At 70.0% G+C, this 56,263-nt stretch carries 53 protein-coding genes (2 of these 53 cut by a window edge); 32 read left to right on the top strand and 21 right to left on the bottom strand.

Going from position 1 to position 56,263, the window contains the following annotated elements:
- From SOM08_RS07490 to SOM08_RS07460, 7 genes are all read right to left on the bottom strand, one after another.
- A protein-coding gene (locus SOM08_RS07490) for an ABC transporter ATP-binding protein (protein ID WP_070400603.1) crosses the window boundary here: on the bottom strand, nt 1-89 show its beginning. 682 nt of this gene lie to the left of the window's left edge; 89 of the gene's 771 nt are visible here — the first part of the coding sequence; the start codon lies at nt 87-89; its stop codon lies beyond the left edge, outside the window.
- A 10-nt stretch (nt 90-99) separates the two neighbouring features.
- Nucleotides 100-1,197 (bottom strand): branched-chain amino acid ABC transporter permease, encoded by a 1,098-nt coding sequence (locus SOM08_RS07485; protein WP_116960594.1) that lies wholly within the window; start codon nt 1,195-1,197, stop codon nt 100-102.
- Between the two features lie 18 nt (nt 1,198-1,215).
- Nucleotides 1,216-2,145, bottom strand: coding sequence for a branched-chain amino acid ABC transporter permease (locus SOM08_RS07480; protein ID WP_070400605.1), 930 nt, complete (start codon nt 2,143-2,145; stop codon nt 1,216-1,218).
- Nucleotides 2,146-2,365: 220 nt separating this feature from the next.
- Nucleotides 2,366-3,661: a replication-associated recombination protein A gene (locus SOM08_RS07475; protein ID WP_322470421.1), complete on the bottom strand. Its 1,296-nt coding sequence runs from the start codon at nt 3,659-3,661 to the stop codon at nt 2,366-2,368.
- An 8-nt stretch (nt 3,662-3,669) separates the two neighbouring features.
- Nucleotides 3,670-4,317: an outer membrane lipoprotein chaperone LolA gene (gene lolA / locus SOM08_RS07470; RefSeq protein ID WP_322470420.1), complete on the bottom strand. Its 648-nt coding sequence runs from the start codon at nt 4,315-4,317 to the stop codon at nt 3,670-3,672.
- 34 nt (nt 4,318-4,351) lie between these two features.
- Entirely contained in the window at nt 4,352-6,691 is a 2,340-nt protein-coding gene (locus tag SOM08_RS07465; protein ID WP_116960665.1) for a DNA translocase FtsK, read from the bottom strand.
- 63 nt (nt 6,692-6,754) lie between these two features.
- A complete protein-coding gene (locus SOM08_RS07460) occupies nt 6,755-7,429 on the bottom strand; it encodes a Crp/Fnr family transcriptional regulator (protein WP_009516830.1) in 675 nt (224 codons plus the stop codon).
- Between the two features lie 175 nt (nt 7,430-7,604).
- Here SOM08_RS07460 and trxB point away from each other — a divergent pair, with 175 nt between their 5' ends.
- From trxB to rpmG, 3 genes are all read left to right on the top strand, one after another.
- Entirely contained in the window at nt 7,605-8,552 is a 948-nt protein-coding gene (gene trxB / locus SOM08_RS07455; protein ID WP_070400608.1) for a thioredoxin-disulfide reductase, read from the top strand.
- Between the two features lie 202 nt (nt 8,553-8,754).
- Complete coding sequence (gene rpmB / locus SOM08_RS07450; protein ID WP_070400609.1) at nt 8,755-8,988, top strand: 50S ribosomal protein L28; 234 nt, start codon at nt 8,755-8,757, stop codon at nt 8,986-8,988.
- A gap of 11 nt (nt 8,989-8,999) precedes the next feature.
- Entirely contained in the window at nt 9,000-9,170 is a 171-nt protein-coding gene (gene rpmG, locus SOM08_RS07445) for a 50S ribosomal protein L33 (protein WP_070400610.1), read from the top strand.
- A gap of 143 nt (nt 9,171-9,313) precedes the next feature.
- On the opposite strand, the gene SOM08_RS07440 is transcribed toward rpmG, so the two are convergent.
- Both SOM08_RS07440 and SOM08_RS07435 read right to left on the bottom strand, forming a co-directional pair.
- A complete protein-coding gene (locus SOM08_RS07440; RefSeq protein WP_116960596.1) occupies nt 9,314-10,540 on the bottom strand; it encodes a fatty acid desaturase in 1,227 nt (408 codons plus the stop codon).
- Nucleotides 10,541-10,706: 166 nt separating this feature from the next.
- Nucleotides 10,707-11,978, bottom strand: coding sequence for an RsmB/NOP family class I SAM-dependent RNA methyltransferase (locus SOM08_RS07435; RefSeq protein WP_322470419.1), 1,272 nt, complete (start codon nt 11,976-11,978; stop codon nt 10,707-10,709).
- 36 nt (nt 11,979-12,014) lie between these two features.
- Here SOM08_RS07435 and SOM08_RS07430 point away from each other — a divergent pair, with 36 nt between their 5' ends.
- The 3 genes from SOM08_RS07430 (at nt 12,015) to SOM08_RS07420 (ending at nt 15,143) form a co-directional block, all read left to right on the top strand.
- Entirely contained in the window at nt 12,015-13,634 is a 1,620-nt protein-coding gene (locus SOM08_RS07430) for a peptide chain release factor 3 (RefSeq protein ID WP_322470418.1), read from the top strand.
- Nucleotides 13,635-13,672: 38 nt separating this feature from the next.
- The gene (locus SOM08_RS07425) at nt 13,673-14,443 is read left to right on the top strand and encodes an AraC family transcriptional regulator (protein ID WP_322470417.1); all 771 of its coding nucleotides are present in this window, start codon (nt 13,673-13,675) and stop codon (nt 14,441-14,443) included.
- Nucleotides 14,444-14,528: 85 nt separating this feature from the next.
- Nucleotides 14,529-15,143, top strand: a complete 615-nt coding sequence (locus SOM08_RS07420; RefSeq protein WP_116960600.1) for a LysE family translocator — start codon at nt 14,529-14,531, stop codon at nt 15,141-15,143.
- 17 nt (nt 15,144-15,160) lie between these two features.
- On the opposite strand, the gene purN is transcribed toward SOM08_RS07420, so the two are convergent.
- A complete protein-coding gene (purN, locus tag SOM08_RS07415; RefSeq protein WP_116960601.1) occupies nt 15,161-15,757 on the bottom strand; it encodes a phosphoribosylglycinamide formyltransferase in 597 nt (198 codons plus the stop codon).
- A 126-nt stretch (nt 15,758-15,883) separates the two neighbouring features.
- Here purN and SOM08_RS07410 point away from each other — a divergent pair, with 126 nt between their 5' ends.
- Nucleotides 15,884-17,065 (top strand): acyl-CoA dehydrogenase family protein, encoded by a 1,182-nt coding sequence (locus tag SOM08_RS07410; protein WP_116960602.1) that lies wholly within the window; start codon nt 15,884-15,886, stop codon nt 17,063-17,065.
- Nucleotides 17,066-17,075: 10 nt separating this feature from the next.
- Nucleotides 17,076-18,191, top strand: a complete 1,116-nt coding sequence (locus SOM08_RS07405; RefSeq protein ID WP_116960603.1) for an acyl-CoA dehydrogenase family protein — start codon at nt 17,076-17,078, stop codon at nt 18,189-18,191.
- An 18-nt stretch (nt 18,192-18,209) separates the two neighbouring features.
- On the opposite strand, the gene SOM08_RS07400 is transcribed toward SOM08_RS07405, so the two are convergent.
- The gene (locus SOM08_RS07400; protein WP_070400619.1) at nt 18,210-18,767 is read right to left on the bottom strand and encodes an HNH endonuclease; all 558 of its coding nucleotides are present in this window, start codon (nt 18,765-18,767) and stop codon (nt 18,210-18,212) included.
- 163 nt (nt 18,768-18,930) lie between these two features.
- Between SOM08_RS07400 and SOM08_RS07395 the strand changes: the two genes are divergently transcribed.
- The 4 genes from SOM08_RS07395 to SOM08_RS07380 all read left to right on the top strand — a co-directional run bounded on the left by SOM08_RS07395 (nt 18,931) and on the right by SOM08_RS07380 (nt 24,713).
- Complete coding sequence (locus SOM08_RS07395; RefSeq protein WP_116960604.1) at nt 18,931-19,995, top strand: bifunctional riboflavin kinase/FAD synthetase; 1,065 nt, start codon at nt 18,931-18,933, stop codon at nt 19,993-19,995.
- A 117-nt stretch (nt 19,996-20,112) separates the two neighbouring features.
- A complete protein-coding gene (gene ileS / locus SOM08_RS07390; protein ID WP_116960605.1) occupies nt 20,113-22,968 on the top strand; it encodes an isoleucine--tRNA ligase in 2,856 nt (951 codons plus the stop codon).
- Complete coding sequence (gene lspA, locus SOM08_RS07385) at nt 22,968-23,492, top strand: signal peptidase II (RefSeq protein WP_116960606.1); 525 nt, start codon at nt 22,968-22,970, stop codon at nt 23,490-23,492. The genes ileS and lspA overlap by 1 nt, the downstream gene beginning before the upstream one ends.
- A gap of 69 nt (nt 23,493-23,561) precedes the next feature.
- Nucleotides 23,562-24,713 (top strand): aminotransferase class V-fold PLP-dependent enzyme, encoded by a 1,152-nt coding sequence (locus SOM08_RS07380; RefSeq protein WP_116960607.1) that lies wholly within the window; start codon nt 23,562-23,564, stop codon nt 24,711-24,713.
- Between the two features lie 4 nt (nt 24,714-24,717).
- Here the strand turns inward: SOM08_RS07380 and SOM08_RS07375 are convergent, their stop codons facing one another.
- A complete protein-coding gene (locus SOM08_RS07375; protein WP_116960608.1) occupies nt 24,718-25,710 on the bottom strand; it encodes a quinone oxidoreductase family protein in 993 nt (330 codons plus the stop codon).
- Nucleotides 25,711-25,834: 124 nt separating this feature from the next.
- Here SOM08_RS07375 and SOM08_RS07370 point away from each other — a divergent pair, with 124 nt between their 5' ends.
- Nucleotides 25,835-26,773, top strand: a complete 939-nt coding sequence (locus SOM08_RS07370) for a DMT family transporter (RefSeq protein ID WP_116960609.1) — start codon at nt 25,835-25,837, stop codon at nt 26,771-26,773.
- 12 nt (nt 26,774-26,785) lie between these two features.
- Here the strand turns inward: SOM08_RS07370 and SOM08_RS07365 are convergent, their stop codons facing one another.
- From SOM08_RS07365 to SOM08_RS07350, 4 genes are read right to left on the bottom strand one after another with little or no spacing between them, the layout of a single operon-like run.
- The gene (locus tag SOM08_RS07365; RefSeq protein WP_322470416.1) at nt 26,786-27,583 is read right to left on the bottom strand and encodes an SDR family oxidoreductase; all 798 of its coding nucleotides are present in this window, start codon (nt 27,581-27,583) and stop codon (nt 26,786-26,788) included.
- Nucleotides 27,584-27,588: 5 nt separating this feature from the next.
- Nucleotides 27,589-28,542 carry a DMT family transporter gene (locus tag SOM08_RS07360; protein WP_116960610.1) on the bottom strand — a complete coding sequence of 318 codons (954 nt, stop codon included), beginning with the start codon at nt 28,540-28,542 and terminating at the stop codon, nt 27,589-27,591.
- Between the two features lie 48 nt (nt 28,543-28,590).
- A complete protein-coding gene (locus tag SOM08_RS07355) occupies nt 28,591-30,405 on the bottom strand; it encodes a GspE/PulE family protein (RefSeq protein ID WP_116960611.1) in 1,815 nt (604 codons plus the stop codon).
- 2 nt (nt 30,406-30,407) lie between these two features.
- Nucleotides 30,408-31,160: a spermidine synthase gene (locus SOM08_RS07350; RefSeq protein WP_116960612.1), complete on the bottom strand. Its 753-nt coding sequence runs from the start codon at nt 31,158-31,160 to the stop codon at nt 30,408-30,410.
- A 76-nt stretch (nt 31,161-31,236) separates the two neighbouring features.
- Here SOM08_RS07350 and SOM08_RS07345 point away from each other — a divergent pair, with 76 nt between their 5' ends.
- A complete protein-coding gene (locus tag SOM08_RS07345; RefSeq protein WP_116960613.1) occupies nt 31,237-32,052 on the top strand; it encodes a mechanosensitive ion channel family protein in 816 nt (271 codons plus the stop codon).
- A gap of 13 nt (nt 32,053-32,065) precedes the next feature.
- Here the strand turns inward: SOM08_RS07345 and SOM08_RS07340 are convergent, their stop codons facing one another.
- Nucleotides 32,066-32,725: a DedA family protein gene (locus SOM08_RS07340; protein ID WP_116960614.1), complete on the bottom strand. Its 660-nt coding sequence runs from the start codon at nt 32,723-32,725 to the stop codon at nt 32,066-32,068.
- A 38-nt stretch (nt 32,726-32,763) separates the two neighbouring features.
- Here SOM08_RS07340 and mutL point away from each other — a divergent pair, with 38 nt between their 5' ends.
- The 12 genes from mutL (at nt 32,764) to SOM08_RS07280 (ending at nt 46,805) form a co-directional block, all read left to right on the top strand.
- Nucleotides 32,764-34,665 (top strand): DNA mismatch repair endonuclease MutL, encoded by a 1,902-nt coding sequence (gene mutL / locus SOM08_RS07335; RefSeq protein ID WP_116960615.1) that lies wholly within the window; start codon nt 32,764-32,766, stop codon nt 34,663-34,665.
- 96 nt (nt 34,666-34,761) lie between these two features.
- Nucleotides 34,762-35,628: an alpha/beta hydrolase gene (locus SOM08_RS07330; RefSeq protein WP_116960616.1), complete on the top strand. Its 867-nt coding sequence runs from the start codon at nt 34,762-34,764 to the stop codon at nt 35,626-35,628.
- Between the two features lie 158 nt (nt 35,629-35,786).
- Entirely contained in the window at nt 35,787-37,037 is a 1,251-nt protein-coding gene (locus tag SOM08_RS07325; RefSeq protein ID WP_322470415.1) for a multidrug effflux MFS transporter, read from the top strand.
- Entirely contained in the window at nt 37,034-38,002 is a 969-nt protein-coding gene (miaA, locus tag SOM08_RS07320) for a tRNA (adenosine(37)-N6)-dimethylallyltransferase MiaA (protein WP_322470414.1), read from the top strand. The genes SOM08_RS07325 and miaA overlap by 4 nt, the downstream gene beginning before the upstream one ends.
- The gene (locus tag SOM08_RS07315) at nt 37,999-38,661 is read left to right on the top strand and encodes an ABC transporter ATP-binding protein (RefSeq protein WP_322470413.1); all 663 of its coding nucleotides are present in this window, start codon (nt 37,999-38,001) and stop codon (nt 38,659-38,661) included. Before miaA ends, SOM08_RS07315 begins: the two co-directional genes overlap by 4 nt.
- A gap of 120 nt (nt 38,662-38,781) precedes the next feature.
- Nucleotides 38,782-40,248, top strand: a complete 1,467-nt coding sequence (zwf, locus tag SOM08_RS07310; RefSeq protein ID WP_116960620.1) for a glucose-6-phosphate dehydrogenase — start codon at nt 38,782-38,784, stop codon at nt 40,246-40,248.
- Nucleotides 40,249-40,252: 4 nt separating this feature from the next.
- The gene (gene pgl, locus SOM08_RS07305) at nt 40,253-40,951 is read left to right on the top strand and encodes a 6-phosphogluconolactonase (RefSeq protein WP_116960621.1); all 699 of its coding nucleotides are present in this window, start codon (nt 40,253-40,255) and stop codon (nt 40,949-40,951) included.
- A gap of 13 nt (nt 40,952-40,964) precedes the next feature.
- Entirely contained in the window at nt 40,965-42,794 is a 1,830-nt protein-coding gene (gene edd, locus SOM08_RS07300; RefSeq protein WP_116960622.1) for a phosphogluconate dehydratase, read from the top strand.
- Nucleotides 42,795-42,826: 32 nt separating this feature from the next.
- Nucleotides 42,827-43,465 carry a bifunctional 4-hydroxy-2-oxoglutarate aldolase/2-dehydro-3-deoxy-phosphogluconate aldolase gene (eda, locus tag SOM08_RS07295; RefSeq protein WP_322470412.1) on the top strand — a complete coding sequence of 213 codons (639 nt, stop codon included), beginning with the start codon at nt 42,827-42,829 and terminating at the stop codon, nt 43,463-43,465.
- A gap of 58 nt (nt 43,466-43,523) precedes the next feature.
- Nucleotides 43,524-45,092, top strand: coding sequence for a glucose-6-phosphate isomerase (gene pgi / locus SOM08_RS07290; protein ID WP_181936569.1), 1,569 nt, complete (start codon nt 43,524-43,526; stop codon nt 45,090-45,092).
- 129 nt (nt 45,093-45,221) lie between these two features.
- Nucleotides 45,222-45,695: a hypothetical protein gene (locus SOM08_RS07285; RefSeq protein ID WP_322470411.1), complete on the top strand. Its 474-nt coding sequence runs from the start codon at nt 45,222-45,224 to the stop codon at nt 45,693-45,695.
- A 132-nt stretch (nt 45,696-45,827) separates the two neighbouring features.
- Nucleotides 45,828-46,805, top strand: coding sequence for a hypothetical protein (locus SOM08_RS07280; RefSeq protein ID WP_322470410.1), 978 nt, complete (start codon nt 45,828-45,830; stop codon nt 46,803-46,805).
- A 31-nt stretch (nt 46,806-46,836) separates the two neighbouring features.
- On the opposite strand, the gene garD is transcribed toward SOM08_RS07280, so the two are convergent.
- The gene (gene garD / locus SOM08_RS07275; RefSeq protein ID WP_322470409.1) at nt 46,837-48,468 is read right to left on the bottom strand and encodes a galactarate dehydratase; all 1,632 of its coding nucleotides are present in this window, start codon (nt 48,466-48,468) and stop codon (nt 46,837-46,839) included.
- 97 nt (nt 48,469-48,565) lie between these two features.
- On the opposite strand from garD, the gene SOM08_RS07270 reads away from it, so the two are divergent.
- The 5 genes from SOM08_RS07270 (at nt 48,566) to SOM08_RS07250 (ending at nt 53,902) form a co-directional block, all read left to right on the top strand.
- The gene (locus tag SOM08_RS07270) at nt 48,566-49,594 is read left to right on the top strand and encodes a LacI family DNA-binding transcriptional regulator (protein WP_322470408.1); all 1,029 of its coding nucleotides are present in this window, start codon (nt 48,566-48,568) and stop codon (nt 49,592-49,594) included.
- Between the two features lie 125 nt (nt 49,595-49,719).
- The gene (locus SOM08_RS07265) at nt 49,720-50,670 is read left to right on the top strand and encodes a tripartite tricarboxylate transporter substrate binding protein (RefSeq protein ID WP_322470407.1); all 951 of its coding nucleotides are present in this window, start codon (nt 49,720-49,722) and stop codon (nt 50,668-50,670) included.
- Between the two features lie 106 nt (nt 50,671-50,776).
- Nucleotides 50,777-52,132 (top strand): glucarate dehydratase, encoded by a 1,356-nt coding sequence (gene gudD, locus SOM08_RS07260; RefSeq protein WP_322470406.1) that lies wholly within the window; start codon nt 50,777-50,779, stop codon nt 52,130-52,132.
- 55 nt (nt 52,133-52,187) lie between these two features.
- The gene (locus SOM08_RS07255) at nt 52,188-52,979 is read left to right on the top strand and encodes an HpcH/HpaI aldolase family protein (protein ID WP_116960631.1); all 792 of its coding nucleotides are present in this window, start codon (nt 52,188-52,190) and stop codon (nt 52,977-52,979) included.
- Nucleotides 52,976-53,902 carry a 2-hydroxy-3-oxopropionate reductase gene (locus SOM08_RS07250; RefSeq protein WP_416187012.1) on the top strand — a complete coding sequence of 309 codons (927 nt, stop codon included), beginning with the start codon at nt 52,976-52,978 and terminating at the stop codon, nt 53,900-53,902. Before SOM08_RS07255 ends, SOM08_RS07250 begins: the two co-directional genes overlap by 4 nt.
- Here SOM08_RS07250 and SOM08_RS07245 read toward each other — a convergent pair.
- Nucleotides 53,871-54,356, bottom strand: coding sequence for a hypothetical protein (locus tag SOM08_RS07245; protein ID WP_322470404.1), 486 nt, complete (start codon nt 54,354-54,356; stop codon nt 53,871-53,873). The genes SOM08_RS07250 and SOM08_RS07245 overlap by 32 nt on opposite strands.
- Before the next feature lie 170 nt (nt 54,357-54,526).
- Between SOM08_RS07245 and SOM08_RS07240 the strand changes: the two genes are divergently transcribed.
- Complete coding sequence (locus tag SOM08_RS07240) at nt 54,527-54,730, top strand: helix-turn-helix transcriptional regulator (protein ID WP_322470403.1); 204 nt, start codon at nt 54,527-54,529, stop codon at nt 54,728-54,730.
- A 133-nt stretch (nt 54,731-54,863) separates the two neighbouring features.
- Here the strand turns inward: SOM08_RS07240 and SOM08_RS07235 are convergent, their stop codons facing one another.
- Together SOM08_RS07235 and SOM08_RS07230 are read right to left on the bottom strand one after the other, a co-directional pair.
- Complete coding sequence (locus SOM08_RS07235; RefSeq protein WP_322470402.1) at nt 54,864-55,730, bottom strand: DUF2971 domain-containing protein; 867 nt, start codon at nt 55,728-55,730, stop codon at nt 54,864-54,866.
- A 353-nt stretch (nt 55,731-56,083) separates the two neighbouring features.
- Nucleotides 56,084-56,263, bottom strand: partial view of a hypothetical protein gene (locus SOM08_RS07230; RefSeq protein ID WP_322470401.1) — the final stretch only. Its footprint extends 390 nt past the window's final position; only the last 180 of its 570 coding nucleotides appear in the window; the start codon falls outside the window, past its right edge; it ends in the stop codon at nt 56,084-56,086.

Below are 56,263 nucleotides of genomic sequence, written 5' to 3'. Positions count from 1 at the left end.
CGACGGATTTCAATGCCCACGTCGCTGAGGGCTTGCAGGCCGCCAAAGCGCTTGGAGACGCTGGCGACTTTCAGGATGGTGTCTGTCATGCCGCGCTCCTCACTTGCTCAGGGACTTGCCGTGTTCCGGTGACGGCCACAGACCCTTGGGACGCAGCAGCATGATGACGATCATGGCGAGCGCGATGAGCAGCTGGCGCAGGATCTCGGGCCCCAGGCGGCCATCGGTCATGGCCGTGAGCGGGTGCGCCACGTGACGCAGCAGCTCGGGCAGTCCCGCCAGCACCAGGGCGCCGAGGATGACGCCCGGGATGTGGCCCAGGCCGCCCAGCACCACCATGGCGACGATCATCACCGACTCCATGAGGATGAAGGACTCGGGGTAGACGCCACGCATGAACGAGGCGAACAGCACGCCGGCGATGCCACCGAAGGTGGCGCTCATGCCGAAGGCCGCCAGCTTGAGGTTGCGCGTGTTCAGGCCCATGGCCTTGGCGGCGATCTCGTCCTCGCGGATGGCCATCCACGCACGGCCGATGCGCGAATCCTGCAAGCGGTAGGCGATGACGATGGCCAGCACCACGAAGAACAGGATGAGGTAGTAGTACAGCGTGACCGACTGGAAGGTATAGGAGAACCCCCCGATGTCGATCGACAGGCTCTGGCTCATGCGGTGCCCGAAGACGCTCACCGCATCCACGTTGGTCAAGCCCTTGGGACCGTTGGTGATGTTGATCGGCCGATCGAGGTTGAGCATGAAGATGCGCACGATCTCGCCGAAGCCCAGGGTCACGATGGCCAGGTAGTCGCCGCGCAGCTTGAGCACCGGAAAGCCCAGGATCAGGCCGGTGACGCCGGCCACGATGCCGGCGACCACCATCACGATCCAGAAGTTCATGTGCAGGCCGTTGGGGAAGGTGGCGGCCAGCCAGGCGAAGGTGTCGGTGAGGTGCGGCGAGGCCAGCAGGCCGTAGAGGTAGGCACCGACCGCGAAGAAGGCGATGAAGCCGAGGTCGAGCAGGCCGGCGTAGCCCACCACGATGTTCAGGCCCAGGGCCAGCAGCACGTAGAGCAGCGCGACGTCGACGATGCGCACCCAGGAGTTGCTGCCGGTGGCCTGCAGCGCGATGGGCAGGATCAGCATCAGCGCCGCGACGACCAGGAAGGCGATCAGCTTGACGGGTTTGGCGTTCAGCATGAGGTCTCTCCCGTCACGTCAGGCACGGTCCGCCACGCGCTCGCCCAGCAGGCCCGAGGGTCGCAGGATCAGCACGAAGGCCAGCACGATGAAAGCGAAGATGTCGGTGTACTGGCTGCCGAGGAAGCCGCCGGTGAGCTTGCCGAGGTAGCCGGCGCCCAGCGACTCGATCAGGCCCAGGGCCACGCCGCCGAGCACGGCGCCCGCGAGGTTGCCGATGCCGCCCATGACCGCGGCCACGAAGGCCTTGAGGCCGGGCATGAAGCCCATGGCGTGCTGCACCGTGCCGTAGTTGGACGCCCACATGATGCCGGCGATGGCCGCCAGCATGGCACCGATGATGAAGGTGGCGGAGATGACCACATCGGGCTTGATGCCCATGAGCGCCGCCACGCGCGGGTTCTCGGCGGTGGCGCGCATGGCGCGGCCGAGGTTGGTGCGGTTGACCAGCCACATCAGCAGCGCCAGCACGATGACCGTGGTGGCGAGGATGGTGATCTGGGTGATGGAGAGCACGGCGCCGAAGAAGTCGATCGGCTCGCGCGAGAGCGTGGCGGGATAGGACTTGGGGTTGGGTTTCCAGATGATCATCGCCAGCGTCTGCAACAGGATGGAAACCCCGATGGCGGTGATCAGCGGCGCCAGGCGCGGCGAGTTGCGCAGCGGCCGGTAGGCCAGCTTCTCGATGGTGAAGTTGAGGGCCGCGCAGACCACCATGGCGATGGCGGTGGCGATGATGAGGATCATCCAGCCGGCCATGTCGGGCGAGGCCTCGCGCATGGCGGTGATGATGGTCCAGCTGGTGAGCGCACCCACCATGAGCACGTCCCCGTGGGCGAAGTTGATGAGGCCGATGATGCCGTACACCATCGTGTAGCCCAGGGCCACAAGCGCGTACATGCTGCCCAGCACCAGTCCGTTGAGGATCTGCTGTAGCAAGACTTCCATGAAAGGTTCTCCGTGGTTTGTGACCGCGGGGGTGCTGTTGCCGCGCCCCCCGTTTCAACCTAGCAAAAAACCCGCCAGAGGCGGCCTGGATAAGGCCGTGGGCGGGTCGGTGGTGCGCGATTGTAGCGAGGGGTATCCACCCACAGACTGGGTAGACGCCCCTGAATTTCCAGGGAAAACCCGGGTCAGCCGTGACGGTATCAGTACGTCTGAGGCCCCATCAATCCGCCTGATGGTTGAGGCGGCGCAGCTCGCGCAGCTTCTCGCCGATGCGAATTTCCAGGCCACGATCGACCGGCTCGTAAAAGACCGGCGGCGCCATGCCCTCAGGGAAGTAGTTCTCGCCAGCGGCAAAGCCACCGGCCTCGTCGTGCGCGTAGCGGTAGTCCTTGCCGTAGTCCAGCGATTTCATCAGCCGGGTGGGCGCGTTGCGCAGGTGCAGGGGCACCGGTCGGGTGCCGTCGCGCTTGACGAAGGCGCGCACCTCGTTGAAGGCCTTGTAGACGGCGTTGGACTTGGGCGCCACCGCCAGGTAGACCACGCACTCGCCCAGCGCCAGTTCGCCCTCGGGCGAGCCCAGGCGTTCGTACACTTCCGCGGCGTCCAGGGCCAGGCGCAGCGCGCGCGGGTCGGCCAGACCGATGTCCTCGGCCGCCATGCGGATCAGCCGGCGCGCCACATAGCGAGGGTCGACACCGCCATCCAGCATGCGCACGAACCAGTAGAGCGCGGCGTCGGGGTCGGAGCCGCGCACGCTCTTGTGCAGGGCACTGATGGTGTCGTAGAACTGCTCGCCGCCCTTGTCGTAGCGGCGCATGCGCTCGCCCAGCACCCGCAGCAGCCAGGCGTCGGTCACGCTGTCCAGCTGCTCGCGCCGGGCCGCGACGGCCAGCGTCTCCAGGGTGTTGAGCAGGCGGCGCGCGTCGCCGTCGGCGTAGGCGATCAGGCGGTCGAGCGCGGCGTCCTCGATGGCGGGCACGGCGTCAATGGCGCGGGCCTTGGCCAAGATGGCGCGCAGGTCGTCCTCGGTGAGGGGCTGCAGCACATACACGGCCGCGCGCGACAGCAGCGCGGAATTCACCTCGAACGAAGGGTTCTCGGTGGTGGCGCCGATGAACGTGAACAGGCCGCTCTCGACGTGCGGCAGGAAGGCGTCCTGCTGGCTCTTGTTGAAGCGGTGCACCTCGTCGACGAAGACGATGGTGCGCTGCGGATGCAGGCCGTCGCGCGCGGCCTGGGCCTGCTCCACCGCCTCGCGGATGTCCTTCACACCGCCCAGCACCGCACTGATGGTGATGAACTGCGCGTCGAACGAGTCCGCCATGAGGCGCGCGATGGTGGTCTTGCCCACCCCGGGCGGGCCCCAGAGGATGCAGCTGTGCGGCTGCCCCGATTCGAAGGCCAGGCGCAGGGCCATGCCCTCGCCCAGCAGGTGCTGCTGGCCGATCACCTCGCCCAGCGTACGCGGGCGCAGCCGCTCGGCCAGGGGCGCGTGGGCGTTGGGAGCGGTCGCCACGCCGTCGGTCAGTTGCGGATCACGTCGGCCCCGGCCGGTGGCTCGAAGCGGAAATCGCCCGGCTTCAGGCCCGGGCTGGCCTGCCAGCCCTTGAACGTGAGTTCCGAGCGCTGGCCCAGGCCATCCACGATTTCGAGCACGCCGAGTTGGTTGCCGCGCAGGCCGATGCGCACGCGCTGGAGCTGGCCGTCGCGGGCCTTGGGCAGGGCCTCGACCCACTGCAGGCCGTCCTTCTCGGGCAGGGCCTTGAAGTCGAAGGCGGCGCGCAGCGCCGACAGGTCGCCGCCCGAGGCGATCAGCGCGGCCGGCGTGCTGCCCAGCGCGTCCTTCTGGGCGCGCACGCTCACCTGATTCAGGTCCACGTCGTGCAGCCAGAGGCGCTGGCCGTCGGCCACGATGGTCTGCTCGAAAGGCTTGGCGTACACAAAGCGGAAACGGTCGGGGCGCAGGAACTCGAAGCGGCCCGTGCTGGTGCGCTGGCGCGGCGCTGCCTCGCCCGATTTTTTTGGTGAGGTCACCACCTGCGTGAAATCGGCGCGCGCGCTGTCCACCTCGCGCAGGAAGCTGTCCAGGGCGGTCAGGCCATCGGCGTGCGCGGGCCAGGCCAGGCTCAGCAGCGACACGGCGGCCGCTGTCAACAGGGTGCGGATGTTCATGGCCATGTGACCCCAGGGCGGGCGTCGAGTTGCATCATTCCACGCGCCCGCCGACCAGGATGTCGCGCTGTCCGCTGCTGGTGAGCGCACTCACCAGGCCGGCCTTCTCCATGTCCTCCAGCAGGCGCGCGGCGCGGTTGTAGCCGATCTTGAGCTTGCGCTGCACGTACGAGATGCTGGCCTTGCGGTCCTGCAGCACGATGGCCACGGCCTGGTCGTACAGCGGGTCCTTTTCGCCGCCGCCCCCGTCGCCGCCTTCGCCGAACATGTCGCCGCCCTCGCCGTCGGCGCCGCCGCCGTCGAGCACGCCATCGATGTAGTTGGCCTCGCCCTGCTGCTTGAGGTAGCCCACCACGCGGTGCACCTCGTCGTCACTGACGAAGGCGCCGTGCACGCGCGTGGGAAAGCCCATGCCCGAGGGCAGGTAGAGCATGTCGCCCATGCCCAGCAGGCTTTCGGCGCCCATCTGGTCGAGGATGGTGCGGCTGTCGATCTTGCTGCTCACCTGGAAGGCGATGCGGGTCGGGATGTTGGCCTTGATCAGGCCGGTGATCACGTCCACGCTGGGGCGCTGCGTGGCCAGCACCAGGTGGATGCCGGCGGCGCGCGCCTTCTGCGCCAGGCGCGCGATGAGCTCTTCGATCTTCTTGCCCACCACCATCATCAGGTCGGCCAGCTCGTCGATCACCACCACGATGTAGGGCAGCGGCTCCAGCGGTTCGGGTTGCTCGGGCGTGAGCGAGAACGGGTTGCCGATCACCTCGCCGCGCGCCTTGGCTTCTTCGAGCTTGGTGTTGTAGCCCGCGAGGTTGCGCACGCCCACCTTGCTCATGAGCTTGTAGCGCTTCTCCATCTCGGCCACGCACCAGTTCAGGCCGTTGGCGGCGTGCTTCATGTCGGTGACCACCGGCGCCAGCAGGTGCGGGATGCCCTCGTAGACGCTCATCTCGAGCATCTTCGGGTCGATCAGCAGCAGGCGCACGTCCTTGGGGTCGGCCTTGTAGAGCAGCGACAGGATCATGGCGTTGATGCCCACCGACTTGCCCGAACCCGTGGTGCCGGCCACCAGGCAGTGCGGCATCTTGGCCAGGTCGGCCACCACCGGCTGGCCGCCAATGTCCTTGCCCAGGCCGATGGTGAGCAGCGACCTGGCGTCGTTGTAGACCTGCGAGCCCAGGATCTCGGACAGGCGGATGGTCTGGCGCTTGGCGTTGGGCAGCTCCAGCGCCATCAGGTTCTTGCCCGGGATGGTCTCGATCACGCGGATCGAGACCAGCGAGAGCGAGCGCGCCAGGTCGCGGCTGAGGTTGACGATCTGCGAGCCCTTCACGCCCGTGGCGGGCTCGATCTCGTAGCGCGTGATCACCGGGCCCGGCGCGGCCGCGACCACGCGCACCTCCACACCGAAGTCCTTGAGCTTTTTCTCGATCAGGCGGCTGGTCATCTCCAGCGTCTGCGCGTCCACCGTGCTCTGCTGGCCCGGCGCGGCGTCCAGCAGATCGACCTGCGGCAGCTTGCTGTCGGGCAACTCGGTGAACAGCGGCTTCTGGCGCTCCTTGGCCACGCGCTCGCTCTTGGGCACCTCAACCATGGTCGGCTCGATGACCACGGGCACCGGGTGGTGCTCCTCGATCTCCACGCGCTCGGTCTTCACCACTTCTTCGCGCTCACGCGCAGCGGCGCGGCCGATGCGCTCGTCCTCCACCGCCTCGCGCTTCTCGCGCCGGGCCTCGAACCAGCCGTCGACCGTGTGGCCGACCACCTCGGCCCAATGGCCCCAGGAGAAGCGAAACACCAGCGGCAGGCAGGCCAGCAGGGCCGCCAGCAGCGCCAGTGCCGCCCCGGTGAAGCCCAGCCAGCGCTCGGCCACGGGCCCCAGGGCCTGCCCCAGCACACCGCCCGAATGGCCAGGCAGGAGGGCCTCCAGCCGATGCAAGCGGCCCCACTCCAGCGCGCAACTCACCATCAGCAGAACGACCAGGCCGCCCCAGAAGGCCGCGCGGCGCATGTGTGGCCGCTGCCACCAGCGCGGCTCGGCCGGCACGGGCGAAGGGCCACGCAACCAGCGCGCCAGGCCCGAGAGCCAGGCCCGCACGCCGGCGGCGAAGCACCACCAGACCGAAAACCCGAACAGGAAATAGCTGGCGTCGGCCACGATGGCGCCCAGCCGGCCGGCCCAGTTGCGCACCTCGGGGGACGTGCCCGTGGTGCTCCAGGCCGGGTCGGCCAGCGAGTGGCTCAGCAGGGCGATCAACCAGAAGGCCAGTGCAGCGGCGCCGAGCACGAGGCCGATTTCCTGGGCGAAACGCGCGATGCCACTGGGCGCGGACGCGCCCTGCTGGTCGGCGTTGAGGGTATTGAGCGAATAGGTCATGGCGCGCAAGCAAGCCCAAGCTTACCCCAGCGCACCACCGCGCCTCAGCCCACCACGACAGACTCAGCCCAGGGTGTTGAGCCGTTCCTTGATGATGGTGCTGCCGTCCTCGGCGACCTCGATGAAGCCCCGGTCCTCCAGGTCCTTCATGACGCGGCTGACCATCTCGCGCGAGGCGCCGATCATCTTGGCCACATCCTGGCGGGACACCCGCTCGCGGATCATCAGCTGGCCGTCGCGCCCGGGCTGGGCCTGCTCCAGCAGCGCGCGGGCCACACGACCGTACACGTCCAGCAAGGCCAGGGACTCGATCTTGCGGTCGGCCTGCCGCAGGCGCTGCACCAGGCCGCGCATCACGGCATAAGCCATGGAGGAGTTCTCGGGCAGGCAGCGCGCGAACTCGTTGCGGCCCAGGATCAGCACATCGGTCTGCACCTCGGCGCGCACCGTGGCCGAATGCGGCTGGTTGTCGATCAGGCTCATCTCGCCCACGTAGTCGCCCGGGTTCATGGTGGCCAGGATGACCTCGCGGCCGCGGCTGTCGGTGGTGACGACCCGGGCCCGGCCGGTGAGCACGATGGCCAGGCAGTTCGACTTCTTGCCCTGCTCGACGATCATTTCGCCGCGCTTGTAGCGGCGCTTGACCACCGCGTCCGCCACCGATTCGGCCTGGGCCTGCGTGAGGGTTGAAAACAGCGGCACGCGACGGATCAGGTCGAGATTGGACAGAATGGACATGCGTGTATTCCCAGACAGCGGGGAAAAGAGGGCCCGCTTCCCTACAATCCCGGCCGGTCATGGCTTGTGGCGATCGCCGCCATTGACGCGCGTTATTTGACTATCGCGCCGGGTATCTCCATATACCCCCTCGACTCTAAACCAATTGCTCCGTTTTTCGATAGCGCGCACCAATATGAAACACGCCAAAGTCCTGATCCTGGGTTCCGGTCCCGCCGGCTACACCGCCGCCGTGTACGCCGCCCGCGCCAACCTCAACCCGGTGCTCATCACCGGCATCGCCCAGGGCGGTCAGCTCATGACCACGACCGAGGTGGACAACTGGCCCGCCGACGTGGACGGCGTGCAAGGCCCTGATCTGATGCAGCGTTTCCTGCAGCACGCGGAACGCTTCAAGACCGAGATCGTCTTCGACCACATCAACAAGGTCGACTTCTCCAAACGCCCCTTCACCCTCACCGGAGACAGCGGCACTTACACCTGCGACGCGCTCATCCTCGCCACCGGCGCGTCGGCCCAGTACCTGGGCCTGCCGTCCGAAGAAGCGTTCATGGGCAAGGGCGTGAGCGCCTGCGCCACCTGCGACGGCTTCTTCTACCGCGGCCAGACCACCTGCGTGATCGGCGGCGGCAACACCGCGGTCGAGGAAGCGCTGTACCTGTCCAACATCGCCAGCAAGGTCTACCTGGTGCACCGCCGCGACAAATTCCGCGCCGAGCCCATCCTGGTGGACAAGGTGATGGAGAAGGTCAAGGAAGGCAAGATTGAACTCAAGCTCTTCAAGACCCTGGACGAGGTGCTGGGCGACCAGACCGGCGTCACCGGCATCCGCCTGAAGGACACCCAGACCGGCGCCACCGAGGAGCTGAAGCTGCAGGGCTGCTTCATCGCCATCGGCCACCGACCGAACACCGAGATCTTCCAGGGCCAGCTGGAGATGAAGGACGGCTACATCGTCACGAAATCGGGGCTCAGCGGCATGGCCACCATGACCAGCGTGCCCGGCATCTTCGCGGCGGGCGACGTGCAGGACCATGTGTACCGCCAGGCCATCACCAGCGCCGGCACGGGCTGCATGGCCGCGCTGGACGCCCAGCGCTTCCTGGAGCAGCAGGGCGCCTGAGCCCCCTGCCCGCCCCATTTGGCCAGCCGGGCTGGCTGTGGCTATAATCGCGGGCTTTGCTGAAAGTCCGGTTTGCGCCGGGCCAACCGCGATTTTGGGTTACCGCCACCCACAACTGGCGAGGTGAGGCTGGACGCCAGTCGCCGGGAATTCCCCCGGCGGCCCGCCGCGAACAGCCGTGTGAATGGATCGGAGTGTCCTCATGGCACGCGTCTGCGACGTCACGGGCAAGAAGCCCCAAGTCGGGAACAACGTTTCCCACGCCAACAACAAAACCAAGCGCCGGTTCCTGCCGAACCTGCAATACCGCCGTTTCTGGGTCGAAAGCGAGAACCGCTGGGTGCGCCTGCGCGTCTCCGGCGCTGCCCTGCGCCTGATCGACAAGAAAGGCATCGACGTCGTGCTGGCCGACATGCGCGCCAACGGCCAGGCTTAAGGAGAATCACCATGGCAACCAAAGGCGGTCGCGAAAAGATCAAACTGGTGTCCTCCGCGGGCACCGGCCACTTCTACACCACGGACAAGAACAAGAAGACCACGCCGGACAAGCTGGGCTTCATCAAGTTCGACCCGAAGGCCCGCAAGCACGTGGAATACAAGGAAGCGAAGCTCAAGTAAGCCCCGCTTCTCCAACAAAAAGCCCGCTGATATCAGCGGGCTTTTTGTTTTCCCGGGCCTGGCATCCGGGTTTGCGGTCCATCGACGCTACTCCTGAGCCGAGCGCCGCACCGTCCAACGCGGCGCGGGATCGCCACGGTCCTTCAGGCGTGGGCCGAGCGCAGGCGAATGGAGAAGTCCCGCAACGCGGCGATGCCGCTCTCTTCCGCGCGACGGCACCAGGCCTGCAGGTCGGCGGCGAGCTGCTCGCGCGTGGCGTTGGTGCTGGACCACAGGGCGCGCAGTTCTTCGCGCATGGTCACCATCTTGTCGAGCACCGGGTGCTCGGCGCGAACCTGGGCCAGCTGCGGCTTGACGGCGGCGGGCACCTTGTCGTCGTCGCGGTGCAGCCAGCGCTTGGCGGCCGTCAGCACCGAGGCGTCGGCCTGGCGGGCCTTGAGCGTGGCGATCTCGGTCTTGCAGGCTTCGCGCAGTTCGCGGGCGTAACCGGCCATGACTTCGTAGCGGTTGGCGATGATGGCTTCCAGCGTCTGCTCATCGGCCACGGGCTTGACCGCGCCAAACGCCATCTTGGGCGGCACCTTCTTCACCGTGGCCAGACCCAGCGACTGCAGGATGCTGATGTACATCCAGCCGATGTCGAACTCGTAAGGCTTGACCGACAGCTTGGCCGAGGTGGGGTAGGTGTGGTGGTTGTTGTGCAGTTCCTCGCCGCCGATGATGATGCCCCAGGGCGAGACGTTGGTGCTGCCGTCCACCGCCTCGAAGTTGCGGTAGCCCCACCAGTGGCCGATGCCGTTGATGATGCCGGCAGCCGTGAGGGGAATCCAGGCCATCTGGATCGCCCAGACCATCAGGCCCAGGGCACCGAACAGCACCACATCGAGGATCAGCATGAGGCTCACGCCCAGCGCCGAGAAGCGCGTGTAGACGTTGCGCTCGATCCAGTCGTTCGGCGTGTTGTGGCCGTAGCGCGCCATGGTGTCGGCGTTCTTGGCCTCGGCTCGGTACAGCTCGGCGCCTTCCCAGAACACCTTTTTGATGCCGAAGATGTGCGGGCTGTGGGGGTCGCCTTCCTGCTCGCACTTGGCGTGGTGCTTGCGGTGGATGGCCGTCCATTCCTTGGTGACCATGCCGGTGGTCATCCAGAGCCAGAAGCGGAAGAAGTGCGCGGCGATCGGGTGCAGATCAAGCGAGCGGTGGGCCGAGTGGCGGTGCAGGTAGATCGTGACGCTGGCGATGGTGATGTGCGTCAGCACCAGCGCGATCAGCACGACCTGCCACCAGCTGGCGCCGGTCACGCCGTTGATCAGGAAATTCACCACGCCGTCGAGCAACGCGGAAAAGGCACCAGGGTCGGAAGCGGTCATCGAAGTCCTATCAGGACTGCCCGGAAACGGAGGACAAGCCTTCACACGCGCCCGGGGCAGGCGGGCGGCGCAGGCAGGATTTTAGGCGGGGGGTGTCTCCCGACCAAGCCATTGGTCCCCGGCAAAGGCCGGAAGTGCCCGCTACTTCAGGGCCAATTGACCCCGATCAAGCTTTTTTCCGCCAGACGGCGGCAAAAAAGCCGTCGGTGCCGTGTCGGTGGGGCCACAGGCGCAGGAAGCGCCCTTCGTCGGCCAGGCTGCACAAGGACGGGGCGCCGGGCACGCGCAGGGCGTCCAGCAGCGGCGCCACCGGCTCGACCTCGAAGCCGGGTTGCGCCGCCGAAAAGGCCTCGGCCACGGCCTCGTTTTCGTCGCGCAGCAGGCTGCAGGTGGCGTAGACCAGCCGCCCGCCGGGCTTGAGCAGGCGCGCCGCGCTGTCCAGGATGGCGCGCTGCGTGGCGGCCTGCGCCGCCACGGTTTCGGGGGTCTGACGCCACTTGAGGTCGGGGCTGCGGCGCAGTGTGCCCAGGCCGGAGCACGGCGCGTCGACCAGTACCCGGTCGATCTTGCCGGCCAGGCGCTTGATGCGTTCGTCGCGCTCGTGGGCGATGGCCACGGGGTGTACGTTGGACAGGCCACTGCGCGCCAGGCGCGGCTTGAGCGCGTCGAGCCGATGGGCCGAGGTGTCGAAGGCGTAGAGACGGCCGGTGTTGCGCATGGTCGCACCGATGGCCAGGGTCTTGCCCCCGGCGCCGGCGCAGAAGTCCACCACCATCTCGCCGCGCTTGGCGTCGAGCAGCAGCGCGAGCAGCTGCGAACCTTCGTCCTGCACCTCGAGTTCGCCGTTCACAAAGGCTGGAAGCCGGGCCAGCGAAGGCTTGCCCTGCAGGCGGATGCCCCAGGGCGAATGCGCCGTGGGCTCGGCCTTCAGGCCCGCGGCGCGCAGCGCGGCGAGAGCCGCCTCGCGCTTGGCCTTCAGGGCGTTGACCCGCAGGTCCAGCGGCGCTGGCTGCAGCAGGCTCGCGGCCAGGTCGTCGAAGCCCTCGCCCACCTGCGCGCGCAGGGCGTCGGCCAGCCACTGCGGCAGGTTGTGGCGGTGCGGCGCCAGCCACTCGTCCTCGCGCACCCGGGCGCAGGCGTCCAGCCAGACCTTTTCGGGCTCGCTCAACGCGCTCTTGAGGAAATCGCGGTCCCCCGAGAAGCCCAGGATGGCCAGGCGGCGCCACTTGGAGCCGCTGCCCGAGCGCGCCAGCCATTCGAACTTGAGGCGCTCGCGCAGCGCGGCGTAGACGGTGTCGGACAAGGTGGCGCGCTCGCGCGGGCCCAGCGACTTGTTCTCGCGGAAATGGCGGGCGACGACGGCGTCGGCGGGGTGGTCAAAACGGAACACGGCCTCGACCAGGGCGGTGCATTCGTCGAGCAGGGCTTTGGGGTGCATGGGGGCGGTATTGTCCCACTGGGATAATCGAGGGCTATGTCTGAAATCCAGGACCAGGTGCGCCGGCGCCGCACCTTCGCCATCATTTCCCACCCCGACGCGGGCAAGACCACGCTCACCGAGAAGCTGCTGCTCTTCTCCGGCGCGATCAACATCGCCGGCAGCGTGAAGGCGCGCAAGGCCGCGCGCCACGCCACCAGCGACTGGATGGAGATCGAAAAGCAGCGCGGCATCTCGGTGGCCTCCAGCGTGATGCAGATGGAATACCGCGACTGCGTCATCAACCTGCTGGACACCCCCGGCCACCAGGACTTCTCCGAGGACACCTACCGCGTGCTGACCGCCGTGGACGCGGCCCTGATGGTGATCGACGCGGCCAACGGCGTGGAGCCTCAGACGCGGCGGCTGCTGCAGGTCTGCCGCGCCCGCAACACGCCCATCATCACCTTCGTCAACAAAATGGACCGCGAGGTGCAGCAGCCGCTGGACCTGATGGACGAGATCGAGCGCGAGCTGGGCATGACGGTGGTGCCCTTCACCTGGCCCGTGGGCATGGGCAAGACCTTCCGTGGCGTGTACGACCGCCGCGCCGAGCAGATGCGCGTCTTCGCCGCCGGCGACGACAAGCGCGGCGGCGAGGAAGAGGTGCTGGCTGGCCTGGACAATCCCGAGAGCGCCACGCGCTTCGGCAGCGAGTTCGCCCAGGCCAAGGACGAGCTGGAGCTGGTGGCGGGCGCCTCGCCCGCCTTCGACGAGCAGGCCTTCCTGGCTGGGCATCAGACGCCCATGCTGTTCGGCTCGGCCGTCAACAACTTCGGCGTGCGCGAAGTGCTGGACGCGCTGGTGGACCTGGCGCCGCCGCCCGGACCGCGGCCGGCTATCCAGCGCACCGTCGAGCCCGAGGAGCGCAAGTTCAGCGGCGTGGTCTTCAAGATCCAGGCCAACATGGACCCCGCCCACCGCGACCGCATCGCCTTCGTGCGCGTGGCCAGCGGCCACTTCGAGCGCGGCATGCGCCTGAAGGTGGTGCGCAGCGGCAAGGAGTTGCGACCCAACACGGTGGTCAGTTTCCTGTCGCAGCGCCGCGAACTGCTCGACGAGGCCTTCGCGGGCGACATCATCGGCATCCCCAACCACGGCGTGCTGCAGTTGGGCGACACCCTGACCGAGGGCGAGGCGCTGCAGTTCACGGGCCTGCCCTTCTTCGCGCCCGAGATCATCCGCAGCGTGGAAGTGGCCGACCCGCTGCGCAGCAAGCAGCTGCGCGCCGGCCTCACCCAGCTCGGCGAGGAAGGCGCGATCCAGGTCTTCCGCCCGGTGGCCGGCAGCGTGCTGCTGCTGGGCGCCGTGGGCCAGCTGCAGTTCGAGGTGGTGGCCCACCGCCTGGAGCACGAGTACGGCGTCAAGGCGCGCATCACCGGCAGCTCGTACAACGTGGCGCGCTGGGTGACCTGCGCGCCCGAGGACGGCGGCGAACAGGAGCTCAAGCGCTTCATCGACGCCAACGCCCACCGCGTGGCGCTGGACGCGGTGGACGCGCCCACCGTGCTGCTCGACCACATGGCCACGCTGCGCGCGGTCGAGGCGAACTGGCCCAAAATCAGGTTCCACGCCATGCGCGAGCACGCGGGGCTGGTCTTCCACAAGTCCATGTGACAGCGCCCATCCATCACGTCCAGGTTCGGCCCGGCCCCATGGCCGGCGTGCACGCCGTGCTGACGCACAGCGCCCGCGGCTTCGGCCGGCACTGGCACGACAGCTTCGGCTTCGGCGTGATGGACGAAGGCGCCCACCGCTCCGCCAGCGGCCGCGGCCCGGTGCTCGCGACCGCCGGCAAGCTGATCGCCACCAACCCCGGCGAGGTGCACGACGGCCTGCCCGTGGGCGAACAGGCGCGCCGCTGGCGCATGGTGCACGTCAGCCCCGAGGCGATGGCCGCGCTGGCCGACCTGCGGCCCGGCCACGAGATCACCCAGCCGGTGTTCGACGACCCCCTGCTGCATGGCGCCATCCACCGCCTGTTCCTCTGCTGGGACGGCAGCGCCCCCGCCGCGGACCACGCGCTCTGGGACGAGGCCCTGACCAGCGCCTGCGGACTGCTGGCCCTGCGGCACGGCAACCGCCAGCCGGGCGGCTCCGGCCTCGACACCCTCGGCCTGGCGCGGGCGCGCGAGCGCCTGCTCGACGGCCTGGAGCGAGCGCCCGACCTGGACGAGCTGGCCAGCCTGGCCGGCCTGTCGCGCTTCCAGCTCGTGCGCCAGTTCGCGCGCGCGCACGGTCTGCCGCCCTTCGCCTGGCTGCAGCAGCAGCGGCTGGGCCGGGCGCGGGCGCTGATCGCCGCCGGCACGCCGCTGAGCGAGGCCGCCCTGGCCTGCGGCTTCGCCGACCAAAGCCACCTGAACCGCCACTTCGTGCGCTGCTTCGGCTTCACCCCCGGCGCCTGGCGCCGCGCCTGGCTGCAATAACGTTCAAGACCGCCCGCGCGCGGCGCGCCAGGATTCGCCCGCGGCCCGGCTCATCGGGCCGCGCCGTCGACACCCGGAGCGCCGCATGCCCAGCCTCGAATTCCTCCTCACCTCCGCCGTCGTGGTGGTCACGCCCGGCGCGGGCGTGCTGTTCACCGTCTCCACCGGCCTGTCGCAGGGGCGGCTCGCCAGCGCCTATGCCTCGCTGGGCTGCACACTGGGCATCCTGCCGCACATGGCCGCCACCGCCCTGGGCCTGGCCGCCGTGATGCACGCGGGCGCCCTGGCCTTCCAGCTGCTCAAGCTGGCCGGCGTGCTCTACCTGCTGTTCCTCGCCTGGATGACCTGGCGCGACCGCTCGGCCTTCGCCGCCGCCCCGGGCACGCCCCCGCAGTCGCCGCTGCGCCTGGTCGCCAAGGCGGTGCTGGTCAACGCGCTCAACCCCAAGCTGACCTTGTTCTTCTTCGCCTTCCTGCCGCAATTCATGGACCCGGCCGACCCGGCGCCCCTGCGGCAGTTCGCCGTGTTGGGCGCGGTCTTCATGCTCATGACACTGGCCGTGTTCGTGGCCTACGGAGCGCTTGCCGACGCCTTCCGCCAGCGCGTGCTGGCCTCGCGGCGCACGCAGGACGCGCTGCGCCGCGGCTTCTCGGCCGCCTTCGCGCTGATGGCCGCCAAGCTCGCGCTGAGCGGGCGCTGAGCCGCCCGGACAGGCCCTCAGCCGCCCGCCAGGCAGCGCTCCACGGCGCGCGGGTAGATCAGGTGCTCCTGCGTGAGCACCCGCGCCGCCAGCGCCTCGGCCGTGTCGCCGGGCAGCACGGGCACCACGGCCTGCGCCAGGATCTCGCCATGGTCGAGTTCGCCGGTGACGCGGTGCACCGTGGCGCCGGCCACGCGGCAGCCCATCTCGATGGCGCGCTGGTGCGTCTTCAGGCCAGGGAAGGCCGGCAACAGGCTGGGGTGGATATTGAGCAGGCGGCCGTCGTAGTGGTGCACGAAGCCCGGTGTGAGGATGCGCATGAAGCCCGCCAGCAGCACCAGCGCGGGCGCGTGGGCGTCGATGGCGGCCATGAGCGCGGCGTCGAAGGCCTCGCGGTCGGCGTGCCGCTTGTGGTCGACCACCGCGGTGGCCAGCCCGCGTTCGCGGGCCCAGGCGAGGCCGGCGGCGTCGGGCCGGTTGCTCAGCACCGCCACCACGCCCGCGCCAAAGCGCTCGCCCCAGAGGTCCCGCACCGACGCCTCCACCAGGGCGGCCATGTTCGAGCCGCTGCCCGAGATGAGGATGACGATCGGACGGGCTGGGCGCGCTGGCATGGGGCGGGAGTGTAATGAGGCCGGCCGGCGGCTTGTCGCCGCCTCGACACGCAAAAAACGAACGGTCGTGCGAAACTCGATTCACACGCAACCCGGGGCCCGTCGGGCCCCCCGAGGAGACACACGATGGATCTGGCCTTCACGCCTGAGGAGCAGGCGTTTCGCGACGAGATACGCGCCTGGGTGCGCGCCAACCTGCCCGCCGAGATCAGCCACAAGGTGCACAACGCCCTGCGCCTGACGCGCGACGACATGCAGCGCTGGGCAAAGATCCTGGGCAAGAAGGGCTGGCTGGGCTACGGCTGGCCCCAACAGTTCGGCGGCCCGGGCTGGAGCGCGGTGCAGAAGCACCTGTTCGAGGAGGAATGCGCCCTGGCCGGTGCGCCGCGCATCGTGCCCTTCGGGCCGGTGATGGTGGCGCCGGTCATCATGGCCTTCGGCAACAAGGAACAACAAGAACGCTTCCTGCCCGGCATCGCCAGCGGCGAGGTCTGGTGGAGCCAGGGTTACAGCGAACCGGGCTCGGGCTCGGACCTGGCCTCGCTCAAGACGCGCGCCGAGCGCCGGGGCGACAAGTACATCGTCAACGGCCAGAAGACCTGGACCACCCTGGGCCAGTACGGCGACTGGATGTTCAACCTCGTGCGCACCAGCACCGAGGGCAAGCCGCAGACCGGCATCTCCTTCCTGCTGCTGGACATGAAGTCCAAGGGCGTCTCGGTGCGCCCCATCAAGCTGCTGGACGGCGAATGCGAGGTCAACGAGGTCTTCTTCGACAACGTCGAGGTGCCGGCCGAGAACCTGATCGGCGAGGAGAACAAGGGCTGGACCTACGCCAAGCACCTGCTCAGCCACGAGCGCACCAACATCGCCGACGTGAACCGCGCCAAGCGCGAGCTGGAGCGCCTCAAGCGCATCGCCAAGACCGAGGGCGTGTGGGACGACACCCGCTTTCGCGACCAGATCGCACTGCTCGAGGTGGACGTGGTGGCACTGGAGATGCTGGTGCTGCGCGTGCTCTCGGCCGAGAAGTCGGGCAAGAACTCGCTGGACATCGCCGGCCTGCTCAAAATCCGCGGCAGCGAAATCCAGCAGCGCTACAGCGAACTCATGATGCTGGCCGCCGGCCCCTACAGCCTGCCCTTCATCGAGGAGGCCATGGAAGCCGGCTGGCAGGGCGACTTCCCGGGCGGCGTGCTGGCCAATGCGCCGCTCGCCTCCACCTACTTCAACATGCGCAAGACCACGATCTACGGCGGCTCCAACGAGGTGCAGCGCAACATCGTGGCGCAGACCGTGCTGGGCTGAGGAGACAAGAATGGACTTCGATTTTTCCGACGACCAGGTCGCGCTGCGCGACGCCGTGCAGAAGTGGGTGGAGAAGGCCTACGGCTTCGAGCGCCGCCGCGCCATCGTGCAAGCCGGCGGTTTCGAGCGCGGCGCCTATGGCGAACTCGCCGAACTCGGCCTGACCGGCCTGTATGTGGACGAAGGCCACGGCGGTCTGGGCATGGGCCCGGTCGAGGCCATGGTGGTGATGGAGGAGCTGGGCCGCGGCATCGTGCTCGAGCCGCTGGCGCAGACGCTCATCGCCAGCGGCGCGATCGGCGCCTACGGCGCGGACGACGTCAAGGCCGGCTGGCTGCCCCGCATCGCCAGCGGTGAGGCCCTGGTGGTGCTGGCGCTGCAGGAGCGTGGCGCGCGCTACCGACTCGACCGCCTCGCCGCCACCGCGAGCCAGGCGGGCGGCGCCTGGACCGTGTCCGGCCACAAGCACCTGGTGGCCGCGGCCGACCGCGCCGACGCCTTCCTGGTGCCCGCCGTGGCCAATGGCCAACCCGCCCTCTTCCTGGTGGAGGCCGGCGCCAGCGGTGTGAAGACCACCGGCTACCCCACGCAGGACGGCAGCCGCGCCGGCGACCTGGTGCTGGACAAGGCCCCGGCCGTGCTGGTCACCGCCAATGGTCAGGCCGCGCTGGAGCACGCGGTGGACGTGGGCATCGCCGCCACCTGCGCCGAGGGCGTGGGCGTGATGGAGCAGACGCTGGCGCTCACGGTGGACTACATGAACACGCGCAAGCAGTTCGGCGTGGCCATCGCCAGCTTCCAGGCCCTGCGCCACCGCGTGGCCGACATGAAGATGCAGCTGGAGCTGGCCCGCTCCATGAGCTACTACGCCAGCCTGAAGCTCAACGCCCCCGCGGCCGAGCGCCGCGCCGCCATGGCCCGCGCCAAGGTGCAGCTGGGCAACGCCATGCGCTTCATCGGCCAGCAATCGGTGCAGCTGCACGGCGGCATCGGCGTGACCGACGAGTACATCGGCAGCCACTACTTCAAGAAGCTCACCCAGCTGGAAATGACGTTCGGCGACACCCTGCACCACCTGGGCGAGGTGTCCGGGCGCATGCAGGACACCGCTGGCGTGTTCGCCTGAACGGGCGCGGCTGCGCGCCTAGGCGTGCAGCCGCGAGCTCTTCGGCAGGTGCGCCATCAGGAACTCCATCTGGTCCGCCAGGATGCGGCGGTTGCGCAGGATGAAGTCCTCCCACAGGCTGGGCACGTAGGGCGTGTACAGCAGCGGCATGTGCGCCTGCTCGGGCGTGCGGTTGCCCTTGCGGTGGTTGCACGACTTGCAGGCCGTCACCACGTTCATCCAGGTGTCGCGCCCGTTCTGGCCGAAGGGCACGATGTGCTCGCGCGTCAGGTCTTCCTCGTGGAAGTGATGGCCGCAATAGGCGCAGACGTTGCGGTCGCGCGAGAACAGCTTCTGGTTCGTGAGCGTGGGCCGCAGCTCGAAGGGGTTGATGCGCGGCACGCCCTGGGTGCCGATGATCGAGTTGACCGTGATCACCGACTGCAGGCCCGTGACGGCGTTGTGGCCACCGTGGAACACCGCGATCTCGGCACCCGCCTCCCAGCGCACCTCCTCGGCCGCGTAGTGCAACACGGCTTCTTCGAGGCTGATCCAGGACTGGGGCAGTCCCTGCGCCGAAAGCTTCAAGACCTTCAAAACGGGCTCCTTCGTGCGTCTAGACACCGGAAAGGTCCGGAACCCGCATGGGGCCCGGGGCCTGCGTTTTCGTGTGCCAATATAACAACCTTCGACGACGAATCCGCGTCCATGCGGGACAAGCCCCCGCGATGTGACAAACCTTCCCGCCCCGCCCTTCCCCATGCAAATCCTCCGCGGCCTCTGGAACCGCCCCCACGGCACGCCCGACAGCGTGCGCGGCTGCGCCCTCACCATCGGCAACTTCGACGGCGTGCACCGTGGCCACCAGGCCATGCTGGCGCTGCTGCGCAACGAGGCCCGCCACCGCGGCGTGCCCAGCTGCGTGATGACCTTCGAGCCGCACCCGCGCGACTACTTCGCCGCCCGCCACCGCAAGCCCGAGCTGGCGCCCGCGCGCATCGCCACCCTGCGCGACAAGCTGGAGGAGTTGCAGCGCTGCGGGGTGGACCGCTGCGTGATCCTGCCCTTCAACGAGCGCCTGGCCTCTCAGACCGCCGCCTCCTTCATCGAGGACACCCTGGTCGGCGCCCTGGGCGTGCGCTACGTGCTGGTGGGCGATGACTTCCGCTTCGGGGCCCAGCGCGCGGGCGACTACGCCATGCTCGACGCGGCCGGCGCGCGCCAGGGCTTCGACGTGGCGCGCATGCAGAGCTACGAGGTGCACGGCCTGCGCGTGTCCAGTTCGGCCGTGCGCGAGGCCCTGGCCGAAGGCCGCCTGGACGACGCCGCCGCCCTGCTGGGCCGGCCCTACGCCATCAGCGGCCACGTGGTCCACGGGCGCCAGCTGGGCCGCGCGCTGGCCGAGTCCGCCCCGGGTCGCCACGACGGCTTTCGCACCCTCAACCTGCGCTTCGCGCACTGGAAGCCGGCCGCCAGCGGCATCTTCGCGGTGCTGGTGCACGGTCTGTGGGACGAGCCCCTGCGCGGCGTGGCCAACCTGGGCGTGCGGCCCTCGCTGGACCCGAACGACGTCAACGGCGGGCGTGTGCTGCTGGAAACCCATTGCCTGGACTGGCCCGCGGCCTTGTCCCAGCGCCTGCCCGGCGGGGAGGCCTACGGTAAAATCGTGCGCGTGGAACTGCTGCACAAACTGCACGACGAGCTGAAGTACGACAGCCTCGATGCCCTCACGCAAGGCATCGCCAAGGACGTCGCCGACGCCCGCGCGTTCTTCGAGGCCATGCACGGCCGCACGCACCGGCAGACCACACGCGACCGAATTTGACGACCGCCCCCTGGCGGTCGTTGCCCTTTCACAGGCTCGGGGCACGCGCCCGTCGTCTCCCTTTTCCCGCCCACGCCCCGTGGGCCGAGCTTGGCCCCTGCGATCACGCCACACACCATGTCCGAGACGAAGAACGCCTACCCCGTCAACCTGCTGGACACGCCCTTCCCCATGCGCGGCGACCTGCCCAAGCGCGAGCCGGGCTGGGTCAAGCAATGGAACGACGAGGGCCTGTACCAGCGCCTGCGCGACGCGCGCCGCGGCGCTCCGCTGTTCGTGCTGCACGACGGCCCGCCCTACGCCAACGGCCAGATCCACATGGGCCACGCCGTCAACAAGGTGCTCAAGGACATGATCGTCAAGAGCCGCCAGCTGGCCGGCTTTGACGCGCAGTACATCCCGGGCTGGGACTGCCACGGCCTGCCGATCGAGAACGCGATCGAGAAGAAGCACGGCCGCCACCTCAGCCGCGACGAGATGCAGGCCAAGAGCCGCGCCTACGCCACAGAGCAGATCGACCAGCAGCGCGCCGACTTCAAGCGCCTGGGCATCCTGGGCGACTGGGAGCGCCCCTACCTCACCATGGCCCCGGCCAACGAGGCCGGCGAGATCCGCGCCTTCAAGCGCGTGATCGAGCGCGGCTTCGTCTACCGGGGCCTCAAGCCCGTGTACTGGTGCTTCGACTGCGGCAGCTCGCTCGCCGAATTCGAGATCGAGTACGCCGACAAGCAGAGCGACACGCTGGACGTGGCCTTCGAGACCGACGACGCCGGAAAGCTCGCCGCCGCCTTCGGCCTGGCCGCCCTGCCGCCCGGCAAAAGCGGCTTCGCCGTCATCTGGACCACCACCGCCTGGACCATCCCGGCCAACCAGGCGCTCAACGCCCACCCCGAGCTCAGCTACGCCCTGGTCGACACGCCCAAGGGCTGCCTGGTGCTGGCCGAAACCCTGGTCGAGAAGTGTCTGGAGCGCTTCGGGCTGCAAGGCACGGTCCTGGCCGTCACCCAGGGCGAGCAACTGGGCGGCCTGAACTTCCGCCACCCGCTGTACGAGGCAGACAAGGGCTACCGGCGCCTGTCGCCCGTGTACCTGGCCGACTACGTGAGCGACAGCGACGGCACGGGCATCGTGCACTCCTCGCCCGCCTACGGCCTGGACGACTTCAACTCCTGCATCAGCAACGGCCTCAAGGTCGAGGACGTGCTCAACCCCGTGCAAGGCAACGGCGTCTACGCGGCCGACTTCCCGCTGTTCGGCGGCCAGCACATCTGGAAGGCCGTGCCCCACATCATCGCGGCACTCAAGGCCGCCGGCCGGCTCATGAGCACCGTGGGCATCACCCACAGCTACCCGCACTGCTGGCGCCACAAGACGCCGGTGATCTACCGCGCCGCCGCGCAGTGGTTCATCCGCATGGACGAGGGCGAGGGCGTGTTCACCAAGGACAAGGCGCCCAAGACCCTGCGCCAGACCGCGCTCGAGGCCATCGACCACACCGGCTTCTACCCCGAGAACGGCCGCGCGCGCCTGCGCGACATGATCGCCAACCGGCCCGACTGGTGCATCTCGCGCCAGCGCAGCTGGGGCGTGCCCATCCCCTTCTTCCTGCACAAGGCCACGGGCGAGCTGCACCCGCGCACCATGGAGATCCTCGACCAGGCCGCCGCCATCGTCGAGAAAGGCGGCATCGAGGCCTGGAGCCGCGCCACCACCGAAGAGATCCTGGGCGCCGACGACGCGCCGCACTACGACAAGAGCAGCGACATCCTCGAGGTCTGGTTCGACTCCGGCTCCACCTTCTCGCACGTGCTGCGCGGCAGCCACGCGCACGCCTACCCCAACGGCGCCTTCCACTCGCAGGGCCCCGAGGCCGACCTCTACCTCGAAGGCCACGACCAGCACCGCGGCTGGTTCCACAGCTCGCTGCTGCTGGGCTGCGCCCTGTTCGACCGCGCGCCCTACCGCGGCCTGCTCACGCACGGCTTCACGGTGGACAGCCAGGGCCGCAAGATGAGCAAGTCGCTGGGCAATGGCATCGACCCGCAGGACGTGAACAAGAAGCTGGGCGCCGAGATCATCCGCCTGTGGGTGGCCGCCAGCGACTACTCGGGCGACATCGCGGGCGACGACAAGATCCTCGCGCGCGTCGTCGACGCCTACCGCCGCATCCGCAACACCCTGCGCTTCCTGCTCGCCAACCTGAGCGACTTCGACGCCGCGACGCACGCCGTGCCGCTGAAGGACCTGCTGGAGATCGACCGCTGGGCCCTGGCGCGCACCGCGCAGTTCCAGGCCGAGGTGACCGCGCACTACGACCGCTACGAATTCCACCCCGTGGTGGCCAAGCTGCAAGTCTTCTGTTCCGAGGACCTGGGCGCCTTCTACCTCGACGTGCTCAAGGACCGGCTCTACACCAGCGCCCCCGGCAGCCATGCCCGCCGCAGCGCGCAGACCGCGCTGCACCTGGTCGCGCACGCCATGCTGCGCTGGATGGCGCCCTTCATGAGCTTCACCGCCGAGGAGGCCTGGCCGGTGCTCGCGGGCGCGGCCAACAAGGGCTCCATCTTCTTCGAGACCTGGGCCGATCTGCCGCCGCCCGAAGAAGGCCTGCTGGCCAAGTGGACGCGCCTGTGCGAGATCCGCAACCTCGCCAACAAGGAGATCGAGAACCTGCGCACCCAGGGCGCCGTCGGGTCCTCGCTGCAGGCCCTGCTCAGCATCACCGCGCCGGCCGACGACGCCGCGCTGCTGCGCTCGCTGGGTGACGACCTGCGCTTCGTCACCATCACCTCGGCCGCGGACGTGGTCGACGGCGACGAACTGGCCGTGAAGGTCACCCCGGCCACCGCGCCCAAGTGCGAGCGCTGCTGGCACTACCGCGAGGACGTCGGCCAGGACCCGGCCCACCCCACGCTCTGCGGCCGCTGCACCAGCAACCTGTTCGGCGCGGGCGAAACCCGCACCGTGGCCTGATGGCACGCGCCAGCCTGCGCGCCATCGCGCCCTGGCTCGGCCTGGCCGCCGTGGCCTTCGCGCTGGACCAGCTCACCAAGTGGCTGATCCTGGCCACTTTCGCGCTGGGCGACAGCGTCGTGGTCACGTCCTTCTTCAACGTGGTGCGCGTGCACAACGAGGGCGCGGCCTTCTCCTTCCTCGCCGGCGCCAGCGGCTGGCAGCGCTGGTTCTTCACCGGCATCGGCGTCGCCGCCTCGGTCTTCATCGTCTGGATGCTGCGCAGCCACCCGGGGCAGCGGCTGTTCGCCTTTGCGCTGGCCTGCATCCTGGGCGGCGCCATCGGCAACGTGATCGACCGCCTGGTGCACGGCTACGTGGTGGACTGGCTGGACTTTCACTGGTCCTTCCTCGCCGGACTGTTCCCGGGCGGGCACTTCCCGTCCTTCAACCTGGCCGACACCTTCATTTCCATCGGCGCGGCCTGCCTGATCCTCGACGAGGTCCTGCGCGTGCGGAAGTCACGCGCCGCCCAGGCCCATTGAGGCCGGCGCTCGCGGCCTCGGCCGCGCGATGACAGAATGCCCGCTCATTCGTCATCCGAGGAGACCCCCATGCCCGGCCTGCTGCCCGACGTCGACCCCGACGGCCTGTACGAGTTCTCGGTGGTCTACACCGACCGCGCGCTCAACCACATGTCCAAGCGCTTCCAGGGCGTGATGACCGGCATCTCGTCCCTGCTCAAGCGCGTGTACGGCGCGCACGCTGCCGTGCTGGTGCCCGGCAGCGGCACCTTCGGCATGGAATCGGTGGCGCGGCAATTCGCGCACGGAAAACACGTGCTGGTCATCCGCAACGGCTGGTTCAGCTACCGCTGGACCCAGATCTTCGACATGGGCGCGATCCCCGCGAGCCACACCGTGATGAAGGCGCGCCCGCAGCACAAGGGCCCGCAGGCCCCCTGGGCGCCCGCCCCGATCGACGAGGTGGTGGCCACCATCGCGCGCGAGAAGCCGGCGCTGGTGTTCGCTCCGCACGTGGAAACCGCGGCCGGCATGATCCTGCCCGACGGCTACCTGAAGGCCGTGGCCGAGGCGGTGCACGCCGTGGGCGGCCTGTTCGTGCTCGACTGCATCGCTTCGGGCGCGATGTGGGTGGACATGAAGGCCACCGGCGTGGACGTGCTGGTCAGCGCGCCGCAGAAGGGCTGGAGCAGCTCGCCCTGCTGCGCGATGGTGATGCTCAGCGAGCGCGCGCGCCGCGCCATCGACGCCACGCAGAGCAGCAGCTTCGCCATGGACCTGAAGAAGTGGCTGCAGATCATGGAAGCCTACGAAGGTGGCGGCCACGCCTACCACGCCACCCTGCCCACGGACGCGCTGGCGCGTTTGCACGCCACCATGCTGGAGACCGAGGCCTACGGCTTCGCGCGCGTGCGCGAGGAGCAGATCGCGCTCGGCCAGGCCGTTCGCCAGCTGGTGGAGCACCACGGCTTTCCCAGCGTGGCGGCCGAGGGCTTCAAGGCCCCGGGCGTGGTGGTGAGCCACACCACCGACGCCGAGGTGCAATCGAGCAAGGCCTTCCTGGCCCTGGGCCTGCAGACCGCCGCCGGCGTGCCGCTGCAATGCGACGAAGGCCCGGACTTCAAGACCTTCCGCCTCGGCCTGTTCGGCCTGGACAAGTGGCACGACGTGCCGGCCACGGTGGCGCGGCTGCAGGCCGCGCTGCAGCGCATCGCGCCCGTGCGAGAGGCCCGGGCGGCCTGAACGCTCAGGGCAGCAGCACGGTGCAGCCCGTCGTCGCGCGGGCTTCCAGGCTCTCGTGGGCCTTCTTCACATCGGTCAGCGCGAAGCGCTGGTCGATGCGGATCTTCACCTGGCCGCTCGCCACCACCTGGAACAACTCGTCGGCCATCTGCTGCGTGCGCTCGCGGTTGTTGATGTGCGTGAACAGGGTCTGGCGCGTCACGTAGATCGAGCCCTTGGCCGCCAGGATGCCGGGCGCGAACGGCGGCACCGGCCCCGAGGCGTTGCCAAAGCTCACCATCAGGCCGAAGGGCCGCAGGCAGTCCAGCGACTTGTCCCAGGTGTCCTTGCCCACCGAGTCGTACACCACCTTCACGCCCTGCCCGCCGGTGATGGCCTTCACCCGCGCGGCGAAGTCCTCGGTGCGGTAGTTGATGGCGTGCTCGGCCCCGTGGTCCAGCGCCAGCTGGCACTTCTCGGCCGACCCCGCCGTGGCGATCAGGCGCAGGCCCAGGGCCTTGGCCCACTGGCAAGCGATCAGGCCGACACCGCCGGCCGCGGCGTGGAACAGCACGAAGTCGCCCGCTTCCAGGCCCTCCACCGGCTTGCAGCGGCGCAGCAGGTACTGCGCGGTCAAGCCCTTGAGCATCATGGCCGCGCCGGTCTCGAATGGAATGGCATCGGGCAGCTTGCACACGTTCATCGCCGGCATCACGCGCACGTCGCTGTAGCTGCCGGGCGGGTTGGCCGCGTAGGCCGCGCGGTCGCCCACCTTCAGGTGCGTCACGCCCTCGCCCACGGCTTCCACCACGCCCGCGCCCTCCATGCCCAGCGACAACGGCAGGGGAAAGGGGTACAGGCCCGTGCGCTGGTACACGTCGATGAAGTTCAGGCCGATCGCGTGGTGGCGGATGCGGATCTCGCCCGGGCCGGGCTCGCCCACCGCCACGGTGTCGATCACGAGTTGCTCGGGGCCGCCGGTGGCGTGGATGCGGACGGCGCGGCTGCTGGTGCTCATGGGGTCTCCTCGTTGGGGTTCGGTCGGGGGCGATGCTGCCACGATTCCTCCGCCGTCTCCGCGCCGGCGCCCGGGCGGCCCCGCGCCAGGGCAGGTTTTCGCCCGCTTGCTACAGTCGCGCCCCATGTCCGCTGCATCCAACGGCCGGTTGACGCCGTCCACCGTCGCCCTGCTCGTTCTGCCGCCGCTGTTCTGGGCCGGCAACGCGGTGGTGGGACGGCTGATGAACCAGACCGTTCCGCCGAGCACGCTCAACTTCATGCGCTGGGCGCTGGCGCTGCTGGTGCTGCTGCCCCTGGCCGCCTGGGTGCTGCGCCCGGGCAGCAGCCTGTGGCCGAACTGGCGGCGCTTCGCGCTGCTCGGCGCGCTGGGCGTGGGCAGCTACAACGCGCTGCAGTACCTCGCGCTGCGCACGTCCACGCCCCTGAACGTGACCCTGGTGGCCGCCAGCATGCCGGTGTGGATGCTGCTCGTGGGGCGGCTGCTCTATGGGGTGCCGGTGTCGCGCCGCGCGGCCGCCGGCGCCGCGCTCTCGCTCTGCGGCGTGGCCGTGGTGCTGTCGGGCGGCAGCCTGGCCCGCCTGCTGGCCGTGCAGCTCGTGCCGGGCGATGGCTGGATCCTGCTGGCCGCTCTGGTCTGGTCCTGGTACAGCTGGCTGCTGGTGCGCCCGCCCGAGGGCGGCGATCCGCCCGACATCAAAGGCGACTGGGCCGCCTTCCTGATGGCCCAGGTGGCGCTGGGCCTTGTCTGGTCGGGCGGCCTGGCGGCGCTCGAATGGGTTTACCTGCCGCCGGCCGATCTGCACATCCGCTGGGGCTGGCCGCTGGTGGCCGCCCTGGCCTACTTCGCCCTGTTCCCCTCGGTGCTGGCCTACCGCTGCTGGGGCGCGGGCGTGGCGCGCGTGGGGCCCGCCATGGCCAGCTTCTTCACCAACCTCACGCCGCTGTTCGCGGCCGTGCTGTCGGCCGCGATGCTGGGCGAGCCGCCGCGCTGGCACCACGCGCTGGGCTTCGCGCTGATCGTGGGTGGCATCCTGGTGTCGACGCCGCGCGCGAAGCGCTGAGCGCGGCCGCGCTCAGAACGTGCCCGGATAAGCGCCGCCGTCGGCCAGCACGTTCTGCCCCGTGATGTAGCCCGCCTGCGCGCTGCACAGGAAGGCACAGATCGCCCCGAACTCGGCCGGCTCGCCGAAGCGCTTGGCGGGCACGCCCTGGCGGCGGCCATCGGCGATGGCCTCGTAGCTCGTGCCCTGCTTCTGCGCCAGGCCGTCGAGCGTGGTGCGCAGGCGGTCGGTCTCGAAGGCGCCGGGCAGCAGGTTGTTGATGGTCACCCCGCGCGCGGCGATCTCGCTGCGCGCGAGGCCCGCGACGAAGCCCGTGAGACCGGAGCGCGCGCCGTTGGACAGGCCCAGCACCTGCAGCGGCGCCTTCACCGCGCCCGAGGTGATGTTGACGATGCGCCCGAAGCCGCGCTCGGCCATGCCGTCCACCGTGGCCTTGATGAGTTCGATCGGCGCGAGCATGTTGGCGTCCAGCGCGGCAATCCAGGTGTCGCGGTCCCACTGGCGGAAGTCGCCGGGCGGCGGGCCACCGGCATTGGTGACCACGATGTCGAAGGCCTTGCCCGGGCCGCCGGCCACGCCGAAGGCCGCCGCGCGACCCTCCGGGGTGGTGATGTCGGCCGACACCGGCAAGGCCACCACGCCCGGGTGCGCGGCGCGGATGGCCTGCGCCGCGGCCTGCAAGGCCTCGGCGCCACGCGCCACCATCACCAGGTTCACGCCCTCGGCGGCCAGCGCCTGCGCGCAGCCCAGCCCCAGGCCCTTGCTCGCGCCGCCGACCAGCGCCCATTTGCCTTTGATGCCCAGATCCATGTCGATCAATCTCCCGTGTCGATGGGTTTGGCCGCCGCCGGGGGCGCGCCGAAGCGCGTCACCAGGAACACGCCCGCGAGCACGAGCACCGTGCCCACGACGATCCAGCCGTTGAAAGGTTCGCCCAGAATGAACACGCCCATGAGGATGGTCGACATGGGGCCGAGCATCCCGGTCTGCGCGGCCAGGCCGGGGCCGATGCGCTCGATGGCCATCATCACCATGAGCACCGGTGCGAAGGTGCACAGGGTGGCGTTGAGCAGCGACAGCCAGATGACCTCGGGCGCCACCGTGGCGGCCGACAGCGGACGCAGCAGCAGAAACTGCGCGATGCACAGCACGCAGGCCACGCTGGTGGCCAGGCCCACCAGGCGCGTGGAGCCCAGGCGCTTGACGAGTTCGCCGCTGTAGACGAGGTAGATGGCGTAGCTGATGGCGCTGGCGAACACCAGGAAGGCGCCGAGGGCGGCATTGGGGCCCTGCTCGCCCAGCTCGTGCCCGAAGACCAGCAGCACGCCGGCGTAGCTCACGGCCATGGCGATGGCCTGCAGCGCGCCGATGCGGCGCCGGTACAGCAGCCAGCCAAGCAGCAGCACCAGGGTGGGGTTGAGGTAGAGGATCAGGCGCTCGAGGCTGGCGGTGATGTACTCCAGGCCCCAGAAGTCCAGGAAGCTGGCGAGGTAGTAGCCGGTGAGGCCGAGGCCGAGCACGCCGAGCCAGTCGCGCCGCGTCAGGGGTTCGGGCTTTTTCGCCAGGCCGGGGCGGTGGGTGGACCACCAGGTGAGCGCCAGGAACAGCGGCAGCGCGAACAGCATGCGGTACATGATGAGCGTGACCGCGTCGACGCCGTAGCGGTACGCCAGCTTGACGATGATGGCCTTGCCGCTGAAGGCGATGGAGCCGAGGATGGCGAGGGTGAGGCCGGAGGCCAGGTGGGGGTGGGGGGCGGCGCGCGACATGAAGCCCCGGATTATCGATCCCGGCCCATGGGCGCCGGGGAGCGTGGGCTATTGCACCGGCGGCGTGCAGGCCAGCACCTCGTCCAGCGTGGTCAGCCCCTCGGCCACGCGCGCGGCGCCGGCCAGGCGCAGCGGCCGCATGCCGTCCGTGACCGCCTGCGCCCGCAGGGCCTCCAGCCGCGGCTCGCGGATGACCTGGTTCTTGAAGGCCTCGCTGACGGTGAGCAGTTCGTACAGGCCCATGCGCCCGCGAAAACCGGTCATGCGGCAGTCCACACAGCCCACCGGCTGGTAGGGCCGGTAGCCGCCCGTGATCTGCCAGGGCTTCACCAGATCGGCCAGCTGCTCGCGCGCCTGGGCCGCCTCGTCCTTCTCGACCCGCGTCTTGCAGGCGGGACACAGGGTGCGCACCAGGCGCTGGGCCAGCACGCCCAGCACCGTGGCGTTGATGAGGTACGGCGGAATGCCGAGCTCCATGAGCCGCATCACCGCCGAGGGCGCGTCATTGGTGTGCAGCGTGGAGAACACCAGGTGGCCGGTGAGCGCCGCCTGCACCGCCATCTCGGCGGTGGCCAGGTCGCGGATCTCGCCCACCATGATGATGTCCGGGTCCTGCCGCATCAGCGCGCGCAGGCCCTGGGCGAAATCCAGGTCCAGGTGCGGCTGCACCTGCGTCTGGTTGAAGGCCGGCTCGATCATCTCGATCGGGTCCTCCACCGTGCTCACGTTCACCTCTTCCGTGGCCAGGCGCTTGAGCGTGGCGTACAGCGTGGTGGTCTTGCCCGAGCCCGTGGGTCCCGTCACCAGCACGATGCCGTGCGGCCGGCGCGTGAGGCCTTCCCAGCGCGTGGCATCGTGCGTGCTGAAGCCCAGCGCCGCGAGGTCCTTCACCGTCGACTCGGGGTCGAAGATGCGCATCACCAGCTTCTCGCCGAAGGCCGTGGGCAGAGTGGACAGGCGCATCTCCACCTCGTCGCCCTTGGCCCCGCCCACGCCGGGCTTGAGCGTCTTGATGCGGCCGTCCTGCGGCCGGCGCCGCTCCACCACGTCCATGCGACCCAGCAGCTTGATGCGCGCGGTCATCGCGTTCATCACGCCCAGCGGCAACTGGTACACCGGGTGCAGCACGCCATCGATGCGAAAGCGGATCACGCCCTGCTCGCGGCGCGGCTCCAGGTGGATGTCGCTGGCGCGCTGGTCGAAGGCGTACTGCCACAGCCAGTCCACCACCTGCACCACGCCCTGGTCGTTGGCGTCGATCTGCTTGTTGCCCTTGCCCAGCTCCACCAACTGCTCGAAGCTCTGGAAGCCCGCGGCGCCGCCGGTCTTGCTGGCCGCGCGCACCGACTTGGCGAGCGCGAAGAACTCGGCCGTGTAGCGCGTGATCTCGGCCGGGCTGGAGAGCACCAGGCGCACGGTCTTGCGCGTCTGGCGCTCGACCTCGCCCACCCAGTCGGTGATGAAGGGCTCGGCCGTGGCCACCACCACCTCGGCCGGCCCCACCTGCACGGGCAGCACCTTGTGGCGCTCGGCGTAGGCTGCGCTCATCACGTCGGCCACCTTGCCCACCTCCACCTTCAGCGGGTCGATGCGCAGGTACGTGAGGCCGCAGCGCTGCGCCAGCCATTGCGTGAGGGCCTCGGCGTCGAGCACATGGCCGTCGGCCGCGCGCGCCATGCCCACCACGGCCAGGCGCTGCAGGGGGTGCTGCGCGCTGTGGGCGGACGAGATGCGCGCCTCGGTGCGGCGCGCCTCGTCTTCGCCGATGACACCGTCCTCCTTCAGCCAGCGCAGCACCAGCCGCCAGTCGAGCGGGCCGTTGGGGGCGGTGGTCGCGGCGGCGGGAGCGGAGGCGGTCTTCATGCTTATTCGCGAACGGGTTTGAACAGGCGCATCCACTTGACGGCGGGCAGGCCCCAGCGCTGCTGCACGGCCTCGGCGCGCGCCAGCAGCTCCAGCCGCGAAGGGCGCGAGGCGTGGCGCTGGGCCAGCACCACGGTATTGCCTTCGCGCGTGGGCCGGAAGGCCCAGACCGCGTCTTCGCCGAAGGCTTCGGCCAGGCTGGCCAGCGAGCGCGCGTAGCTCGAGTCGCGGCCGAAGAGGTTGACCGTGAGGCAGCCTTCGTCGGTGAGCGCGTCGCGGCAGTCGGCGTAGAAGCCGGCCGAGTCGAGCACGGGCGCGGCGGCCTCGTGGTCGTACAGGTCGACCTGCAGCGCGTCGTAGCGCGCGCGGTGCTCGTCGCGGCGGATCACTTCGCCGGCGTCGCCCATCAGCACGCGCAGGCGCGCGCCGTCGGGCGGCAGCTTGAACCAGCGGCGGCACACCGCCACCACTTGGGGGTTGATCTCGATCGCGGTGGTGTCCATGCGCAGCCGCTTGTGGCTGAACTTGGTGAGCGCGGCCGAGCCCAGGCCGAGCTGCAGCGCGCGGCGGCCCGCCACCGAGTCGGGCTCGACGAACAGCAGCCAGGCCATCATGCGCTGCACGTAGTCCAGCTCGATGTCGAAGGGCGCGTCGAGCAGCATGGAGCCCTGGACCCATTCGGTGCCCAGGTGCAGGAAACGGACCTCGCCGTCTTCGGAGATGTTGACTTCGGGCAGGGGATTCGTGTTTTTCATCGGTGCGCAGCGCTACCTTCGGGACCGCGGCATGGCCGCGAGGGAACCATCAACCACCGGGAAGGCAGGAGCCATTATGAACACGGAAGTCATCTGGAACTTCATCGTCACGCAGGGGGCCGACTTCGGCCTGAAGGTGCTGGGCGCGATCGCGGCCTGGGTCATCGGGCGCTGGCTGATCGGCATCGCGGTGCGCCTGATCGGCGTGGCCATGGAGCGCGGCGGCCGCATCGACATGACGCTGATCCGCTACCTCAAGTCCATCCTGTCGGTGCTGCTCACCGTGGTGCTGATCATGGCCATCCTGGACATCTTCGGCATCCGCACCACCTCCTTCGCGGCCCTGCTGGCGGGCGCGGGCCTGGCCATCGGCGCAGCCTGGAGCGGCATGCTGGCCAACTTCGCGGCGGGCATCTTCCTGCAGGTGCTGCGGCCCTACAAGGTGGGCGACTTCATCAGCGCGGGCGGCGTCACGGGCACGGTCAAGGAGCTGGGACTGTTCGCCACCACCATCCTCACGCCGGACAACGTGACCACCATCGTGGGCAACAACAAGGCCTTCGGCGACAACATCCAGAACTACAGCACCGAGGCCTTCCGCCGCGTGGACTGCGTGGCCAAGGTGGCCAACGGCGTGGACGTGAACGACGCCATGCAGCGCCTGCGCACGGCGGTGGCCGCCATCCCCAACGTGAAGGCCGCGCCCGCGCCCGACGTGGAGATCCTGCAGTTCACGCCCGAAGGCCCGCTGCTGTGCGTGCGCCCCTACACCCACACCGACCACTACTGGCAGGTCTACTTCGACACGCACCGCGCCATCGTGAGCACCTTCGGCGCGGCCGGCTACCCGGTGCCCGAAACGCCGGTGCTGCACCGGACCGTGGCCGCCTGAGGCACGGCCCGCCTCAGCGGGCGGCGATGTCGCGCTCGGCCTGGCGCCGGGCGCGCCAGGCGCCCACGATGGCGATCAGACCCGGCACGAGGATCAGCGCCCAGATGATCTTGCTCAGGTTGGCCTGCACCCAGGGCAGGTTGCCGAACAGGTAGCCCGCGCCCACCAGGCCGATCACCCAGATCAGCGCGCCGATCACGTTGTAGGCGGTGAACTTGGCGCGCGTCATCTCGGCCACGCCGGCCACGAAGGGCGCGAAGGTGCGGATGAAGGGCATGAAGCGCGCCAGGATGATGGTGATGCCGCCGTAGCGCTCGTAGAAGGCGTGCGCCTGGTTGAAGGCGTCCTTGTTGAACAGGCGCGACTTCTCCCACTGGAAGACCTTGGGCCCGAAGTAGCGGCCGATGGAGTAGTTGGTCTGGTCGCCCAGGATGGCCGCCACGACCAGCAGCGCCATGGCCAGCGGCAGGCTCATGAGTCCGGCGCCGCACAGCGTGCCCACCACGAACAGCAGCGAGTCGCCCGGCAGGAAGGGCATGACCACCACGCCCGTCTCGGTGAAGATGATGAGGAACAGCAGCGCGTACACCCACATGCCATAGGTCTGCACGAAGGCTTGCAGGTGCTGGTCGACGTGCAGGATGAAGTCGATGAGGAAGGTGATCAGTTCCATGGGCGGGCATTATCGGCGCGGCTTCCTACAATCCTGCGATGACTTCTCCGCCCCCGCGCCGCCCCATCCGCGAACTGCCCGATGAGCTGATCAGCCAGATCGCCGCGGGCGAGGTGGTGGAGCGGCCGGCCTCGGTGGTGCGCGAGCTGGTGGACAACGCGCTGGACGCCGGCGCCACGCAGATCACCGTGCGCCTGCTCGGCGGCGGCGTGCGGCTGATCGCGGTGGAGGACGACGGCATCGGCATCCCGCGCGCCGAACTGCCGCAGGCCCTGAAGCGCCACGCCACCAGCAAGATCGCCAGCCTGGCCGAGCTCGAATCGGTGGGCACCATGGGCTTTCGCGGCGAGGCGCTGGCCGCCATCGCCTCGGTGGCCGAGATGGGCCTGCTCTCGCGCACCGAGGGCGAGGGCCACGCCTGGCAGTTGGAGGCCCGCAGCGGCGAGCTGGCGCCCGGCGCGCGCTCGCGCGGCACCTCCATCGAAGTGCGCGAGCTGTTCTACGCCACGCCCGCGCGGCGCAAGTTCCTCAAGTCCGACAACACCGAGCTCGCCCACTGCATCGAGGCCGTGCGCCGCCACGCGCTGGCGCGGCCCGACGTGGGTTTCGCCATCTGGCACGAGGGCAGGCTGGCGGCGCAGTGGCGCGCCGTGCCGCTGCCGGGCCTGGACGGCATCGCGCGGCGCCTGGCCGACGTCCTGGGCGACGATTTCATCGAGCGCGCCGTGCCCCTGATGTGGCCCGCCGACGGCTCCGACGCGCGCGGCCTGCGCGTCAGCGGCTTCGCCGGCATCCCCGACGCGGCGCGCGCGCGCGCCGACCAGCAGTTCGCCTACGTCAACGGCCGCTTCGTGCGCGACAAGGTCATCGCGCACGCGGTGCGCGCCGCCTTCGACGACGTGCTGCACGGCCAGCGCCAGCCGGTCTACGCGCTGTTCGTGGAGATCGCGCCCGAGCGCGTGGACGTGAACGTGCACCCGACCAAGATCGAGGTGCGGTTCCGCGACAGCCGCGAGGTGCACCACGCGGTGCAGCAGGCGGTGGAATCGGCCCTGGCCGTGCCGCGCGCCGGCCAGGCGCTGGAGTCGGCGCCCGGCGCCGCCGCGGCGCCCGCAGCCCCAGCGCCCGCCTGGACACCGCCTGGCCGCCAGGCCGGCTTCAGCTTCCCGCCGCGCGAGCCCGAGCCGGGCCACCGGGTGAGCGACGTGTCGGCGCTGTGGGGCGCCGCCGCGGCGCCGGCCGGCCCCTTCAGCTCGGCCACCACCCGCCCGCCGCACCCGGCCGATGGCGGCTGGGCGCCGGCAACCCGCCCCGGGGCCGCCGAGGCGGCCACCCACACGCCCCTGCCCGACGGCGACTGGCCCCTGGGCCGCGCCATCGCCCAGCTGCAAGGCATCTACATCCTGGCCGAGAACGCCCAGGGCCTGGTGATCGTGGACATGCACGCCGCGCACGAGCGCATCGTCTACGAGCGGCTCAAGCGCCAGCTGGCCGAGCGCGCGCTGGCCAGCCAGCCGCTGCTGATTCCCGCCACCTTCGCGGCCACGCCCGAGGAGACCGCCACCGCCGAAAGCCGGGCCGAGGCGCTGGCCGCGCTGGGCCTGGACGTGGCGCCGCTGTCCGCGCGCACCCTGGCGGTGCGCGCCGTGCCCACCACCCTGGCCCAGGGCGACCCCGTGGAGCTCGCGCGCAGCGTGCTCGCCGAGCTGGCCCAGCACGAGGCCAGCCACGTGCTGCAGCGCGCCGAGCACGAGCTGCTGGCCACCATGGCCTGCCACGGCGCGGTGCGCGCCAACCGCCGCCTGACCCTGGACGAGATGAACGCCCTGCTGCGCCAGATGGAAGTCACCGAGCGCAGCGACCAGTGCAACCACGGCCGCCCCACCTGGCGCCAGCTCGGCCTGCGCGAACTCGACGCCCTGTTCCTGCGCGGAAGGTAGGCCCCGCCGCGCCAGACCCGGCACCGACCTTGCTTGCCTGGGACTTACCCCAGCCAGATGAACTTTTGTGGCGCGCCGCGCCTCTGTTCCCCGGTCATGACCCGTCTGCTGTTGAGCCTCGCCACCGCCCTGGCCCTCCTGGCCGGCTGCGCCACGCTGGACGAGAAGCAGCGCGTCTGGATCTTCCAGCCCTCCGACCGCGCCTGGAGCGGCGGCGCCTACGCCGCCGAGTCCATGGAAGACGTGTGGATCGATTTCCATTCGGCCCAGGACAAGGAGGACGTGCGCCTGCACGGCCTGTGGGCGCCGCACGAGAACTTCGCCGCCAACCCCCGGGCCCCGGTGCTGCTGTACCTGCACGGCGCGCGCTGGAACGTCACCGGTTCGGCCTTCCGCATGCGCCGCATGGAAGAGTTGGGCTTCTCGGTGCTGGGCATCGACTACCGCGGCTTCGGCCAGAGCACCAACCGCCTGCCCTCGGAGCGCAGCGCCTACGAGGACGCGCGCGCCGCCTGGGACTGGCTCGCCCGGCGCTACCCCGAGCGGCCGCGCTACATCTTCGGCCACTCGCTGGGCGGCGCCATCGCCATCCAGCTCGCCACACAGGTGAACGACGAGAAGGGCACGCTGGTGGAAGGCACCTTCACCTCCATCCCCGACGTGGTCAGCACCTTCAAGTGGGGCTGGCTGCCGCTCTCGCCCCTCATCACACAGCGCTTCGACTCCCTGCAGCGCGTGCCCGACATCGGCTCGCCCCTGCTGGTGGTGCACGGCAGCGCCGACCAGCTCATCAAGCCCGAGCTCGGCCAGCGCCTGTTCGAGGCCGCCAAGGGCCCCAAGCGCTTCGTGCTGGTGGAGGGCGGCTCGCACCACAACACCAACTCGGTGGGCCAGGCGCAGTACCGCGCGGCCCTGGCCGAGCTCTTCGGCCTGGACGACAGCATCCGCCTCGTCGCGCGCTGACGCGAAACACCCCCGCCGCGCTGCGCGCGCCCCCTCAAGGGGGCGGTACCAACGGCCCGGCAGAGCCGGTTCCGTGGTACCTCTCGGTTCGACCACCTGATGCGGCACGGGTCGCTGCAGTACCCGGGCCAGCGCGGGCATCTGCTACCCTCGATTGGATGTCCGCCCCCTCCTCCGCCATGTCGCCGGGCCTGGTCGTGCTCGTGCTCACGCTGCTGCTGGGCATCCAGCCCGTTACGACCGACCTCTACCTGCCCGCCCTGCCCACGCTCACCCAGGGCTTCGGCGCCAGCGTGGCGCAGGCCCAGTTCACCCTCACCGCGCTGCTGCTGGCCTTCGGGGTCTCGCAGCTGGTGTGGGGGCCGCTGTCGGACCGCTTCGGCCGCCGCCCCATCCTGATCGGCGGCATGCTGCTGTACATGGCCGCCACCACCGGCGGGGCCTTCTCCCAGTCCATGGACCAGCTCATCGCCTGGCGCACGCTGCAGGGCGTGGCCATGGGCTCGGCCGTGATGTGCGCGCGCGCCATCGTGCGCGACCTGTACGCGCCCAGCGAGGGCGCCCGCGTGATGAGCAAGGGCCTCACCGGCCTGGGCGTGATCGCCTGCTGCAGCGCGCCCCTGGGCGGCCTGCTGTCCGACCACTACGGCTGGCGCGTGGCCCTGCTGGCGCTGTCGGTGTTCGGCGCGGGCACGCTGGCGCTGCTGGTGTGGCGCTTCCAGGAAACCGTGCCGCGCCGCAACCCCGACGCGCTGCGCCCGGGGCCGCTGCTGCGCAACTGGTCCCACATCGCGCGCAACCCCACCTTCTGGGCCTGGACGCTGCTGGCCACCGCGTCCTACGCGGGCCTGTTCAGCTACCTCGCTTCCTCGTCCTTCGTGCTGATCGGCGTGCTGGGACTGAGCAAGACGCAGTACGGCATCGTGATGTTCACCATGTCGCTGGTGTACATCGTGGGCACCTTCATCTGCCGCCGCCTGCTGGTGCGCCTGGGCGTGCGCCGCACGGTGGGGCTGGCGGCCATCGTCACGCTCACGGGCGGCACGCTCATCGGCGTGCTGCCCCTGCTGGGCGTGCAAGGCCTCTGGAGCGTGCTGCTGCCCTTCTACCTGTTCATGCTGGGCCACGGCGTGCACCAGCCCTGCGGCCAGAGCGGCGCGGTGGCGCCCTTCCCGCAGGCGGCCGGCGCGGCCTCGGCGCTGGCGGGCTTCCTCATGATGGTGGTGGCCTTCGGCATCGGCGGCTGGCTGAGTCTGGCCCTGTCCGACCCCGCGCTGGGCGCCGGCACGGTGCGCCCGCTCACCGACAGCGTGTGGTTCTGGTGCGTGGTCATCGCCACCACGGCCTGGACCCTGGTGCAGCGACACGGCGAGCCGCACACGCCGCCGACGCGAGTCGCCACCACATGAACCCCCCGGCGCCGCGCTGCATCGCCCTGGCCGGCCCCACCGCCAGCGGCAAGACGGCGGCGGCCCTGGCCATCGCCGCGCGCTGGCCGGTGGAGATCGTCAGCGTCGACTCGGCCCTGGTCTATCGGGGCATGGACATCGGCACCGCCAAGCCCACGGCGGCCGAGTTGGCCGCCGTGCCGCACCACCTGATCGACATCCGCGATCCCGCGCAGGCCTACAGCGCGGCCGACTTCGCGCGCGACGCCACGCGCCTGATCGAGCAGATCGCCGCGCGCGGCCGCACCGCCCTGCTGGTGGGCGGCACCCTGCTGTACTTCAAGGCCCTGCTCGACGGGCTGGACGACCTGCCCGGCGCCGACCCCGCCGTGCGCGCCGCGCTCGAGGCGCGCGCCCGCAACCAGGGCTGGCCCGCGCTGCACGCCGAACTGCAGCGCGTGGACCCCACCACTGCCGCGCGCCTGTTCCCCAACGACGCGCAGCGCATCCAGCGAGCGCTGGAGGTGTTCGAGGTCTCGGGCCGCCCGCTCTCCAGCTTCCACTCAGGCCGCCCGCGCGACCCCGCGGGCCCGCTCGACGAAGCCCACCTGATCTCGCTCGAACCCCAGGACCGCGGCTGGCTGCACGCGCGCATCGCCGAGCGTTTCGAGGCCATGCTCGCCGCCGGCCTGCTCGACGAAGTGCGCGCCCTGCGCGCGCGCGGCGACCTGCACGCCGAGCTGCCGTCCATGCGCTGCGTGGGCTACCGCCAGGCCTGGGCCGCCCTGGAGGCCTCGCCCGCGCCCGACGCCGCCGCGCTGGCCGAGCTGCGCGACCGCGGCGTTTTTGCCACGCGCCAGCTGGCCAAACGCCAGCTCACCTGGCTGCGCTCCATGCCGAGGCGCGTGGTGGTGGCGGCCGACGCGCCCGATGCGCTGGAACGGGTGCTGACGCAGGTACGCGGGTGGCTGGGGAACCCACGATGAGCCTCATCGCCGAGAACCTGGGCAAGTTCTATGGCGACACACCGGTGTTCCGCCACGTCGACCTGCGGGTCGAGCCCGGCGAGTTCATCGCCATCGTGGGCGAATCGGGCGTGGGCAAGTCCACGCTGCTCAACTGCCTGGCCGGGCTGGACAACTGGAGCGAAGGCCGCGTGTTGCATGGCGGCAGCGAGCTCGGCGCCCTCGACGAGGCGCACCGCGCCCATTGGCGGCGCGCGAACCTGGGCTTCGTCTTCCAGGCTTTCCACGTGCTGCCGCACCTGGACGTGGCGCAGAACATCGGCCTGCCCCTGCTGCTGCTGAACCGCCCCGATCCCGCGCGCGTGCAGTCCCTCATGGACGCGGTCGGCCTCGAAGGCCTGGGCGCGCGCCTGCCCGCGCAGCTCTCGGGCGGGCAGCTGCAGCGCGTGGCCATCGCCCGCGCCCTGGTGCACCGGCCCGCCATCGTGCTGGCCGACGAGCCCACCGGCAACCTGGACCCGGCCACCGCCACGCGCGTGCTGGACCTGCTGTGCGCCCAGACCCGCGAACACGGGGCCTCGCTGGTGCTGGTGACGCATGCCGAGGCCGCCGCGCGCCGCGCCGACCGCGTGCTGCGGCTCAACGCCGACGGCCTGCGCGCCGATACCGCCGCGACTTGACGGAACCCTCGGGGTGCGACACGGTCGCACCTGTGAACCCCCGCCAAAGGTAACCCGTTGGTAACTTTATTTCACTATGATCGAGCCACTTCGTAACTCGTGAAGCCACCCGTCCCAACGATGGAGACCAGCACCCCACCCGACGCGCCCCTGGACCTCGTCATCTTCGGCGGCGCGGGCGACCTGTCCCTGCGCAAGCTGCTGCCGGCGCTCTACATGGCGCACCTGCACAAGACCTTGCCGGACGACACGCGCATCGTCGCCCTGGGCCGCCACGCCTGGGACCGCGCGGCCTTCACGGCCTTCATCGACGACAAGGTGCGCGGCTTCATCGCCGCCGACGCGCTGGACGACGCGGGCTGGCGCGGCTTCATGCAGCGGCTGGTCTACGTCTCGCTCGACGCCACGCGCCCCGAGGACTTCGCCGCGCTCGGCCAGGCCCTGCGGCCCGGCGTGGACCGCGTCTACTACCTCGCCACCGCGCCCACGCTGTTCACCGCCATCTGCGCGAACCTGCACGGCGCCGGCCTGGTGGACCCGCACTCGCGCGTGGTGCTGGAAAAACCCCTGGGCCACGACCTGGCCTCGGCGCGCGCCATCAACGACGAGGTGGCCCGGTACTTCAGCGAATCGCAGACCTTCCGCATCGACCACTACCTGGGCAAGGAGACGGTGCAGAACCTCATGGTGCTGCGCTTCGGCAACGCCATCTTCGAGCCGCTGTGGCGCAGCCCCAGCATCAAGAGCGTGCAGATCACGGTGGCCGAGTCGGTGGGCGTGGGCAGCCGCGCGGGCTTCTACGACGGCACTGGCGCGCTGCGCGACATGGTGCAGAACCACCTGCTGCAGCTGCTGTGCATCGTGGCCATGGAGCCGCCGGTCTCGCTCGACCCCGACGCCGTGCGCGACGAAAAACTCAAGGTGCTGCGCTCGCTGCGGCCCATGACCGTGGCCGACGTGGCGCGCGACACCGTGCGCGGCCAGTACGGCCCCGGCAACGTGGGCGGCGAACGCGCCGTGGGCTACCTGCAGGAGGACAACGTCCCCGCCACCAGCGAGACCGAGACCTTCGTCGCGCTGCGCGCCCACATCAACAACTGGCGCTGGGCCAACGTGCCCATCTTCCTGCGCACCGGCAAGCGCCTGGCCGAGCGGCGCAGCGAGATCGTGGTCGAGTTCGCGCCCCTGCCCTATTCGCTGTTCCCCGACGCGCCGCGCGAACCGGTGAACCGCCTGCTGATCCGCCTGCAGCCCGAGGAACACGTGCAGCTGCAGATGATGGCCAAGCAGCCCGGCAGCGGCATGAAGCTGCGCCCGGTCGCGCTCGACCTGGACCTGCAGTCGGCCCTGGCGGGCCGCCGCGCCGAGGCCTACGAGCGCCTGCTCATCGACGTCATCAAGGGCCGGCTCACGCACTTCATGCGGCGCGACGAACTGGAGGCCGCCTGGACCTGGGTAGAGCCCATCATCGAGGGCTGGAAGTCCCTGGGCGAGAAGCCGCGCGCCTACGCCGCCGGCAGCTGGGGCCCGGCCGCCTCCTCCGCCCTCATGGCGCGCGAAGACTCCACCTGGTCGGAAGAAACCTGAGCCCATGAACCAGCACCCGTGCAACACGCCCGCCGAACTCGCGCAGCGCCTGGCCGCGTGGACCGGCCTGCGCCTGCACCAGGCCATCGCCGGGCGCGGCCATGCGGTGCTGGCGGTCTCCGGCGGCCGCTCGCCAGTGCCGCTGTTCCATGCGCTGCGCGCGCAGCCGCTGGACTGGTCGCGCGTGAGCATCACCCTGGTGGACGAGCGCTGCGTGCCGCCCGACCACCCCGACAGCAACACCGCCCTGGTGCGCGAGCACCTCTTGCAGCAGGGCGCGGCGGCGGCCACCTTCGTGCCCTGGTTCGACGACCTGCCCGCCACGCTGGACGACGCCGCGCTGCAGGCGCTCGCCGACGCCGCCAGCCAGCGCCTGGCCACCCAGCCCTGGCCCTGGGACCTCGCCATCCTCGGCATGGGCGAGGACGGGCACACCGCCTCGCTCTTCCCCCACGCGGGAGGCCTCAGCCAGGCCCTGCACGCCAGCGGCCCCGTCGCCTGGACGCGCCCGCTGAACGCGCCGCACGCGCGCCTGACCCTGACCCTGCCCGCGCTGCTGGCCACGCGGGAACTGGTCTTGCCCCTCATCGGCCCCGCCAAGCTGCGCGTGTACCAGCAGGCCCGGCTGTCCGAAGACGACACGCTGCCGATCTCGCTCGTCCTTCACCAACACACGACCCCTGTGCAGGTGTGGCTCGCCTGATCGCCCCACGACCATGAACACCACAGACCTCAACCCCATCCTCGAGCGCGTCACGCGGCGCATCACCGAACGCAGCGCGCCCACGCGCGGCGCCTACCTGCAGCACATGGCCGCGCAGCGCACGCGCGGCACGCAGCGCGCCGGCCTGGGCTGCGCCAACATGGCCCACACCACGGCCGCGCTGCCCGCCGAAGACAAGCTGCGCATCCACGCCGAGCGCGCGCCGCACATCGGCATCGTCACCGCCTACAACGACATGCTCTCGGCGCACCAGCCTTTCGAGAGCTACCCCAGCCTGATCCGCTGGCACGCGCAGCAGATCGGCGCCAGCGCCCAGGTGGCCGGCGGCGTGCCCGCCATGTGCGACGGCATCACCCAGGGCGAGGCCGGCATGGAGCTGTCGCTGTTCTCGCGCGACACCATCGCCCTGGCCACCGCCGTGGCGCTCTCGCACAACGTGTTCGACGCCGCGCTCATGCTGGGCGTGTGCGACAAGATCGTGCCCGGCCTGTTCATGGGCGCGCTGCAGTTCGGCCACCTGGCCACGGTGTTCGTGCCCGCCGGCCCCATGACCTCGGGCCTGTCCAACGATGAAAAGGCCAAGGTGCGCCAGCAGTACGCGCAGGGTCTGGTGGGCCGCGAGGCCCTGCTCGAATCGGAGGCGCGCGCCTACCACGCGCCCGGCACCTGCACGTTCTACGGCACCGCCAACAGCAACCAGATGCTGATGGAGATCATGGGCCTGCACCTGCCGGGCAGCTCCTTCGTGAACCCCGGCACGCCGCTGCGCGAGGCCCTCACCAAGGCCGCCGTGGAGCGCGCCGTGGCCAACAGCGGGCGCACCGGCCAGCCCTACGTGCCGCTGTGGCAGATCGTCGACGAGAAGGCCATCGTCAATGGCGTCGTCGGCCTGCTGGCCACGGGCGGCTCCACCAACCACACCCTGCACCTGGTGGCCATGGCGCGCGCCGCCGGCATCCTGATCGACTGGGACGACTTCGCCGAGCTGTCGGCCGTGGTGCCGCTGCTGGCGCGCGTCTACCCCAACGGCAGCGCCGACGTGAACCACTTCCATGCGGCCGGTGGCCTGGGCGTGCTGATGCGCGAGCTGCGCGGCGCCGGCCTGCTGCACGCCGACGTGCACACCGTGATGGGCCCGGGCCTGGACGCCTACGGCCTGGAGCCCTGGCTGGACGGCGAGCGCCTGGCCTGGCGCCCCGTGCCCGAGCGCAGCGCCGACCTGAACGTGCTGCGCCCCGCGAGCGACCCCTTCAGCGCCGACGGCGGCCTGCGCCTGCTCACCGGCAACCTGGGCCGCAGCGTGATCAAGGTGTCGGCCGTGAAGCCCGAACACCGCGTGGTGCGCGCGCCCGCCGTGGTGGTGCACGACCAGCAGGAGCTGCTGGCCAGGTTCAAGGCCGGCGAGCTGGAGAAGGACTTCGTGGCCGTGGTGCGCTACCAGGGCCCGCGCGCCAACGGCATGCCCGAGCTGCACAAGCTCACGCCGCCGCTGGCCGTGCTGCAGGACAAGGGCTTCAAGGTCGCCCTGGTCACCGACGGCCGCATGTCCGGCGCCTCGGGCAAGGTGCCCGCGGCCATCCACGTCACGCCCGAGGCCGTGGCGGGCGGGCCGATCGCGCGCGTGCGCGACGGCGACCTCATCACGCTGGACGCCGAGCGCGGCCTGCTCAAGGTCGACGTGGACGAGGCCACGCTGGCCGCGCGCGCCCTGCCCGAACCCGACCTGTCCCACAACACCCATGGCACGGGCCGCGAGCTCTTCGGCCTGTTCCGCGCCCACGTCGGCGGCGCCGAACAGGGTGCCTCGCCGCTGTTCGCCTGAACCCCACCCGACACCGTCACCGCTCACCGCCCATGCAAGACCAGCACCTCAGCCACCCCGCCTTCCAATCGCGCGTCGTGCCCGTCATCGTGCTCAGCGACGCCCGGCAGGCCGTGCCACTCGCCCATGCCCTGCTCGACGGCGGCATCGACGTCATGGAGATCACCCTGCGCTCCGACGTGGCGCTCGACGCCATCGAGGCCGTGGCCCGGGCCCTGCCGCAGATGCACCTGGGCGCCGGCACCGTCACGCGGCCCAGCGACGTGCCTCGCGTGATCGACGCCGGCGCGCGCTTCGCGCTCTCGCCCGGCTGCACCGACGCGCTGGTGGACGCCATGCGCGCCACCGGCTTGCCCTTAATTCCCGGCGTGATGACGCCCGGCGAGGTCATGCGCGCGCGCGACCAGGGCTTCACGCTCATGAAGCTCTTCCCCGCGCAGCAGGCCGGCGGCATCGGCATGCTCAAGGCCCTGGGCGCGCCCCTCCCCGACGTGCGCTTCTGTCCCACCGGCGGCGTGGCTCCCGAGAACCTGCGCGACTTCCTCGCCTTGCCCAACGTCGCCATGGCCGGCGGCTCCTGGCTCACGCCGGCCGACGCGCTGCGCGACGGCGACTGGGCGCGCATCACCCGGCTGGCGCGCGAAGCCACCGCGCTCGCGCAGGGACAATGAACGCCACCGGCGCGCCCGACAGCGCCCGCGCCGCGCGCCCGCCACACCCATGACCACCATGCCACTGCCCGTCGCCCTGCCCGCCTGGCAACACCTCCAGGCGCTCGCCAACGAACCGCCGGTGCCGCTGCGCGAGCGGCTCGCCGAGCCCGAGCGCGCGCGCCGCCTCACCTGGTCCGCCGCCGGCCTCACGCTCGACGCCAGCCGCCAGGCCATCGGCACCGAGATCGAACGCGCCCTGCTCGACCTCGCCGCGCAGAGCCAGATCGCCGAGCAGCGCGAGGCCATGTTCCGCGGCGAGGCCATCAACACCACCGAAGGCCGCCCCGTGCTGCACGTGGCCCTGCGCGGCGGCGAGGCCGGCGGCCCCTGGGGCAACGCCATCCACGCGCTGGTGCAGCGCGAACTCGACCGCGTCTGCCGCTTCGCCGAAGAGCTGCGCGCCGGCACCGTGCGCGGCCACGCGGGCGACGCCTTCACCGACGTCGTCAACATCGGCATCGGCGGCTCCGACCTGGGCCCGCGCATGGCGGCCGACGCGCTCGCCCACCTGGCCAGCGACGCGGTGCGCGTGCACTACGTCTCCAACCCCGACGCCTGGGCGCTGTGGAGCGTGCTGCGCGGCCTGGATGCGAAACGCACGCTGTTCATCGTCTCCAGCAAGACCTTCACCACGCAGGAAACCCTGACCAACGCCGCCAGCGCGCGCCACTGGCTGGCCGACCAGGGCGTGCCGGCCGACGCCATCGCCCGGCACCTGGTGGCCATCACCGCCACGCCGGCCAAGTCCGCCGAGCTGGGCTACGACCCCGAGCGCACCTTCCTGTTCTGGGACTGGGTCGGCGGGCGCTACTCGCTGTGGTCGGCGCTGGGCCTGCCGCTGGCCATCGGCATCGGCGCGGCGGCGTTTCGCGAGCTGCTCGCCGGCGCGCGCGCCATGGACGGGCATTTCCTGCACGCCCCCTTGCAAGAGAACCTGCCGGTGCGCCTGGCCCTGCACGGTGTGTGGAACCGCAACTTCCTGCGCATGCCCACGCAGCTCATTGCCTGCTACGCCTCGCGCCTGGTGCGCTTCGTGCCCTTCGTGCAGCAGATGGACATGGAATCCAACGGCAAGCGCACGCACCTGGACGGCAGCGAGGCCACGGTGGACACCGGCCCCATCGTCTGGGGCGGCCTGGGCATCGACGGCCAGCACGCCTACTTCCAGCTCGTGCACCAGGGCCGCCACGCGCTGCCGGTCGATTTCATCGGCGTCCTGAGCGAAGACACGCCGCTGCCGCTGGCCGGCGCGCACCACGCCGTGGTGAACCTGAACCTGCGCGCCCAGGCCCAGGCCATGGCCCTGGGTCGCACGCTCGAAGAGACCGAGGCGCAGCTGCTCAAGGACGGCGCCGACGCCGAAACCGCGCACGCCCTGGCGCCGCACCGCCAGTTCCCCGGCAACATCCCCAGCCACCTGCTCTGGCTCGACCGGCTCGACCCCGGGCGCCTGGGCGCGCTGATCGCCCTGTACGAGCACAAGGTGTTCTGCCAGGCCGCCATCTGGCGCATCAACGCCTTCGACCAGTGGGGCGTGGAACTGGGCAAAACCATGGCCAAGGCCATGGAACGCGCGGGCGGCTGAGGCCTCCAACCCCTCGGTGACGGGCCTGTCCGGCGCGCGGGTCGGACCGGTCCTACACAGCCCGGCGCGGGCCGTTCCTAGCATGGGTGGACGCGACGGGCCTGGTCCCGCGCCTTCAGGAGAACGCCCATGACCCAAGCCTCCCATTCCCCCGCTGCCTTCACCCGCCACTGCCTGGCCGCCGCCGCCGCCCTGGCGCTCGCGCTGCCCGCCTGGGCCCAGGGTGCCGGCGCGGCCAAGACCTCGACCGACAACCGCTACCAGCAGGAGCGCGCCGCCTGCGCCGCCATGAGCAACCCGGAGTCGCGCACCAGTTGCCTGCGCGATCTGGGCGCGGCCCGCCAACAGGCCCGCCGCAGCCCGCGCGCGCCGGTGTCGCCGGAACAGCTGCAGCGCAACGCCCTGCAGCGCTGCCAGGTGCACACCGCGGCCGATGAGCGCGCCATCTGCGAGCGCATGGTGCGCGGCGAAGGCGAGGTCTCGGGTTCGGTCAGTGGCGGCGGGCTGATCCGCTCGATCGAAACCACCGTGCCGGCGCCAATGCCGGCGCCGGCGCCGATGCCGATGCCGATGCCGCCGTCCGAGCCGCCGCTGCGGCAGTGAGCCAGGGCCTGCTGCGCAGGCGGTAGGCCCGACCACCGGCCGGGGCGGCGATCCAGTAAGAGAAACAACAGAGTGCGGCACCAAGGCCGGTGCTAGCTTGTGCGCCCTCGGTACTCCCCTGGGTTCACGGACATGGCCTCTCTCCGACATGGAACGCTGCCCGCCCTGCTCTGCGCCGCAGGGCTGTCGGCCTGCGGCGGCAATCCCTCCGGCACCGCGCCGCCCGCCGTGGTCGTGCTGCCACCGCCGGCGCCCGCCCTCATGGCCAGCGCGTCCGCCCTGGCCCTGGCCGCGTCGGGCCAGCCCCGGCGGGTGCTCATCACCAACGTCGGCGGACAGGCCGCGCTCGACCTCGCGGTGAGCGCGGCCAGCGCGCTGCCAGCCGGCAGCGCCCTCGGCACCGACTGCGCGGCCCGCCTGTCGCCGGGGGCCAGCTGCACGCTCACCATCACGCCCGGCGCCACGCCCTCGGCCGCGCCCGGGGACACCACGCCCACGCCCGCCGAGCTGCGCATCGGCGGCAGCAACACGCCGGCCCTGGCGCTGTCGGTGTGGGTGCTGGGCTTCGGCAGCGTGTACCAGGGTGGCTACGTGTTCGACCTGGACGACACCACGCCCCCCACCGGCGGCGTGGGCGGCCAGGTGATGGCGCTGAGCAACGCCTGGCCGACCGCCGTCCAGGCCATGGACAGCCCCCTGGCGTCCAGCCCCACGGAGGGCGCCGCCAACACGGCGGCCCTCGTCAACACCGGCGGTCCCCCCACCGACCCGAACAGTCCCTACGCGGCCTGGGCTTGCGACAACGCCAGCGACGCCGGCTTCACCGACTGGTACCTGCCGGCCATCTGCGAACTGGGCTACGACCGGGACAACCGCGGCTCCGGCTGCGGCAGCGCCGCCGCGCCCACCCGGCCCAACATCCAGAGCCGGCTGGTGGACGCCGGCGTGAGCGGTGGGCTGAGCCCCCTTTTCGAGTACTGGAGTTCCACCGGCGCGGGGGGCGGCATCACCTGGACGCAGTACGTCGGGCCCGGCCCCACGGCGGCGCAACACGCCATCCCTTCGGCGGCCCTCTCCCTGGTCCGCTGCGTGCGCGCCCTCACCCCTTGAACGACACGGCCGGGCGCGCCGGCCGTGTCGCTCAGGTCACCGGCGCCGGGTTGAACAGCACCAGCTGGTTGTGCAGCTTCCAGCGCTCGGCCCAGGTCTTCTGGCGCCCGCTCGCCACGTCGAGCATGAAGCGGAACAGCGCCCAGCCCACGTCCTCGATGCTGGCCTGCCCGTCGGCGATGGTGCCGGCGTTGATGTCCATCAGGTCGTGCCAGCGCCGCGCCAGGTCGCTGCGCGTGGCCACCTTGATCACCGGCACCGCCGCCAGCCCGTAGGGCGTGCCGCGGCCGGTGGTGAACACGTGCAGGTTCATGCCCGCGGCCAACTGCAGCGTGCCGCAGATGAAGTCGCTCGCGGGCGTGGCGGCGTAGGTCAGGCCCTTGGCGCGCAGCTTCTCGCCGGGCGACAGCACGTTGGCGATCGGCGCGCTGCCCGACTTCACGATCGAGCCCATGGCCTTCTCGACGATGTTCGACAGCCCGCCCTTCTTGTTGCCCGGCGTGGTGTTGGCGCTGCGGTCCACGCCGCCGCGCTTGAGGTAGTCGTCGTACCAGGCCATCTCGCGCACCAGGGCCTGCGCCACCTCGGGCGTGGCGGCGCGCGCGGTGAGCTGGGCGATGCCGTCGCGCACCTCCGTGGTCTCGGAGAACATCACGCTGGCGCCCGCGCGCACCAGCAGGTCGGTGCAGAAGCCCACCGCCGGGTTGGCCGTGACGCCCGAAAACGCGTCGCTGCCGCCGCACTGCACACCCACCACCAGCTCGCTGGCCGGCACGGTCTCGCGCCGGCGCGCGTTCAGGCGCTTCAGGTGCACCTCGGCCTGGCGCAGGATGGAATCGACCATGCTCATGAAGCCGACGTGGGCCTCGTCCTGGAGACAGACCACCCCCCCCGCGCCGCTGCGCGGCTCCCCCCCTGGGACGGGGGGCACCGCCAGTGGCCCGGCAGAGCCGGTTCCACGGCGGTCCTGGATGGGGATTCCCTCGCTTGGGAAGAGCCGCTCGGGCTGCAGCTTCTCGCAGCCCAGGCTCACCACCATCACCTCGCCCCCGAAGTTGGGGTTCTGGCTGATGTGGCGCAGCGTGCGGATGGGGATCGCCGCGTCGGGCGCGTCGATGGCCACGCCGCAGCCGTAGCCGTGCTCCAGCGCCACCACGCCGTCCACGTTCGGGTACTGGGGCAGCAGCTCGGCCTGGATGCGCTGCACCGCGAATGCGGTGACGCCGGCCACGCACTGCACGGTCTGCGTGATGGCCAGCAGGTTGCGCGTGCCCACCGAGCCGTCGGGGTTGCGGTAGCCCTCGAAGGTGAAGCCCTCCAGCGGCGGCAGCGGCGCGGCGCCGCGCGTGGCCATGGGCAGGTCGTCCAGCCCACGCGCAGCGGGCATCTGCAGCAGGCGCTCGTGCACCCAGCTGCCGGCGGGAATGTCCTGCACGGCATAGCCGATGGGCACGCCATAACGCAGCACGGCCGCGCCCGCGGGCAGGTCCACCAGCGCCACCTTGTGGCCCTGCGGCACCCGCTCGCGCAGCACCGGCCCGCCCGGCAGCGCGCTGCCGGGCGGCAGGCCGCCGTCGTTGGCGACGATGGCCACGTTGTCCTCGGCGTGCATGCGGATCGTCAGCGGCGCCGCGGCCGCGCGGTTCGCCAGGGTATCGGGCATGGGCGTCTCCTATGATGCGGCGCACCCGCCATTCCCCGGTCCCTTGACCGGATGCGTGGCGCGAAGCGCTTGGTACCGGTACCATTCTAAGCCGCCCATGAAAGAAACCGACAACTCCCGGCGCGCCCGACGCGGCAGCGGGGCCATCACCGTGCGCGACGTGGCCCGCCTCGCGGGCGTCGCGCCCATCACCGTCTCGCGCGTGCTGAACACACCCGCGCAGGTCTCGCCCGACGTGCGCCAGAAGGTGCTGGAGGTGATCCAGAAAACCGGCTACGTGCCCAACCGCATGGCCGGCGGACTGGCGTCCTCGCGCAGCCGCCTGATCGCGGCGGTGGTGCCGAGCACGGTCATGTCGGTGTTCATGCCCACCATCGAGGCCTTGAACGAGACCCTGTTCGACGCCGGCTACCAGCTCATGCTGGGCCAGTCCGACTACTCCGCCGCGCGCGAGGAGGCCTTGCTGGAGGCCATCGTGGGCCGGCGGCCCGACGGCATCTTCCTCACCGGCATCCTGGGCCCGAGCCAGGGCCGCACGCGGCTGCTGGCCTCGGGCATTCCGGTGGTGGAAACCTGGGACCTGACGCCCACGCCCATCGACATGCTGGTGGGCTTCTCGCACGCCGACATCGGGCGCGAGGTGGCGCGCTTCCTCATGGACAAGGGCCGCCGCCGGCTGGCGCTGATCCGCGCCGAGGACGAGCGCGCGCAGCGCCGCGCGGACGCCTTCACCGAAGCGGTGCAGCGGGCCGGCCTGGGGCCGGTGGAAACGGTCAACGTGGGCGCGTCCCGTTCGCTGCGCAGCGGGCGCGAGGCGCTGGGCCACCTGCTGGCGCAGCGGCCCGACGTGGACGCCATCTTCTGCAGCTCCGACCTGCTGGCGCTGGGCGTGGCCACCGAGGCGCGCGTGCGCGGCATCGCCGTGCCGCACGACCTGGCGCTGGTGGGCTTCGGCGACGTGTCCTTCGCGGCCGACATGGCACCGGCGCTGAGCACGGTGCGCATCAACGGCGCCGAGATGGGCCGGCTGGCGGCGCGCTGCCTGATCGACCGGGCCGAGGGGCGGCCGGTCTCGCCCGCGGTGTTCGACGTCGGCTTCTCCATCGTCGAGCGCGAAACCACCTGAGCCGGGATATCCCCGACGGACAGGCGTTGACGGGCCCTTTTGGTACCGGTACCATGCCCACCGGATTCATTTTGGTACCGGTACCAAATGAAGACCCCTTTCCACCCAACAGGAGACAAGCCACCATGAAACAACTGTTGTGCGCGCTCGGCGCCGCCATGACCCTCACCACGGCCATGGCCTGGCCCGACAAGACCGTCACCCTCGTGGTGCCCTTCCCGCCCGGCGGCTCCACCGACATGATCGCCCGCACCCTGCAGCCCAAGCTGCAGGAAAAGTTCGGCGGCACCTTCGTCATCGACAACAAGCCCGGCGCCACCGGCACCATCGGCGCCACGCTCGTCACCCGCGCCGCGCCCGACGGCCACACCCTGTTCGTCTCCTCCCTCGGCCCCTACGTCATCGCGCCGCACCTCACCAAGGTCACCTACGACGCCACCAAGGACTTCGACTACATCACCGTCGCCGTGCAGGCGCCCAACGTGCTCGTGGTGCCCGCCGCCTCGCCGCACAAGAGCATGGCCGACGTCATCGCCTACCAGAAGGCCCACCCCGGCAAGATGACCTTCGCCTCCTCCGGCAACGGCAGCAGCGACCACCTCACCGCCGAGCTCTACTGGCAGCAGACCGGCACCAGCGGCGTGCACGTGCCCTACAAAGGCGGCGGCCCCGTCATGACCGACCTGCTGGGCAACCAGGTCGACTCGTCCTTCATGAACATCAACACCGCCATGCCGCAGATCCGCGCCGGCAAGCTGCGCGCGCTGTCCATCACCAGCGCCCAGCGCTCGCCCCTGCTGCCCGACGTGCCCACGCTCGACGAGCTCGGCATCAAGGACGCCAACGTCTACTCCTGGCAGGCCGTGGCCGCGCCCAAGGGCATTCCGGCCGACCTGAAAGCCAAGCTGCAGGCCGCCATCAAGGACGCGCTCAACGACCCGGCCATCAAGCCCAAGCTGGTCGAGGTGGGCTTCGAGATCGTGGCCAACACGCCCGAGGAGTTCACCAAGTTCCAGGCCGCCGAGTTCGCGCGCTGGAAGAAGCTGATCGAAAGCCGCAACATCAAAGCAGACTAACCCCCGCCGCGCTTCGCGCGACCCCCTGAAAGGGGGCGGCACCTGCGGCCTGGCAAAGCCAGTTCCGCGGTGCCCTGGGCCAGACCTCTTCGTTGACGAATTTCTCATGCTGAACCCCGTCCCCGTCGGCGCCACGCCGCGCATCACCGAGCTCATGGCCATTCCCGTCGCGGGCCGCGACGGCATGCTGCTCAACCTGAGCGGGGCGCACGCGCCCTTCTTCACGCGCAACCTGCTGATCCTGCGCGACAGCGCGGGCCGCACGGGCGTGGGCGAGGTGCCCGGGGGCGAGAAGATCCGCCAGACGCTGGAGGACGCGCGCGAGCTGGTGCTGGGCCGCGCCATCGGCGAGCACCAGCGCGTGCTGCGCGAACTGCACACGCGCTTCGCCGACCGCGACGCCGGCGGGCGCGGCCTGCAGACCTTCGACCTGCGCACCACCATCCACGCGGTCACCGCCATCGAGTCGGCCCTGCTCGACCTGCTGGGCCAGCACCTGGAGGTGCCCGTGGCCGCGCTGCTCGGCGAAGGCCAGCAGCGCGCCTCGGTGGAAATGCTGGGCTACCTGTTCTTCGTCGGCGACCGCAGCAAGACGCCCCTGCCCTATACCGATCCGGCGAGCGAGCCGGCGCACGCCGACGCCTGGTGCCGCCTGCGCCACGAGGCCGCCCTGACGCCCGAGGCCATCGTGCGCCTGGCCGAGGCCGCGCGCGAGCGCTACGGCTTCAACGACTTCAAGCTCAAGGGCGGCGTGCTGCGCGGCGACGAAGAGGTCGACGCCGTCACCGCCCTGCACGAGCGCTTTCCCGACGCGCGCGTGACGCTCGACCCCAACGGCGGCTGGCTGCTGAAAGACGCCATCCGCCTGGGCCAGCGCATGCGCGGCGTGGTGGCCTACGCCGAAGACCCCTGCGGCGCCGAAGACGGCTTCTCCGGCCGCGAGGTGATGGCCGAGTTCCGCCGCGCCACCGGCCTGCCCACGGCCACCAACATGGTCGCCACCGACTGGCGCCAGCTCAGCCACGCGCTGTCGCTGCAGTCGGTCGACATTCCCCTGGCCGACCCGCACTTCTGGACCATGGCCGGCAGCGTGCGCGTGGCCCAGACCTGCCGCGACTGGGGCCTGACCTGGGGCTCGCACTCCAACAACCACTTCGATGTGTCGCTGGCCATGTTCACCCACGTGGGCGCGGCCGCGCCCGGCAAGGTCACGGCCATGGACACGCACTGGATCTGGCAGGACGGCCAGCGCCTCACCAAAGAGCCGCTGAGGATCGTGAACGGCCACATCGAGGTGCCCCAGAAACCCGGCCTGGGCATCGAGCTCGACATGGCCGAGGTGGACAAGGCACACCAGCTCTACCGCCAGCACGGCCTGGGCGCGCGCGACGACGCCACCGCCATGCAGTACCTGATCCCGAACTGGACCTTCCACCCCAAGCGGCCCTGCATGGACCGCTGAGGCCGATCCCTTCGCCGGATCGCGCCGTTCTTTCCACCCCCCACAAGGCACCCGCATGCGACCGAACCGACTGCGCGAGATCTGGGCCCAGGGCGGCGCCGCCGTCAACGGCTGGCTCGCCATCCCCAACAGCTTCTCGGCCGAGACCATGGCCCACCAGGGCTGGGACTCGCTCACCATCGACCTGCAGCACGGCGTGGTGGACTACCAGGCCATGGTCCCCATGCTGCAGGCCGTGAGCACCACGCCCACCGTGCCCGTGGTGCGCGTGCCCTGGCTGGAGCCCGGCATCCTGATGAAAGCGCTGGACGCTGGCGCCTACGGCGTCATCTGCCCCATGGTGAACACCCGCGCCGACGCCGAGAAGCTGGTGGCCTACACGCACTACGCGCCGCGCGGCACGCGCAGCTTCGGCCCGGTGCGCGCCCTGCTCTACGGCGGCGCCGACTACCCCCAGCACGCCAATGACACCATCGTCGCCTTCGCCATGATCGAAACCGCGCAGGCGCTGGACAACCTGGACGACATCCTGGCCACGCCGGGCCTGGACGCGGTCTACATCGGGCCGTCGGACCTGTCGCTGGCCCTGGGCTGCAAGCCCACCTTCGACGACCTGGACCCCAAGGCCGCCGAAGCTGTGCAGCACATCCTGGCGCGCGCCAAGGCGCACGGCGTGGTGGCCGGCATCCACAACGGCACGCCCGAGGCCGCGCTCCGGCGCATCGCCATGGGCTTCCAGTTCGTCACCGTCAGCTCCGACGCGCGCCTCATGGCCGCGGGCGCGCAGCAAGTCGTCACCACCATGCGCGGCGGCATGAAGACCAGCAAGACCGCCAGCGGCTACTGACCCCCTCCCTTCAACGGAACACTCGAATGAAAGTCGGATTCATCGGCCTAGGGATCATGGGCACGCCCATGGCCCTGCAACTGCTCAACAAAGGCCACCAGCTCACCGTGCACACGCGCCGCCAGGTGCCCGAGGCCATCACCGCCGCCGGTGGCGTGCGCGCGGCCAACGCCGCCGCCGTGGCGAAAGAGGCCGAGGTCATCATCACCATGCTGCCCGACACGCCCGACGTGGAGGCCGTGCTGTTCGGCGAACACGGTGTGGCCGAAGGCCTGAAGGGCCCCGCTGGCGAGCGCAAGGTGGTGATCGACATGAGCTCCATCTCGCCCATGGCCACCAAGGCCTTCGCCCAGCGCATCAACGCCCTCGGCGCCGACTACGTGGACGCGCCCGTCTCGGGCGGCGAGGTGGGCGCCAAGGCCGGTACGCTCACCATCATGTGCGGCGGCGATGCCGCCGTGTTCCAGCGTGTGAAGCCGCTGCTGGAATGCATGGGCAAGAACATCACCCTGGTGGGCGGCAACGGCGACGGCCAGACCACCAAGGTGGCCAACCAGATCATCGTGGCGCTCAACATCGCGGCCGTGGGCGAGGCCCTGGTCTTTGCGAGCAAGGCCGGCGCCGACCCGGCCAAGGTGCGCGAAGCGCTCATGGGCGGCTTCGCCTCCAGCCGCATCCTGGAGGTGCACGGCGAGCGCATGATCAAGCGGACCTTCAACCCGGGTTTTCGCATCCAGCTGCACCAGAAGGACCTGGGCCTGGCGCTGCAAGGCGCGCGCGAACTGGGCGTGGCCCTGCCGCAAACGGCCAATGCCGCGCAACTGATGCAGGCCTGCGCCGCGCACGGCCTGGGCGAACTGGACCACTCCGCGCTGGTGCAGGCGCTGGAGATCATGGCCGGGCACCCGGTGGCCAAGGGCTGACGACACCCCCGACCGGGGCCGGCGGACCAGACGCCTGATACAGCAGGCGCCGGCCCGGGGCCTCGGCCACCGGCAGCCCATGGGTGGTGCGCAGTTGCGGGTCGGCGCCCAGCTGGAACAGCAAGGGGCCAACGGCTGAGGACTCGCCCGGCGCTGGCGCCCACAGCGCGCTGATCCACTGCAGGGCCCAGCTCGGGCCCGCGCCGTGGCGCCGGTCCAGGCGCGCGATGCCGCAGAGGTCGGCGACGGGTATGTGGGCCAGCAGGTCCAGCAGCGCCGTGTCCCAGGCCACCAGCGAGGTCTGCGACCGCTTCTGGCCGCGGCAAACGACCTGATGAACCAGCAGGTACCAGGGCCGCTCCAGCGCGAGCGTGATGGCCGGCCAATGCGTCTGGCGCGGGGCGACCTGCGAGGGGTGGAGGTGCTGGACGAGGCCGGGGGCGGTGATGAACACGGGTGGACTCCCTAAATGCGGCCAGTGTTGCCAGCGGGAGTTGGGGGGTTGGTCTGTTTTGAGCCACCAAATGGCTTACGAAATTCTGCAGATGAGGCCGTGGGGCAATAGCCGCGCATCTCCAAGGGCGGCCGGCCAAGCGACCTGTTGCCAGGGACGAAGCCGACGGCTTGATCGAGGAGGTTCTGGCTCAGAACCTGATCGCGGCGAGGAAGCGGCTGATGCTCACGCAGGACGCATTGAGCCAGCAATCAGGCGTCAGCGGGGCCCTCATCGCGAACATCGAACGTCAGGCGCGCAACCCCTCGCTTCAAACGCTGGCGAAGCTTGCGGCTTCGCTCGAACTGTCACTCGAAGCGCGGCTGAGTAAATAGCTTGGCGGAGGCCAAGCCGGTCTGTGCTGATTCGCTTTGAGGGGCTGATTTGCAGCGGGTGCTGCCGATCGCGAACGCTGGTTTCAAAGTCAGCTGTGGGCCCAGAAGCGGGTTTCGCCGAACTTAATTAGCACTACGCACGAAATGGAATCTCAGATCGGCGCGTGGTAACCGATTCGATTTCAATCCTCTGCATCAGAAAGAAAATTCCCATCTCCGCGAGGTTTTGATCTGAATTCGGTCCAATCCGAATTTCTGAAATGCATCGGATGACACCATCGGAATCTTTAAAATCGAACTCACGATGCGGGACGATGAGCGATCCTCGAAACCGATACGATGGAACTACATGAGGCTTATATAAACCACCGATCAACCGCCACTCGTCTTCTTCGTGGAATGACGGATCTTTCATCGTGCTAGCTAGGCGCGACATCTTTGGGAAGAACCATTTGGCACAAAACAGCATTCTTTTATGATCTTCCTCTCTATCGCTGTCAAGCACCTGATCCGGGACAAACCCAGGATACGACTCAATCGCATACTCGACCAACTCTTCGATCAATGCCGCCTGATGGACCCTGTCGTAAGTACATCGATTTAGGACGAAAAGTTGTTTTTTTGCGAAGTCTTCTAGTTTGGCTGGATCAAAGGCTAGATTGTAGCCGCCACCAGAACAATAGCCGCGCCATTGGCTTAACAGATCGCGCTTTGTTGACAGCGAGATGACCCAAGTCGTGCCGGGCATGCCGTCAATTAGCTCAACCATCCGATCGATCAGCTCCTCGAACCCAGAAAATCGGGCCGAACTCCTAATCCGCTGCATGTAGGCTTTGGCGAGGCCAGTTGCATGGATGAATTCTTTGGAGTCGTTAAGAAACTGAATGTGCGTCGCCCATAGAGTTCCCGTCGTCAGAGCGCCGCAAAGTCCCTGGACATTAGTGTAATGAGCGAGCGCTTCAGTGGGCCGCTCTGCGTAGAACGCTTCGATTTTTCTCAACTCAGTCTCTCTTCATTAGGGGAGCTTCGAGCGAAGCCTACACCAGCGCGCACGCAGGGGCCACGTCCCTTTTCACGAGCCGGCAAACGGCCACTCGCATTGAAAACCAGTCTTGAAGCAGACCTTGACACTCAGACTTAGTCTTCACAGCGGCGCCGCCAGTCGTCATCTCACTCTTCTTGACCACGGTCGGCTAAAGGCGGTCTTTGAGCGAGCTTTGAAGCAGTCGTTCAGCGTTTGAGCTGCGGCTGCCATCGGCATGGCGTTGCCCCATATGACAAACGACGAACAACCGCGCCTTGCTAGTCAAGTGCCCCTCCGGTTTGATTCGACTCAGGCGTAAGGGTTAGGCATCACCGCCAGCCCGTTTTGGTTGGCTTTGGACCGCCTTCGAGCATTCCTCCGTTAAGGGCAATCAACTCCGCCAACTGACGGTCAGAAGGTCCCAGCCTCGGGTCTCTGACTTGACGATAGCGAATGACTTGCTTGCCAAACCTCCCATCTTGACCATTCATGGGCGGCTCGAAGGCATG

Source organism: Hydrogenophaga sp. SNF1 (genome assembly GCF_034421675.1).
GTDB lineage: Bacteria > Pseudomonadota > Gammaproteobacteria > Burkholderiales > Burkholderiaceae_C > Hydrogenophaga > Hydrogenophaga borbori.
The sequence above is the reverse complement of the archived record's forward strand: the minus strand, read 5'-3'. Positions and strand labels throughout refer to the sequence as shown.

Coding starts and splice junctions, on each gene's coding strand:
- SOM08_RS07485 (WP_116960594.1), bottom strand. CDS start 1,197: ATGCTGAACGCCAAACCCGTCAAGCTGATCGCCTTCCTGGTCGTCGCG.
- SOM08_RS07480 (WP_070400605.1), bottom strand. CDS start 2,145: ATGGAAGTCTTGCTACAGCAGATCCTCAACGGACTGGTGCTGGGCAGC.
- lolA (WP_322470420.1), bottom strand. CDS start 4,317: ATGAACATCCGCACCCTGTTGACAGCGGCCGCCGTGTCGCTGCTGAGC.
- SOM08_RS07465 (WP_116960665.1), bottom strand. CDS start 6,691: ATGACCTATTCGCTCAATACCCTCAACGCCGACCAGCAGGGCGCGTCC.
- SOM08_RS07460 (WP_009516830.1), bottom strand. CDS start 7,429: ATGTCCATTCTGTCCAATCTCGACCTGATCCGTCGCGTGCCGCTGTTT.
- trxB (WP_070400608.1), top strand. CDS start 7,605: ATGAAACACGCCAAAGTCCTGATCCTGGGTTCCGGTCCCGCCGGCTAC.
- rpmB (WP_070400609.1), top strand. CDS start 8,755: ATGGCACGCGTCTGCGACGTCACGGGCAAGAAGCCCCAAGTCGGGAAC.
- rpmG (WP_070400610.1), top strand. CDS start 9,000: ATGGCAACCAAAGGCGGTCGCGAAAAGATCAAACTGGTGTCCTCCGCG.
- SOM08_RS07440 (WP_116960596.1), bottom strand. CDS start 10,540: ATGACCGCTTCCGACCCTGGTGCCTTTTCCGCGTTGCTCGACGGCGTG.
- SOM08_RS07435 (WP_322470419.1), bottom strand. CDS start 11,978: ATGCACCCCAAAGCCCTGCTCGACGAATGCACCGCCCTGGTCGAGGCC.
- SOM08_RS07430 (WP_322470418.1), top strand. CDS start 12,015: ATGTCTGAAATCCAGGACCAGGTGCGCCGGCGCCGCACCTTCGCCATC.
- SOM08_RS07425 (WP_322470417.1), top strand. CDS start 13,673: ATGGCCGGCGTGCACGCCGTGCTGACGCACAGCGCCCGCGGCTTCGGC.
- SOM08_RS07420 (WP_116960600.1), top strand. CDS start 14,529: ATGCCCAGCCTCGAATTCCTCCTCACCTCCGCCGTCGTGGTGGTCACG.
- purN (WP_116960601.1), bottom strand. CDS start 15,757: ATGCCAGCGCGCCCAGCCCGTCCGATCGTCATCCTCATCTCGGGCAGC.
- SOM08_RS07410 (WP_116960602.1), top strand. CDS start 15,884: ATGGATCTGGCCTTCACGCCTGAGGAGCAGGCGTTTCGCGACGAGATA.
- SOM08_RS07405 (WP_116960603.1), top strand. CDS start 17,076: ATGGACTTCGATTTTTCCGACGACCAGGTCGCGCTGCGCGACGCCGTG.
- SOM08_RS07395 (WP_116960604.1), top strand. CDS start 18,931: ATGCAAATCCTCCGCGGCCTCTGGAACCGCCCCCACGGCACGCCCGAC.
- ileS (WP_116960605.1), top strand. CDS start 20,113: ATGTCCGAGACGAAGAACGCCTACCCCGTCAACCTGCTGGACACGCCC.
- lspA (WP_116960606.1), top strand. CDS start 22,968: ATGGCACGCGCCAGCCTGCGCGCCATCGCGCCCTGGCTCGGCCTGGCC.
- SOM08_RS07380 (WP_116960607.1), top strand. CDS start 23,562: ATGCCCGGCCTGCTGCCCGACGTCGACCCCGACGGCCTGTACGAGTTC.
- SOM08_RS07375 (WP_116960608.1), bottom strand. CDS start 25,710: ATGAGCACCAGCAGCCGCGCCGTCCGCATCCACGCCACCGGCGGCCCC.
- SOM08_RS07370 (WP_116960609.1), top strand. CDS start 25,835: ATGTCCGCTGCATCCAACGGCCGGTTGACGCCGTCCACCGTCGCCCTG.
- SOM08_RS07365 (WP_322470416.1), bottom strand. CDS start 27,583: ATGGATCTGGGCATCAAAGGCAAATGGGCGCTGGTCGGCGGCGCGAGC.
- SOM08_RS07360 (WP_116960610.1), bottom strand. CDS start 28,542: ATGTCGCGCGCCGCCCCCCACCCCCACCTGGCCTCCGGCCTCACCCTC.
- SOM08_RS07355 (WP_116960611.1), bottom strand. CDS start 30,405: ATGAAGACCGCCTCCGCTCCCGCCGCCGCGACCACCGCCCCCAACGGC.
- SOM08_RS07350 (WP_116960612.1), bottom strand. CDS start 31,160: ATGAAAAACACGAATCCCCTGCCCGAAGTCAACATCTCCGAAGACGGC.
- SOM08_RS07345 (WP_116960613.1), top strand. CDS start 31,237: ATGAACACGGAAGTCATCTGGAACTTCATCGTCACGCAGGGGGCCGAC.
- SOM08_RS07340 (WP_116960614.1), bottom strand. CDS start 32,725: ATGGAACTGATCACCTTCCTCATCGACTTCATCCTGCACGTCGACCAG.
- mutL (WP_116960615.1), top strand. CDS start 32,764: ATGACTTCTCCGCCCCCGCGCCGCCCCATCCGCGAACTGCCCGATGAG.
- SOM08_RS07330 (WP_116960616.1), top strand. CDS start 34,762: ATGACCCGTCTGCTGTTGAGCCTCGCCACCGCCCTGGCCCTCCTGGCC.
- SOM08_RS07325 (WP_322470415.1), top strand. CDS start 35,787: ATGTCCGCCCCCTCCTCCGCCATGTCGCCGGGCCTGGTCGTGCTCGTG.
- miaA (WP_322470414.1), top strand. CDS start 37,034: ATGAACCCCCCGGCGCCGCGCTGCATCGCCCTGGCCGGCCCCACCGCC.
- SOM08_RS07315 (WP_322470413.1), top strand. CDS start 37,999: ATGAGCCTCATCGCCGAGAACCTGGGCAAGTTCTATGGCGACACACCG.
- zwf (WP_116960620.1), top strand. CDS start 38,782: ATGGAGACCAGCACCCCACCCGACGCGCCCCTGGACCTCGTCATCTTC.
- pgl (WP_116960621.1), top strand. CDS start 40,253: ATGAACCAGCACCCGTGCAACACGCCCGCCGAACTCGCGCAGCGCCTG.
- edd (WP_116960622.1), top strand. CDS start 40,965: ATGAACACCACAGACCTCAACCCCATCCTCGAGCGCGTCACGCGGCGC.
- eda (WP_322470412.1), top strand. CDS start 42,827: ATGCAAGACCAGCACCTCAGCCACCCCGCCTTCCAATCGCGCGTCGTG.
- pgi (WP_181936569.1), top strand. CDS start 43,524: ATGCCACTGCCCGTCGCCCTGCCCGCCTGGCAACACCTCCAGGCGCTC.
- SOM08_RS07285 (WP_322470411.1), top strand. CDS start 45,222: ATGACCCAAGCCTCCCATTCCCCCGCTGCCTTCACCCGCCACTGCCTG.
- SOM08_RS07280 (WP_322470410.1), top strand. CDS start 45,828: ATGGCCTCTCTCCGACATGGAACGCTGCCCGCCCTGCTCTGCGCCGCA.
- garD (WP_322470409.1), bottom strand. CDS start 48,468: ATGCCCGATACCCTGGCGAACCGCGCGGCCGCGGCGCCGCTGACGATC.
- SOM08_RS07270 (WP_322470408.1), top strand. CDS start 48,566: ATGAAAGAAACCGACAACTCCCGGCGCGCCCGACGCGGCAGCGGGGCC.
- SOM08_RS07265 (WP_322470407.1), top strand. CDS start 49,720: ATGAAACAACTGTTGTGCGCGCTCGGCGCCGCCATGACCCTCACCACG.
- gudD (WP_322470406.1), top strand. CDS start 50,777: ATGCTGAACCCCGTCCCCGTCGGCGCCACGCCGCGCATCACCGAGCTC.
- SOM08_RS07255 (WP_116960631.1), top strand. CDS start 52,188: ATGCGACCGAACCGACTGCGCGAGATCTGGGCCCAGGGCGGCGCCGCC.